This is a genomic window from Arthrobacter sp. NQ7, assembly GCF_029581595.2.
In the GTDB taxonomy this organism is placed as follows: domain Bacteria; phylum Actinomycetota; class Actinomycetes; order Actinomycetales; family Micrococcaceae; genus Arthrobacter; species Arthrobacter phenanthrenivorans_B.
The window spans coordinates 1-45,178 of record NZ_JARFXU020000028.1 but is presented as its reverse complement, the minus strand read 5'-3'; the positions used below and the strand labels follow the sequence as shown (position 1 = coordinate 45,178).

Annotated in this window: 30 protein-coding genes and 1 pseudogene; 4 read left to right on the top strand and 27 right to left on the bottom strand. The window is 68.3% G+C overall.

Features of this window, described 5'->3' with window-relative positions:
* The coding region (locus PUN71_RS20545; RefSeq protein WP_277799885.1) for an HNH endonuclease signature motif containing protein at nucleotides 1-1,273 on the top strand (1,273 nt) is incomplete at its 5' end.
* Nucleotides 1,274-1,393: 120 nt separating this feature from the next.
* Here the strand turns inward: PUN71_RS20545 and PUN71_RS20540 are convergent.
* The 6 genes from PUN71_RS20540 to tdh all read right to left on the bottom strand — a co-directional run bounded on the left by PUN71_RS20540 (nucleotide 1,394) and on the right by tdh (nucleotide 7,795).
* Nucleotides 1,394-2,173: a CPBP family intramembrane glutamic endopeptidase gene (locus tag PUN71_RS20540; RefSeq protein ID WP_043455984.1), complete on the bottom strand. Its 780-nt coding sequence runs from the start codon at nucleotides 2,171-2,173 to the stop codon at nucleotides 1,394-1,396.
* 91 nt (nucleotides 2,174-2,264) lie between these two features.
* Nucleotides 2,265-3,053: a DeoR/GlpR family DNA-binding transcription regulator gene (locus PUN71_RS20535; protein WP_110542901.1), complete on the bottom strand. Its 789-nt coding sequence runs from the start codon at nucleotides 3,051-3,053 to the stop codon at nucleotides 2,265-2,267.
* A gap of 98 nt (nucleotides 3,054-3,151) precedes the next feature.
* A complete protein-coding gene (gene hutI / locus PUN71_RS20530) occupies nucleotides 3,152-4,363 on the bottom strand; it encodes an imidazolonepropionase (RefSeq protein ID WP_277799884.1) in 1,212 nt (403 codons plus the stop codon).
* Between the two features lie 11 nt (nucleotides 4,364-4,374).
* Entirely contained in the window at nucleotides 4,375-5,490 is a 1,116-nt protein-coding gene (locus PUN71_RS20525) for an NAD(P)/FAD-dependent oxidoreductase (RefSeq protein WP_277799883.1), read from the bottom strand.
* A 40-nt stretch (nucleotides 5,491-5,530) separates the two neighbouring features.
* Nucleotides 5,531-6,727, bottom strand: coding sequence for a glycine C-acetyltransferase (locus tag PUN71_RS20520; RefSeq protein ID WP_277799882.1), 1,197 nt, complete (start codon nucleotides 6,725-6,727; stop codon nucleotides 5,531-5,533).
* Between the two features lie 21 nt (nucleotides 6,728-6,748).
* Entirely contained in the window at nucleotides 6,749-7,795 is a 1,047-nt protein-coding gene (tdh, locus tag PUN71_RS20515; RefSeq protein ID WP_277799881.1) for an L-threonine 3-dehydrogenase, read from the bottom strand.
* Between the two features lie 129 nt (nucleotides 7,796-7,924).
* On the opposite strand from tdh, the gene PUN71_RS20510 reads away from it, so the two are divergent.
* Nucleotides 7,925-8,836, top strand: a complete 912-nt coding sequence (locus PUN71_RS20510; protein ID WP_043455994.1) for a LysR family transcriptional regulator — start codon at nucleotides 7,925-7,927, stop codon at nucleotides 8,834-8,836.
* A gap of 34 nt (nucleotides 8,837-8,870) precedes the next feature.
* Here PUN71_RS20510 and PUN71_RS20505 read toward each other — a convergent pair whose 3' ends face one another.
* The 5 genes from PUN71_RS20505 to PUN71_RS20485 form a co-directional block, all read right to left on the bottom strand.
* Nucleotides 8,871-9,584 (bottom strand): DUF5666 domain-containing protein, encoded by a 714-nt coding sequence (locus tag PUN71_RS20505; RefSeq protein WP_277799880.1) that lies wholly within the window; start codon nucleotides 9,582-9,584, stop codon nucleotides 8,871-8,873.
* A 197-nt stretch (nucleotides 9,585-9,781) separates the two neighbouring features.
* Nucleotides 9,782-11,290 (bottom strand): Asp-tRNA(Asn)/Glu-tRNA(Gln) amidotransferase subunit GatB, encoded by a 1,509-nt coding sequence (gatB, locus tag PUN71_RS20500; RefSeq protein ID WP_043455996.1) that lies wholly within the window; start codon nucleotides 11,288-11,290, stop codon nucleotides 9,782-9,784.
* Entirely contained in the window at nucleotides 11,290-12,852 is a 1,563-nt protein-coding gene (gene gatA / locus PUN71_RS20495; protein WP_043455997.1) for an Asp-tRNA(Asn)/Glu-tRNA(Gln) amidotransferase subunit GatA, read from the bottom strand. The genes gatB and gatA overlap by 1 nt, the downstream gene beginning before the upstream one ends.
* Nucleotides 12,853-12,854: 2 nt before the next feature.
* Nucleotides 12,855-13,151, bottom strand: a complete 297-nt coding sequence (gatC, locus tag PUN71_RS20490) for an Asp-tRNA(Asn)/Glu-tRNA(Gln) amidotransferase subunit GatC (protein WP_043455998.1) — start codon at nucleotides 13,149-13,151, stop codon at nucleotides 12,855-12,857.
* A gap of 146 nt (nucleotides 13,152-13,297) precedes the next feature.
* Nucleotides 13,298-14,770 (bottom strand): CitMHS family transporter, encoded by a 1,473-nt coding sequence (locus tag PUN71_RS20485; RefSeq protein WP_277799879.1) that lies wholly within the window; start codon nucleotides 14,768-14,770, stop codon nucleotides 13,298-13,300.
* Between the two features lie 189 nt (nucleotides 14,771-14,959).
* On the opposite strand from PUN71_RS20485, the gene PUN71_RS20480 reads away from it, so the two are divergent.
* Both PUN71_RS20480 and PUN71_RS20475 read left to right on the top strand, forming a co-directional pair.
* Nucleotides 14,960-16,714 (top strand): sensor histidine kinase, encoded by a 1,755-nt coding sequence (locus tag PUN71_RS20480; RefSeq protein WP_277799878.1) that lies wholly within the window; start codon nucleotides 14,960-14,962, stop codon nucleotides 16,712-16,714.
* Nucleotides 16,707-17,369, top strand: a complete 663-nt coding sequence (locus tag PUN71_RS20475; protein WP_110542890.1) for a response regulator — start codon at nucleotides 16,707-16,709, stop codon at nucleotides 17,367-17,369. The genes PUN71_RS20480 and PUN71_RS20475 overlap by 8 nt, the downstream gene beginning before the upstream one ends.
* A 10-nt stretch (nucleotides 17,370-17,379) precedes the next feature.
* Here PUN71_RS20475 and PUN71_RS20470 read toward each other — a convergent pair whose 3' ends face one another.
* From PUN71_RS20470 to PUN71_RS20395, 16 genes and pseudogenes are all read right to left on the bottom strand, one after another.
* On the bottom strand, nucleotides 17,380-17,760 hold the full coding sequence (locus PUN71_RS20470) for a RidA family protein (RefSeq protein WP_110542889.1): 381 nt from the start codon (nucleotides 17,758-17,760) through the stop codon (nucleotides 17,380-17,382).
* Between the two features lie 46 nt (nucleotides 17,761-17,806).
* A complete protein-coding gene (locus PUN71_RS20465; protein ID WP_277799877.1) occupies nucleotides 17,807-18,310 on the bottom strand; it encodes a GNAT family N-acetyltransferase in 504 nt (167 codons plus the stop codon).
* A 110-nt stretch (nucleotides 18,311-18,420) separates the two neighbouring features.
* On the bottom strand, nucleotides 18,421-19,230 hold the full coding sequence (locus PUN71_RS20460) for an inositol monophosphatase family protein (protein WP_277799876.1): 810 nt from the start codon (nucleotides 19,228-19,230) through the stop codon (nucleotides 18,421-18,423).
* The gene (gene ligA, locus PUN71_RS20455) at nucleotides 19,227-21,464 is read right to left on the bottom strand and encodes an NAD-dependent DNA ligase LigA (protein WP_277799887.1); all 2,238 of its coding nucleotides are present in this window, start codon (nucleotides 21,462-21,464) and stop codon (nucleotides 19,227-19,229) included. Before ligA ends, PUN71_RS20460 begins: the two co-directional genes overlap by 4 nt.
* A gap of 165 nt (nucleotides 21,465-21,629) precedes the next feature.
* Nucleotides 21,630-22,232, bottom strand: a complete 603-nt coding sequence (locus tag PUN71_RS20450) for a hypothetical protein (RefSeq protein WP_277799875.1) — start codon at nucleotides 22,230-22,232, stop codon at nucleotides 21,630-21,632.
* A gap of 122 nt (nucleotides 22,233-22,354) precedes the next feature.
* Entirely contained in the window at nucleotides 22,355-26,800 is a 4,446-nt protein-coding gene (locus PUN71_RS20445; protein ID WP_277799874.1) for a type VII secretion EssC family protein, read from the bottom strand.
* Nucleotides 26,797-27,501, bottom strand: a complete 705-nt coding sequence (locus PUN71_RS20440) for a hypothetical protein (protein WP_043456010.1) — start codon at nucleotides 27,499-27,501, stop codon at nucleotides 26,797-26,799. The genes PUN71_RS20445 and PUN71_RS20440 overlap by 4 nt, the downstream gene beginning before the upstream one ends.
* A gap of 132 nt (nucleotides 27,502-27,633) precedes the next feature.
* The gene (locus PUN71_RS20435) at nucleotides 27,634-29,427 is read right to left on the bottom strand and encodes a serine/threonine-protein kinase (protein ID WP_277799873.1); all 1,794 of its coding nucleotides are present in this window, start codon (nucleotides 29,425-29,427) and stop codon (nucleotides 27,634-27,636) included.
* Nucleotides 29,424-31,781 (bottom strand): FHA domain-containing protein, encoded by a 2,358-nt coding sequence (locus PUN71_RS20430; RefSeq protein WP_277799872.1) that lies wholly within the window; start codon nucleotides 31,779-31,781, stop codon nucleotides 29,424-29,426. Before PUN71_RS20430 ends, PUN71_RS20435 begins: the two co-directional genes overlap by 4 nt.
* On the bottom strand, nucleotides 31,768-32,703 hold the full coding sequence (locus PUN71_RS20425; RefSeq protein WP_277799871.1) for a PP2C family protein-serine/threonine phosphatase: 936 nt from the start codon (nucleotides 32,701-32,703) through the stop codon (nucleotides 31,768-31,770). Before PUN71_RS20425 ends, PUN71_RS20430 begins: the two co-directional genes overlap by 14 nt.
* On the bottom strand, nucleotides 32,700-33,971 hold the full coding sequence (locus PUN71_RS20420; protein ID WP_277799886.1) for an RDD family protein: 1,272 nt from the start codon (nucleotides 33,969-33,971) through the stop codon (nucleotides 32,700-32,702). Before PUN71_RS20420 ends, PUN71_RS20425 begins: the two co-directional genes overlap by 4 nt.
* Before the next feature lie 279 nt (nucleotides 33,972-34,250).
* Nucleotides 34,251-34,328, bottom strand: a pseudogene (locus PUN71_RS20415) (zinc-ribbon domain-containing protein); the annotation flags it as partial.
* Entirely contained in the window at nucleotides 34,328-36,937 is a 2,610-nt protein-coding gene (locus PUN71_RS20410) for a transglutaminase-like domain-containing protein (RefSeq protein WP_277799870.1), read from the bottom strand. The pseudogene PUN71_RS20415 and the gene PUN71_RS20410, both read right to left, overlap by 1 nt.
* Nucleotides 36,934-38,289, bottom strand: a complete 1,356-nt coding sequence (locus PUN71_RS20405) for a DUF58 domain-containing protein (protein WP_277799869.1) — start codon at nucleotides 38,287-38,289, stop codon at nucleotides 36,934-36,936. The genes PUN71_RS20410 and PUN71_RS20405 overlap by 4 nt, the downstream gene beginning before the upstream one ends.
* Before the next feature lie 58 nt (nucleotides 38,290-38,347).
* Nucleotides 38,348-39,319, bottom strand: a complete 972-nt coding sequence (locus PUN71_RS20400) for an AAA family ATPase (RefSeq protein WP_043456019.1) — start codon at nucleotides 39,317-39,319, stop codon at nucleotides 38,348-38,350.
* Between the two features lie 78 nt (nucleotides 39,320-39,397).
* Nucleotides 39,398-45,178: Ig-like domain-containing protein (locus PUN71_RS20395; RefSeq protein WP_277799868.1), on the bottom strand; the 5,781-nt coding region annotated here is incomplete at its 5' end.

Sequence of the window (45,178 nt, the reverse complement as noted above, 5' to 3'; positions counted from 1 at the left end):
CTTCGACCCTGCCGCGCCCACCCCGGCCCGCGGCGCCGCACCCGGCGAGCTCGTGCCCTCCCGGTTCCGGGCCAAGGTCCGGTCCTGGCGCGAACGCCACCACCCCGAAACCCTCGAGAAACGCCACACCAAAGGAACCGCGGACCGGCGGATGGACTACACCCCCGACCGCGACGGCATGGCCTGGCTCTCCCTCTACCTGCCCGGGGACACCGCATCGGCGATCTGGAACCGCACCACCGCCACCGCCCGCGGCCTCCAAAACCCTGACGAGCCCCGCACCCTCACCCAACTCCGCCCCGACATCGCCGCCAGCCTGCTCCTGGGCGCCGGGAGCTTTGCGGGCGGCGCGGACACCACCCATGCCGACGCAGGCCCGGGAAACCCTGCAGGTGAAGCTACCGGAAGCACGGCTCAGCCCGGGAAGGTCCCCACCCCGCGCGCCGACGTCCTGGTCACCGTGCCGGTGTTCTCCCTGCTCGGCCTCACCGACGAACCCGCCGAACTGGACGGCTACGGCCCCATCCCCGCATCCCTGGCCCGGAAACTCGTCGCCGACGGGGCGGACTCGTTCCACCGGGTCCTGGTCGACCCCAGCGACGGGGCACCTTTGGAGATCGGCCGCACCCGCTACCGGCTCACCCCGGCCATCAAACAATGGCTCAGGATCCGCGACCGCAAATGCAGCTTCCCCGGCTGCAGCAACCACACCCCGGACAACGACACCGACCACCTCACCGCCTGGCACCAGGGCGGCGCAACGGATGTCAGCAACCTGGCGCAGCTCTGCCCCAAGCACCATCGGCTCAAACACCACAGCCACTGGACCCCGGATCCGGCAACCCCGGACGAGCCGCCCGGCTGGACCTCACCCACCGGCCGCCACTACACCCCCGAACACCCCACCCCCAAACCAACCCACTGGCCACCAGGCATCCTGCCGGTGGATGCCGTTGCGGAAGCCAATGCGGTGGCGGCTTCACGGGGTCCCGCTGGCCGTGACACCGGCGTCCCAACAAACGCAGCCGGTTCGGATGGTGCCACGGCCCGCTTGGAGGACGTGGGATCAGAGGAGGATGAACCTTGGGAGCAGCTGCTGGCAGATATGCCCGCGTGGCCCGATCCGCCACTTGAAGAACCAGACGGCGAGAACCTGCTCGATCCGCGCGGGCTGCCGGCGTCAGATCCGTTGTGGGAAGACTTTTACGCGCGGCCGTTCTTTCTGCCAGCCGACCCGTTCAATGACTGGGAACTTCTGGGGTCACAAACCTGAAGCGGCCGAAACCAGGGCGGCTGCCGGCCGAAACGCCACATACCTGCGCTCAAGGATCACGGCCCAGCGGCGAGGCCTACACTCGCCCGCCGTGCGTTGCAGCCTTACGCGGCCGTGCCCTTACCCCAGCCCCACCGCCTTGCCAAAGAGACTAAAGCCGACGAATGCCACAATGTCCAACAGCGCGTGGGCAATGACCAGCGGCATGACGCGTTTGGTCCGGGTGTAGAGCCAGGCGAAGACAATCCCCATCACAGCGTTTCCAATGAAGGGACCGAAGCCCTGGTACAGGTGGTAGCTCCCGCGAAGCACCGAACTCACACCGATAGCAAGCGGCATGCTCCAACCGAACTTGCCGAAGCGGTCCAGCAGATAGCCCACCACAATGACTTCCTCGAGCACAGCGTGGCGCACCGCCGACAGGATAAGGACCGGAACAGTCCACCAATAGGCGTCGAGGGCACTGGGAATGATGGCGGTGGTGATGCCGAGCGCCCGGCCGGCCGCATAAAGCCCCAAGGACGGTATGCCGATCAGCGCGGCGAGCCCGACGCCCTGCAGGAGGTCCCGGCCGGGCCGGGCAAAGTTGAATCCGAGTTTTTGGAAAGCTGATCCGGAGTTGCGGTCCTCACCGGGTCCCGCGTGGCGCTGGTCGGTCAGGAAGTAGAAGACCAGCAGCACCGGCACCAGGGCAAAGATGATGTCCAGTAGCTGGTATGTCAGGTCGAAATACTCGCGGGTGCTCTGGGAACGGTTCAGGGTGGACGTGCCTTGGGCCAGGGGCGCGCGGGTCATCTTGTCGAGAAGCTGCACCACGGAATAGACAGCCGACTGGCCCAGGGACAGGCCCAGGACGATCCATACTTCGAGCCGCAGGCGGCGGCGGGAGGGAACCAGCATGTTCCCATCTTGCCTTCAGTTTCTGGATCCGGGCTGATGGAGCAGAAGGTGTCAGCCAGAGCGGCACGGAAGCTGCACCGCGAAACCTGGATCAGGCGGGGGCGACAATCACTTCCGTGCCGTTGGCCTCGAAGGCAGCCTTGTCGCGCGCGGAGATGCCGGAGTCGGTAATCAGCCGGGTGAAGTTGTAGCCGTCCATCGTGGCGAAGGCCCGCACCCCCACCTTCGAGGAATCGGCCAGGACGTAGGACACCCGGGCCCGGCTGGCCAGCAGGGCATTGACGGAAGCCTCCCCCTCCCCGGTATTGGTGGGCCCGACTTCGGGATCGATGCCGTTCACGCCGATGAACGCAATGTCCAGGACCACCTTCTGCATGATGATGTCCGTATAGGGCCCCACGAGTTCATACGAGCGCGGGTTGAGGATCCCGCCGGTGACCATCACCTTGATGTTGGGCCGGACCGCCAACTGGCCGGCGATATTAATCGCATTGGTGACGACGGTAAGGGTGGGCTGGTTGGACGGGGCGTTCAGGTCTTCGCGTGTGGCCAGGATCTGCGCCAGCGCGGTGCTGGTGGTCCCGCCGCAGAGACCGATGACCGCTCCTGGCCGGATCAGCGCGGAGGCGCACTGTGCAATCTGCTCCTTGGCTTCGGCGTGGTCATCACGGTTGTAGCGGCCGGGCAGGTCGTATGCCAGGGCGCCGGTGGTGGCACCGCCGCGGGTGCGCGTTAGCAGGCGGCGCTTGGCAAGGCTGTCCAGGTCGCGCCGGGCCGTGGCGGGCGAAACGTTGAGGGTGCTGACGATTTCGTCGACTTCCACCTGGCCGGTCTTGGCCAGCAGGTCAAGAATTGCGGTTAACCGGTCAGTACGCGTCATCCAGAGGGCCTTCCACTACACCAGCCACCACTTGCAGTGACGTTTCCTGATTGTATCCCATGCTAAACAATCAGGAACAATCAAAAAGATGGAACCATCTACCGCTGGCGAACGCCGGCCCGCCAGACAGCGTACGTCAGGGGCATGCCCGGGCGGTAAGCGAGGTGCGTCGCGGAGGGCGCATTCAGCAGGTGCAGGTCGGCCCGGTGCCCGACGGCGATCGAGCCCACCGCGCGTTCGCCATCGGCGTCCCGGCCGGTCTCACGGTGCAGGGCCAGGGCGCCGCCGTAGGTGGCGGCCCTGACTGCCTCGTGCACGCTGAGGTGCATCTGGAGGACGGCAGTGGTGACGCAGAACGCCATCGAACTGGTGTAGGACGTGCCCGGGTTGCAGTTGGAGGCCAGGGCCACCTGTACTCCCGCGTCCAGCAGCGCGCGGGCGGGGGCCAAGGGCTGGCGGGTGGAGAGGTCGCAGGCGGGAAGGCAGGTGGCCACGGTGCCGCGCGGGCCGGCCCCGGTGGCGGGGTCCCAGCCGGACCAGGAGGCAGCCAGCGCCTTCACGTCCTGGCCGGCCAAGTAATTGACGTGGTCCACGCTTGCGGCCCCCACTTCCACGGCCAGCTGCACGCCGGGGCCCTCCCCCAACTGGTTGCCGTGCACGCGCAGGCCCAGGCCGGCGTCGCGGCACGCCAGCAGCACCCGGCGGGACTGCTCGGCATTGAAGGCGCCCTCCTCGCAGAACACGTCGGCCCACTGGACATAGGGCCGGACGGCGGCCAGCATCGGACCGCAGACCATATCGGTGTAGGCCTCCGGATCCTGGCCGGCGGGAACCAGGTGGGCGCCGAGGTAGGTGACCTGATCGGCCACGGTGGAAGCAATGCGGGCGCTTCGTGCCTCGTTGTCGACGTCGAGGCCGTACCCGGTCTTCGTTTCAAGGTAGGTGGTGCCCTGTGACACCGCTTCAGCAACCCGGCCCATGGCCAGCCGGGTCAGGTCATAGTCGGCCGTCGCACGGGTGGCGTTCATGGTGACGGCGATGCCCCCGGCGGCGTATGCCTCCCCCGCCATCCGTGCTTCGAATTCTGCGGTGCGGTCCCCGGCGAACAACAGGTGCGTGTGCGAATCCACCCACCCGGGAAGCATGGCCCGGCCGCCGGCGTCGATGGCGTCGTCCGCTGCGGGAGCGTCGGCGGCGGCGCCGATCCACGAGATCCGCTCCCCCTCAAGTACTACGGCCGCATCCTTGAGGACCCGGTGTTCGAGGTCCTGGGTCATCAGTTCGGCAATGTTGGTAATGAGGGTGCTCATGGGACCATTCTTCAGCGCCGGATGGACCAGCGGGTCGCCGCCAGGGCGCGCGCTGTCCGGGATTCCGGACCTTCGCTGCCAGCCGCGCCGGTCCCCTGCTGCCCGGCGAGGATCTGCTCCGCTGCCAGTTCAGCCATGGCGGCAGAGGTCTGGAACCCGTAGCCGCCCTGGCCGGCGAGCCAGTAGAAGCCCGCCGCCTCGGCGTCGAAACCCGCCACCGGAACCCCGTCCGCGGCTTCCGTGCGCAGCCCCGTCCAGGCCCGGCGGATCCCCGTGATGCCCAGGCCGGTGAACGAGTTGAGCTTCTCCACCAGTCGTTCCACGTCGCCGGGCCGGGGGCGCGCGTCCTCGGGGCCGCTGGGCACAGTTTCCGACGGGGAGATCAGCACGTCCTGCCCGTCGGGCCGGAAGTAGAACGAGTTGTCCGCTGCGGCCACCATGGGGGTTCCGGCAGGCAAGGGATGGTCGACGGCGGCAATCGCCGCAGTGCGCCGGTACGGCTGCAGCCCCAGTTTTTCGACGCCGCTGATCACCGCCAGCTCGTCGGCCCACGCTCCGGCCGCGTTGACCAGGACAGCCGTTTGGAATCCTTCCGCGCCGGCGCCCACCTGCCATCCGGAGCCGAGCCGCTGCGCGGAGTGGACCCGCGCGCCCGTGATGATGTCGGCGCCGGCGGCAAGAGCCCGTTTCCGGTGCCCTTCCAGCAGCAGGGGCGCGTTACAGCCAAATGAGCCGGTATCCAGCCCCGCCGCTGCAAAGGTCCCCGGGAGCAGTGCCGGGCACAGTTCAAGCGCACGTTCCACGGTGATGGACTGCATGTGGCCGCTGGCTTCCGCGGCAACATCCGCTGCCGAGCCGATGAGCATGAAGCTGCGCGGCGTCAGGACCGGTTCCGGCAGGTCCCGGTCCTGGGCTGCTATCAACTCGAGGGTCCGGACCGTGAGCTCCTGCACCACGGGAGGCCCGTAGCTGGGGATCAGCTGGCGGGCGGAGCGGGAGGACGTGTGGTACGCCAGTTCCTGCTCCGCTTCCACCAGCGCCACGCTGCACCGGCCGGCCAGCGCGGCGGCCAGGGACAGGCCGGCAATGCCGCCGCCCACGATCAGGACATCGTAATGTGCTGCCATCGGTCCATCCTCGCAGAGTTCGTGCCCTCGGGCGCTGCCGTCAGGCTGCTGCCTCGGCGCGGCTGGCGACGAAGGCACCCACGCATGCTTCGACGTCGTCCGCTGAGTGGGCGGCGGACAGCTGCACCCTGATCCGTGCGGCACCCCGCGGGACCACGGGGAAGCTGAAGGCGGTGACAAAAACGCCGTGCTGCAGCATCCGGTCGGCCACCTTCGCGGCCACCACGGCGTCGCCGAACATGACCGGGACGATCGCGTGCTCGCCGGGAAGCAGATCAAATCCCTCTTCGGTCATCCGGCGGCGGAACAGCCCGGCGTTTTCGAACAGGCGGCGGCGAAGGTCGGCCGAGTTCTGCACCAGGTCCAGCGCCTTCAGGGTCGCGGCAACAATGGCGGGAGCCAGGGAATTGGAGAACAGGTAGGGCCGCGCCTTCTGGCGCAGCATGGCCACGATCTCCCCGCGTCCGGAGACGTACCCGCCGGACGCTCCGCCCAAGGCCTTGCCGAAGGTGCCGGTGTAGATGTCCACCCGGTCGGAGACGCCCGCGTGCTCGGGGGTGCCGGCACCGGTGCCGCCCATGAAGCCCACCGCGTGGGAATCGTCCACCATCACCAGGGCACCGTATTTTTCGGCAAGGTCGCAGATGGCCTCAAGCGGGGCCAGGTAGCCGTCCATGGAGAACACGCCGTCGGTAACGATGATGGTCCGGCGGGCGTCCTGCGCCTCCTGCAGCCGTGCTTCAAGGTCGGCCATGTCGCGGTTGGCGTAGCGGTAGCGGCGGGCCTTGCACAGGCGGATGCCGTCAATGATGGAGGCGTGGTTCAGGGCGTCCGAAATGACCGCGTCCTCCGCACCGAACAGGGACTCGAACACTCCGCCGTTGGCGTCGAAGCAGCTGGAGAACAGGATGGTGTCCTCGGTGCCGAGGAATGTCGAGACCCGGGCTTCGAGCTCCAGGTGCAGGTCCTGGGTGCCGCAGATGAAGCGGACGCTGGCCATGCCGAAGCCACGCTCGTCCATGGCGGACTTGGCTGCGTTGATGATGTCCGGGTGGTCCGCCAGGCCCAGGTAGTTGTTGGCGCAGAAGTTCAGCACATCAGCGCCGGGGCCGCCGATCCGGCCGGCGGTGATGTGGCTGGACTGCGGGGAGCTGATGCTGCGTTCGGTCTTGTAGAGCCCGGCGGAGCGGATTTCTTCCAGCTCGTCGTGGAGCTGGTCCTTGATGGAGGTGTACATGGGTTTCCTTACAGTCGGGTCTTAGAGCCGGGTCCAGTCGAGGACAACTTTGCCGCCCACGCCGCTGCGGGCGATCTCGAAGCCCTTTTCCCAGTCCGTGGCGGCCAGCGTGTCCGTGACGACGGCGGAGATTCCGGCGTGGAGGACCGGGTTGGAGGAGAGCATGGCGCTCATGGCGTACCAGGTCTCAAACATTTCCCGGCCGTAGATGCCCTTGAGCGTGAGCATGTGGGTGACCACCTTGCCCCAGTCGATGGTGATCTCCTGGCTGGGCAGGCCCAGCATGGCGATCCTGCCGCCGTGGTTCATGTTGTCGATCATCTCAGGCAGGGCCGACGGGTGGCCGGACATTTCCATTCCGACGTCGAAGCCTTCGCGCATGCCAAGCTCCCGCTGGGCGTCGCGCACCCGGGTGGTGGAGACGTCGATGGCGAGGTCGGCGCCGAGCTGCCGTGCCAGTTCCAGCCGCGGTTTGGAAACATCCGTGATGACGATCTTGCGGGCACCGGCGTGGCGGGCGACAGCGATGGCCATCAGTCCGATGGGGCCTGCGCCGGTGATGAGGACGTCTTCGCCCACCAGCGGGAAGCTCAGCGCGGTGTGCACCGCGTTGCCGAAGGGGTCGAAGATGGCACCGAGTTCCGGCGTGACGGAGGGGTCGTGGTGGACCCACACGTTGGTCTCGGGGATCACCACGTACTCGGCAAACGCACCGTCGCGCTGGACGCCCACGCTGACCGTGTGGATGCACATCTGGCGGCGGCCCGCGCGGCAGTTCCGGCAAATGCCGCACACCACGTGCCCCTCGCCGGAGACGCGGTCCCCCACCTTGACCTCGCGGACGTCCCCGCCCACTTCCACCACTTCGCCGTAGAACTCGTGGCCGGCGATCAGGGGGGCTTCGATGATCCCCTGCGCCCAGGAGTCCCAGGACTGGATGTGCAGGTCCGTGCCGCAGATCCCGGTGGTCATGACCCGGATCTTCACATCAGCAGGACCGGCAGTCGGTTCGGGCCGGTCGACGAGTTCGAAACCGGCGTGCGGGCCGGACTTGTACAGGGCCTTCATTGGCGTCCTTACTTCTTGCGCTCACGTTTCGGGGGGTTGTCCTCCCCATTGAAGCCCCGTCCATGCTTTAGCACAACAGGAATTTTCTCAATCGACGATGTAGCGAACGCTAAGGATTAGACTGGTGCCGTGGAGGTTCATCAACTCGAAATCCTGCGCGAACTCGGCGCGCTGGGCAGTGTCAAGGCCGTGGCTGACACCCTCATGGTGACTCCCTCAGCCGTCTCGCAGCAACTGGCCCACCTGCAGCGCACCGTGGACGTGCCTTTGACCCGCAAGGAGGGCAGGAACCTGGTGCTCACCGAGGCCGGCCAGGTACTCGCCGACGCCGGAGCCGCCGTCGTCAGCGCCATGGCGGAGGCCCGCGGTGCCCTGGTGACGTATCACGGTTCGCCGGCCGGCAGGGTGACGCTCTGCGGTTTCCACAGTGCGGGGCAGGCCCTCTTCGCGCCGCTGGCCCGGATGCTGGACCGGCCGGAGCACCCCCGGATCGAACTGTCCGATGAGGACGTGGCCCAGCAGGACTTTCCTGCCCTCACCGCCCGGTACGACCTGGTCCTGGCGCACCGCATGGACCACAGTCCGCGGTGGCCCGCCGAAAGGGTTGCCGTGATCCCGCTGGCGCACGAACCCCTGGACGTGGCGCTGCCCGCCACCCACCCGCTGGCCCGGCAGGAAACGGTGACGGCGGACGACGTCGGCGCCGAGGCCTGGGTGACCAGCCACCCCGGCTACTCCCCCGCCGATGTCCTGTCCGCGGTCGCGGCCGTGTCCAGCCGGGAGCCGAACATCGTCCACCGCATCAACGACTACTCCACGGTGGCGGCGCTGGTCGCGGCCGGCGGCGTCATTGGGTTGCTGCCGAGGTACACGGCAGGGCCGGTCCTGAACCCGGACATCGTGCTGCGGCCGCTGGAGGGGATCAGCACGAGGCGAAGGATCGACCTGCTGGCCAGGCCGGAAAACCTGAAGCGGCGTTCAGTGGTGATGGTCTGCGAAGCCCTTGAGGACATCATGGCCAGGCTGGTGCAGCAGGGCTGATGCTGCCAGGCCAAAGCGTGCCTGGGGACGGACGTCAGGAATCCTGGTCGTCCTGGTCCTCCGGGCCGTTGCCGCTGCCGTTGCCGTTGCCGTTGCCGTTGCCGTTGCCCATTTTCTTGCCGGGACCGTGACCAAGGCCATGGCCAGGTCCGTGGCCGCGTCCCAGGCCCATTCCGGGTCCGTCACCGGCACCCTCCACGATCCGCTTCGCGGTCACCGTCTCCCCGTCCTTGACGCCGGAGATGCGCACAGTCTGTCCGGTGGCGATGTCCGCGATGGTTCCGTCCGTCGGCCTAAGCCGCTTGCCGTCGTCGCCCGTTGCTCCAGGGCTGGCCTCCGGGCTGGCCCCTTGGCCTGAACCGGCCGCAGCCGGAATCCTGGTGATCCTGGTGTCGCCGTTGACGGCGTAGGTCCGGGAGAAGCCGTCCTCGCTCTTGACCGTAATGGCCGTGCTGCTGACGGATTCAACGGTGCCGCGCTGTTCCAGGATGGTCTGGAAGGTGCCGTCAGGATTCTTGACCACGCCCTCGCCGTGGAGCGGCTGCGCGCGCTGGGCCTTGTCCGCCTTGTTATGTCCCGGAGCCGTGCCTGAATTGCCCGGCGCCGACTGCGACGGCGCCGGCTGCGAAGGGGTGGGCGACGGCGGATCGGCGGCCCATGCGAGGGCAACGCCGGTGCCCGTCAGCGCCAGGGCCACCGCCCCGGCCAGCATCGTCTTGCGCATTCCCAAGGGTTCCCGGACCGCCATCGCTGTTCCTCCTGCATGCTGCGGGGGCGCCAGCGCCCCGTGGGCTCCAGTGTAGGTCTGTCGGCGACCGGCAGCCACGGGTACTTTCCGCCCACGGCATCTGAGTACTTAACGCGAAAAACTGGGTAGCGCCCGGGTGTTGATGTGAGGCTTCACAACGACACGTGGCGCTACCCAGTCGGGTCAGGCAGGGCTTCCTAGGCGGAGACGCCCAGTTTCTCCAGGATCAGTTCGCGGACGCGGGCTGCGTCGGCCTGGCCGCGGGTGGCCTTCATGACCCCGCCCACGATCGCGCCGATGGCCTGGACCTTGCCGCCGCGGATCTTCTCGGCGACGTCGGGCTGGGCGGCAAGTGCGGCGTCGATGGCTTCCAGGAGGGGCCCGTCGTCGGACACGACCGCCAGGCCGCGCTTTTCGACGATCTCTTCCGGGGTGCCCTCGCCGGCGAGCACGCCGTCCAGGACCTGGGAGGCCATCTTGTTGTTGATCTTGCCGGCCTCCACCATGCGGCTCAGCTCCACCACGGTGGCAGGCTGGACGCCCAGCTGGCCGGGGTCAACGTCCGCGGCCTTGGCACGGCCCACGATCTCGCCCATCCACCACTTGCGGGCCACGGATGCGGAGGCGCCGGCGGCAATGGTTTCCTCGATCTCGTCCAGGACGCCGGCGTTCACCACGTCGCGGAACTCCAGGTCGGAGTATCCCCAGTCGGCCTTGAGGCGCTTGCGGCGCTCTGCCGGCGGCTCGGGGAGGGTGGCGCGCAGTTCCTCCACCCATTCGCGGGATGCAACCACGGGTACCAGGTCCGGTTCCGGGAAGTAGCGGTAGTCATCGGCGTCGGACTTGGGCCGGCCCGAGGTGGTGGTGCGGGTGTCCTCGTGCCAGTGCCGGGTCTCCTGGATCACCGGGTTGCCGGAGTCCAGGACGGCGGCGTGGCGCTGGATCTCGTAGCGCACGGCGTGCTCTACGGCGCGCAGCGAGTTCACGTTCTTGGTCTCGGAGCGGATGCCGAAGCGTTCGCGGCCGTGCGGGCGGAGCGAGACGTTGGCGTCGCAGCGGACGTTGCCGCGTTCCATGCGGGCATCGGACACGCCAAGGTTCTTCACGATTTCCCGGATGGCGGCCACGTACGCCTTGGCGAGTTCCGGTGCGCGGGAACCGGCGCCCTCGATGGGCTTGGTGACGATTTCGACCAGCGGGACGCCGGCACGGTTGTAGTCCACCAGGGAGAAGTCTGCGCCGTGGATGCGGCCGGTGGCACCACCCATGTGGGTCAGCTTGCCGGCGTCCTCCTCCATGTGTGCGCGCTCGATCTCCACGCGGAACACGGTGCCGTCTTCAAGTTCGATGTCCAGGTAGCCGTCGTACGCGATGGGCTCGTCGTACTGGGAGGTCTGGAAGTTCTTGGGGGTGTCCGGGTAGAAGTAGTTCTTCCGGGCAAACCGGCAGGACTCGGCGATCTTGCAGTTCAGGGCAAGGCCGATCTTGATGGAGGACTCCACCGCCGTCTTGTTCACCACGGGCAGGACGCCGGGCATGCCGAGGTCCACCTCGTTGACGTTGGTGTTGGGTTCGTCGCCGAAGACGTTGGGGGCGGAGGAGAACATCTTGGTCTTGGTGTTGAGCTCCACGTGGACCTCGAACCCCAGGACGGGATCGTACTTCTCCATGGCCTCGTCGAAGCTCAGGATGTCGTCGGTGCTCATTATTTTGCCTCCTGGGTTTCGAGGGATGCAGCGGCAAGGTCGGGCGCCTGGGCCAGCAGCGGGCCGCCCCACTTGGCTTCGAGCAGCGATTCCAGGACCGCGCCCACCCGGTACAGGCGGGCGTCCTCGCGGGCCGGGGCCAGCAGCTGGATGCCCACGGGCAGTCCGTCCTCGTCCGCCAGGCCGCCGGGCAGCGACAGGCCGGGGACGCCGGCCAGGTTGGCCGGGATGGTGGCGACGTCGTTGAGGTACATGGCCAGGGGGTCGTCCAGTTTTTCGCCGAGCGGGAACGCCGTGGTGGGGGCGGTGGGCGAGATCAGGACGTCGGCCTGCGCGAAGGCGGCCTCGAAGTCCCGCTGGACCAGGGTGCGGACCTTCTGCGCGGAGCCGTAGTAGGCGTCGTAGTAGCCGGCGGACAGGGCGTAGGTGCCCAGGATGATGCGGCGCTTGACTTCGTCGCCGAAGCCGGCGGCACGGGTGGCCCCCATGACGCGTTCGATGGTCATGGGGCCGTCCTCGGGGAGGACGCGCAGGCCGTACCGGACGCCGTCGAACTTGGCCAGGTTGGAGGAGGCCTCGGACGGCATGATCAGGTAGTAGGCACCCAGGGCGTACTGGAAGTTGGGGCAGGAGACCTCCACGATCTCGGCGCCGGCGTCCTTGAGCAGTTCCAGGGCGTCGTTGAAGCGGTTTTCGACGCCGGCCTGGTAGCCCTCGCCGTGCAGTTCCTTGATGATGCCGATCCGCAGGCCCTCGACGTTGCCGGTCTTCGCGGCGGCAACGAGGTCGGCCAGGGGCTCCGGCAGCGACGTGGAGTCGCGGGGATCGTGGCCGCCGATGACCTGGTGCAGGAGTGCCGAGTCAAGGACGGTCCGGGTGACCGGGCCGATCTGGTCAAGGGAAGAGGCCATGGCGATGGCCCCGTAGCGGGAGACGCTGCCGTAGGTGGGCTTCACGCCAACGGTTCCGGTGACGGCGCCGGGCTGGCGGATGGAGCCGCCGGTGTCCGTGCCCAGGGCAAGGGGGGCTTCGAAGGCTGCCACGGCGGCAGCCGAACCGCCGCCGGAGCCGCCGGGGATCCGGTCCAGGTCCCACGGGTTGCGGGTGGGGCCGTAGGCGGAGTGCTCCGTGGAGGAGCCCATGGCGAATTCGTCCAGGTTGGTCTTGCCCAGGATGGGCATCTTCGCGGCGCGCAGGCGTTCCACGACGGTGGCGTCGTAGGGGCTGTGCCACCCTTCGAGGATTTTTGACCCCGCGGTGGTGGGCTGGCCGATGGTCACGATGAGGTCCTTGACCGCGATGGGGACGCCGGCGAGGACGTGCAGTGCCTCGGCATCCGCGCCGCCGGCGGCGCGGATGGCGTCGACTTCGGCAGCGACGGCGAGGGCTTCCCCGGCGTTGACGTGCAGGAAGGCGTTGACCTTGCCGTCGACGGCGGCGATCCGGTCCAGGTGCGCCTGGGTGGCCTGCACGGAGGTGACCTCGCCTGCGGCGAGTTTTTCGGCCAGCTGCGCGGCGGAGAGCCGGATCAGGGCGTCGGCGCTGATGTTCTGTTCAGTCATGGTTATGCCTCATCCAGGATGGCCGGGACCTTGAAACGGTTGTCATCGGAATCCGGGGCGCCGGAGAGTGCCTGTTCCGCTGTGAAGGTGTGCCCCACGACGTCCTCGCGGAACACGTTGGTGAGCGGAATCGGGTGCGAGGTGGCCGGAACGTCATCCCCCGCGGCCTCGCTGACGGACTTGACCGAATCGACGATGACGGCAAGCTCGCCGGCCATCCTGTCCAGCTCTTCGGCACTCATCTCGATGTGAGCGAGCCGCGCGAGATGCGCGACGTCGTCACGGTTGATCGCAGCCATGGATCTCCCCTGCAAAGTTCGAATTGTTTTCCGATCCAGTCTAGTGGGGAAACGCAGATGCCCGTCTGACGGCCCCCAGCGGGCGTCAGACGGGCACCTTCGGTACCCGGTCCTGCCTCGGGGACAGGAGCGCGGGCAGCTACAGACTAGCCGATACCAATGGCTCCGGTCAGCATGCCGACGCCAAGCATTACCAGGGAAATAACGGCGGTGCGCCACAGGACCTTCTTGTGGTGGTCGCCGAGGTCCACCTTGGCCAGTGAGACCAGCAGGAGGATGGCCGGCACCAGCGGGCTCTGCAGGTGGAACGGCTGGCCCGTGATGGAGGCCCGGGCCATATCGGCGGCGCCAACCCCGTAGTGCGCGGCGGTCTCGCTCAGGACCGGCAGCACGCCGAAGTAGAACGCATCGTTGCTCATGAAGAACGTCATGGGGATGCTCAGGATGCCGGTGATGACGGCCATGAACGGGCCCATGGAGGTGGGGATGATCTGGACCAGCCAGGCGGACATTGCTTCCACCATGCCGGTGCCCTTGAGGACGCCGGTGAGGACGGCGGCGGCCATGACCATGCTGACGACGGCCACGATGGAGGGTGCGTGTGCGATCAGCTGGGCGCCCTGGTCCTTGACCTTGGGGAAGTTGACCAGCAGGGCGATTGCGGCGCCCACCATGAAGACGAACGGCAACGGGATGATGTTGGCCACCAGGACCACCATGACGGCGACGGTCAGCGCCAGGTTGAACCAGAACAGCTTGGGGCGCAGGGTGCTGCGGTTGGGGTCAAGGGCGGTGTCGGTGAGTCCGGCGCCGCTGTCCTCAAGGAGGGTGTCGGTGCGCTCCAGCACGGCTACGGAGGATCCTGCCGCGGAGCCGCCGACGGCGGGGGCTGCACCGCCGGGGTTGCCACCCTTGCGTCCGCGGCCGGTGCCGGGCCCGCCGGCGGTGGTGCCGCCGTCGAAGTCTTCTGCAGTGTCCGGCACGCCCCAGATCTCCGGAGCGGTGGCACGGAGGCGGTTGCGCTCCTGCAGGCCCAGCAGCCAGGAGAAGGCGAGCACGACGACCAGGCCGGCCACCAGCGAGGGGATCATCGGGACGAACACGTCGTTGACGTCGATCTTCAGGGCGGTGGCGGCGCGGGCAGTGGGTCCGCCCCACGGCAGGATGTTCATGGTGCCGTTGGCCAGGCCGGCCACGCAGGTGAGGACCACGGGGCTCATCTTCAGGCGCAGGTACACCGGCAGCAGTGCGGCGGTGGTGAGGATGAAGGTGGTGGACCCGTCACCGTCCAGCGACACGGCAGCGGCGAGGATGGCGGTGCCCAGGACAACCTTGGCGGGGTCGTTGCCCAGCTTGCGGAGGATGAACTTCACCAGTGGGTCAAACAGGCCGACGTCGATCATCAGGCCGAAGTAGATGATGGCGAACATCAGCAGGGCCGCAGTGGAGGTCATGGACTTCATCGAGTCCATGACCATGTCGCCAATGCCCAGTCCGGCGCCGGCGAAGAGGCCAAAAGCAGTAGGGACAATGATCAACGCCAGCACTGGCGTCAACTTCTTCGTCATGATCAGCACCATGAAAACTGCGATCATGGCGAATCCAAGTATTACCAGCACAGCCGACTCCTTCTTGTGAACGGCACCACAGCGTTGTGATGCGTGCTACAGACTGTAGGGTGGCGGCCGTCACGGCAGTGCCTTTGGCTCAATTGATTGGCATACTGCTTATTGGGAGCATTTTGCTCATTGTGCTCACGCCGCCACAGGCCGGCACAGCAGCCCCTGATACCCGTCGAGGAGGATGACATGCAGCGTTCCGCGCCCCGGCAGCAGCTGCGGTTCTCCACCCAGACCCTCCTCCTCCAGCTGGCCGTCGTCCTGCTCGTGGTGATGCTCAGCGCCGCCGTGCATGCCTGGCTGACCTACGACCGGGTGGGCAGCAACGCCGAAGACCAGGCGCTGACGCTCGCCCGCACCGTCGCCTCGGACCCCGAAGTACGGGCCGATGTCCTGGCGATCAGCGAACAGCCCGGAACTCCCCCGGCCGCCGAACTGCTGGCAGGTCCGCTGCAGGCCTCCGCGGAGGCGGCCCGGACCAGGACGGGCGCCCTGTTCGTGGTGATCACCGATGAGACCGGCATCCGGCTGGCCCACCCCGACCCGCAGCGGCTTGGCGAGAAGGTCAGCACCGACCCGTCCGAGGCGTTGTCCGGGCAGGAAGTCACCACCCGGAACACGGGAACCCTGGGTCCCTCCGCCGGCGCCAAGGTCCCCGTCTATGCCCCGGGCACTTCCACGGTGGTGGGCGAGGTCAGCGTCGGTTACTCGATGGACACGGTGGCCCAAAGCGTGGCCCGCGACATCGGGCCCGTGGCGCTGACCGCCGCCGGCGCGCTCCTGGCCGGGATCCTGGGTTCCTTCCTGCTCCGCCGACGCCTGCAGCGCCTCACCCTGGGCCTGGAGCCGGAGGAAATCAGCACGCTGGTCCACGACCAGGTGGCGGTGCTGCAGGGCGTGGACGACGGCGTCATCGGCGTCAGCGCCGACGGCCGGGTGAGCGTCTTCAACGCCGCCGCCCAGCGCCTGCTGGGGCTGCCGGACCTGTCCGGCACACGGTGGGAGGATGCCCCTGTTCCGGAACAACTGAAATCCCTGACGCGCCCCGGAGCCGGTACCGCCGGTCCAGCCGTGGCGGCCGGCGGATTGAACCAGGACGCCCTGGAGCTGGTGGCCGGCGGCCGGGTCCTGGTGGTGAACGCCCGCAAGGCCCTGCACCGCCGGGAAGACCTCGGCTGGGTCGTCATGCTGCGGGACCGCACCGAGCTGCAGCAACTCACCCGCCAACTGGACGCCGTGGGCACCATGTCCACGGCGCTGCGGGCCCAGCGGCACGAATTCGCCAACCAGCTGCACACCCTGGCGGGCTTCCTCGGCATCGGCCAGCACCAGGAGGCGCGCGACTACCTGGCCGGGCTGGCCGCCACCGGTCCGCTGAAGTTCCCCGTGGACCAGGCCGAGCTGTTGCAGGACCCGTACCTGCAGGCGTTCGTGGGCGCCAAAGGCGTGGAGGCGGACGAGCGCGGCGTGGCCCTGCGCATCGGGCCGGAGACCCTGGTCCGGGGGCGGGTCACCGAAGCCCAGGACGTGACCACGGTGCTGGGCAACCTGATCGACAATGCGGTCAACGCTGCCGTGGCGGGCTCATCCACGGACCGCTGGGTTGAGCTTGAGGTGCTGGACGAGCCGGCCGACGACGGCGGCACGCTCCACATCGTGGTGGCGGACTCGGGTGACGGGCTGGCAGACGGCGCGGACACCGAGGGCGTCTTCGCCGAGGGTTTCACCACCGCGTCCGGGCCCGTCCGGGCAGGCGGCGGTCAGGGCTTTGGACTGGCCCTGGCGCGCCAGCTGGCCCGCCGCCGCGGCGGTGACGTAAAAGTGCTGGAGCGGGGAACCAGGGGCGGCCCGGGGGCCGTGTTCATGGCCACCCTGCCGCAGACGACGGCGGGAAACCCCGCCGCCAACATCCCGGGGGCAGCCGGAAAGGATGGAGATGGCTGACGATTTTCGGGTCCTGATCGTGGACGACGACTTCCATGTGGCAAAGCTGCACGCCGCCTATGTCGACTCGGTGGCGGGGTTCCTGGCGCTGGCACCCGTTGGTACGGCGTCGTTGGCGCTGCAGGCCATCCACAGCCTGCGCCCCGACCTGGTGCTGCTGGACGTGTACCTGCCGGACGCGTCCGGCCTGGACCTGCTGCAGCAGCTGGATGTGGACACCATCATCCTCAGTGCCGCCTCCGATGCGGCGTCCGTCCGGGTGGCGTTCCGCCGCGGCGCCCTGGGGTACCTGCTCAAGCCGTTCACGGCCGAGTCGCTGTCCCAGCAGCTGCGTTCCTATGCCCGGTACCGGCGGCTCCTGGGCCAGCCCGGGGCGCTGGACCAGGAGGCGGTGGAGCGGGCCAAACGTGCGCTGGTCCCCGGCGACGTCACGCCGTCGTCGAAACCCCGCTCCGCCACCGAGGCCGCAGTCCTGGAATCGCTGGTCCCGGGCGAGCAATATTCGGCGGCGGAGGTGGCTTCCCGGGTGGGCGTGTCCCGGGCCACCGCCCAGCGGTACCTGTCGTCACTGGCCGACGATGGCGCCGTGGACATCCAGCTCCGCTACGGCACCACCGGCAGGCCGGAACACCGTTACGGCCTGCCGGCACGCTAGGGCAGGAAAACTAGGCGCTCTTCTGGGCGACGAGTTCGATCTCGACGAGCATCTTCGGGTCCAGGAACGGCAGCACGTGGACCAGGGAAAGCGTGGGGCGGATGTCACCGAAGACCTCGCCGTGGGCGCGGCCTGCCTCTTCCCACTTGCTGATGTCTGTCAGGTACAGCTTGGACTGCACCACGTCTTCGTAGGCGAAGCCGGCGTCGGCCAGGACCTTGCCGAGTTTCTGCAGGATGTACTGCGTCTGGGTGTAGAAATCGTCCCCGACAATGCCGTCGTCACCGCTGGCCGCGGTCGCGGAAATGTAGAGGGTGTTGTCCACCTGGACGGCGCGGGAGTAGCCGAGGGTCTGTTCCCAGACGGATCCGCTGCCGAAGGTTTTGCGCATGGGTGGCCTTTCAAAGCTGGAATGGGTCGCCACCACTGTAGGGCTGCTACAGGTTGAGCCGGTAAACCAGCAGTTTTGTGTCGGTGCCGGGGACGAACCAGTCCCGTTCGGGCACGCGCTGGAAGCCGGTCCTGCGGTACAGGCCGTGCGCGCTTTCCCAGTCTTTCCCCGTGGTCAGCGCCACCGCGCGGATGCCGGGCAGGGTTCGGGCGTAGCTGATGATGGCGTTGACCATGGCCTTGCCAGCGCCGCTGCGCTGGACGGCCGGGTCCACCACCAGCATGCGGAATTCCAGTTCGTCAGGCAGGGCAATGTCAGCGTAGGGTTCGCCGGCGAGAGCCAGCGTGACCGAGCCGATGATGGTCCCTTCCCGTTCGGCCACCCAGATGGTGGCCTGCTCTGCGCGCGCCGCCACGTCCATGACCTTGACCATGTAGGGGTGGTCGGCGTCGTCGAAGTACCCGGCGGCAAGGTAGGAGTCGCCGGTGATGCGGGCGACGTCGGCAAAGTCGGCTTCGACGGCGGGACGGATGGTTAACTGCGGCTGCACCCATCAATGGTAGTGGCGGACGGGCCCAGGGTTCGGTGGAAACGCGCTTTCCGTGACCGAACTATCACATTGTGCTGGCACAGTTTTCCTCCAGACGGGGAAGACGGCTCCTAGAGCGGAAACTTGCCGGACAGCTCCAGGCTGGCGGCGCAGGTCCAGGCATCGAGCCGCTCGTCGTCGCTGGGGCCTCCGTCGAGCGGGCTGGTCAGGCGGGGCCGGCGGACCCAGCAGCCGGCTTCCTCCGCGATCAGCGCCCCGGCCGAGAAGTCGTGTTCGTTCAGGCCCCGCTCCCCGTAGGCGTCGTGCGTTCCATCGGCCACCATGCAGAGGTCCAGGGCGGCGGAGCCAAGCCGGCGGACGTCGGCAAACCCGTCCATGAGGGCACCGAAGGCGGCCGACTGCTGCGACCGGATGTGGGGTTCGTAGCTGAACCCGGTGGCCAGGATCTGCCCGGCGCGGCCCGGGACGGGCCCTTCGAGCCGGGTGGTTTTCCCGCGTTCCTCCAGCCACGCACCCTGGCCGCGGGCGGCGTAGTACACCCGGCCCAGGGCAGGGGCGTTGACGACGCCGGCCAGCCAGGCGCCGTCGGCATCGGCCACAGCCACGGACGTGGCGTAGTAGACGATGTTGCGGATGAAGTTGGTGGTGCCGTCCAGAGGATCGATGGACCAGCGGAAACCGGTGGGATTGGCCGGGCGGGAAGTTCCCTGTTCCTCGCCGGTGATGCTGTCGCCGGGCCGGGCCGCGGCAATGACACCGCGCACGGCGGTCTCCGCCGCAACGTCGAAGGCGGTCACCCAGTCACCGGCGGCACCCTTGTTGCTCGCGTCCAGCGCGTCGCCGTCCCGGCCGGCCAGGACTTTGGCACCGGCCGCGGCGGCCTGCATCGCCACCTCCAGCAGCTCCGAAGCGGACGTCATGCGTTCTCCTCCACCTTGTTATCTCCGGCAGCGTTCTCCGCTGCAGGCACCGGCATGGCGGCCTCTTCATTGCCGCCGTCAGCTAATGCTGCCGGGCCGCCGTCGAGCAGCCTGCGGAATCCGTCATCGTCCAGGACGGGCACGCCCAGCTGCTCCGCCTTGTCCAGCTTGCTGCCGGCGCTTTCGCCTGCCACCAGGTAGCTGGTGTTCTTCGAGACCGACCCGGAGGCCTTGCCACCACGGAGCAGGATGGCTTCCTTGGCTTCGTCGCGGCTGAAGTTGGGAAGGGAACCGGTGACCACCACGGTGAGCCCTTCGAGGGTCCGGGGCATGGACTCGTCGCGTTCATCCTCCATGCGGACCCCGGCGGCGGCCCAGCGGTCGATGATTTCCAGGTGCCAGTCCTCGGCAAACCACTCCTTGAGCGCCGCCGCGATGGTGGGGCCCACCCCGTCCACGTGGGCCAGCTCCTCTTCCGAGGCTGCCCGGATCCGGTCCATCGTGCCGAAGGCCTGGGCGAGCGCCCGGGAGGCGCGGGGCCCTACGTGGCGGATGGACAGGGCCACCAGCACCCGCCACAGGGGCTGGGTTTTGGCCTTGTCCAGTTCCTTGAAGAGCTTTTGGGTGTTGGCGGTGGGCTTGGACGGCGACTTGGCCGTGCCCTTGCTGAAGAAGTAGGGCACCAGCTCGTACTCGCCGGTGGGCACGCCCTTGGCCTTCTTTTCCCGGCGGATCCGCACCTCGGCCAGGTCCTCCGGGGTGAGGTCGAAGAGCCCGGCTTCGGAGGTCAGCGGCGGCACCTCAGGTTCTGCGGGCTGGGTCAGCGCGATGGCCGCCTCCCAGCCCAGGGCTTCGATATCGAAGGCGCCGCGGCCGGCCACATGGAACACGCGCTCGCGAAGCTGGGACGGGCAGGACCTGGCGTTGGGGCAGCGGACGTCCACGTCGCCCTCCTTCGCCGGTGCCAGCGGAGTGCCGCAGGAGGGGCACTCGGTGGGCATGACGAAGTCCCGCACCGGCGGGTCCTGCTGGTCGCGGAGGGACAGGACCGGGCCCACGATCTCGGGAATGACGTCGCCTGCTTTCCGCAGGATCACGATGTCGCCGATCTTGACGCCCTTGGCCTTGACCACGTCCTGGTTGTGCAGGGTGGCCATCTCCACAGTGGATCCGGCCACCTTGACCGGCTCCATGACGCCGAACGGGGTCACCCGGCCGGTGCGGCCCACGTTGACCTGGATGTCCAGCAGCTTGGTGTGCACTTCCTCCGGAGGATATTTGTAGGCCACGGCCCAGCGGGGAACGCGGGTGGTGTTGCCCAGTGCCCGCTGGGTGGCGAAATCGTCCACCTTGATGACGATGCCGTCGATTTCGTGGAGCAGCTTGTGCCGCTGGTCCCCGTAGCGCTTGATGAAGGCCAGGACGTCGTCCCGGCTGGCCAGCACCTCGAAGTACGGGCTGACCGGCAGGCCCCACTCCTTGAGCAAACCGTACGTTTCGGACTGGCTGCCGGCGGCCAGTCCTTCGCGGGCGCCGATGCCGTGCACGAACATCTTCAGGGGCCGCTTGGCCGTCTCGGCCGGGTCCTTCTGCCGCAGCGAACCGGCGGCGGCGTTGCGCGGGTTGGCCAGCGGAGCCTTGCCGGCCTCGATCAAGGCCTCGTTGAACTCCGCGAAATCCTTGGACGGGATGAAGACCTCGCCGCGCACCTCCATTTCGGCGGGGAAGCCGCTGCCGCGCAGTTCCTGCGGGATTTCCTTGATGGTGAGCAGGTTGTGCGTGATGTCCTCGCCGGTGGTGCCGTCGCCGCGGGTGGCAGCCCGCACCAGCTTGCCGTCACGGTAGAGGAGGTTGACCGCCAGGCCGTCGATCTTGAGTTCCGTCAGCCAGGCCGCCCTGGTGCTGCCGTCACCGATTTTTTCGATGCTTGCCTCCGCCCGGTTGAGCCACGCATCCAGCTCCTCCAGGGAGAAGACGTCCTCCAGGCTGTACATCCGCTGAAGGTGTTGCACGGGCGCGAACGCGGCCGATACCTCGCCGCCCACTTCCTGCGTTGGCGAATCGTTGGCCACCAACTCCGGGTGCAGCGCCTCGATCTCCTCGAGCCGGCGGAAGAGCGTGTCGAACTCGGCGTCCGAGACCAGGGGCGCGTCCTCCTGGTAATACGCGAACCGGTACTTCCGCACCAGGTCGGCGAGGTTTTCGTACTCCTCGCGGATGGCTTCGGTGGGGATGGTTTGGGGCTCGGTGGGTGCCGTGGTCCGGGTTGCGGTCTGTTCTGCGGGTCCTGGTCCTGTGCTCACAGACCTATCTTGCCTTACACCCCGGACACTGGACGGGCGCAGGGGCCGGGGCGGCTGCAAACGGGCCGGGGCATGCCATGGGTCAGCGGCCTGGGGTCAGTGCGACCGGAGCCGGTTCCGGCCCCACAGCGCGAAGGCGCCGGCAGACATTCCCACCAGCAGGACGCCGGCGGGAATGGACAGGTTCAGGCCGCCGCTGCCCGGGGCTCCGGTACGTGCCGCCGCTGCCTGGGTTGGGCCGGTGGATCGTGGAACCGGCTTGTTCCAGGTGGATTCCGACGACGGTGCGGCCGCGGTGGAGGACGGGGAAGCGGACGTGGGGGTGTCGGCCGGCAGTGTTTCGTCAGGCTGGATGGCCTCGGCAGTCCCGGGAAGAGGCGCCGTGGGTGCCGGCGCCGGCACGCGAGGAGGCATGGCGGGCGCGGACGTGTGCGGGGCGGCGGTTTCGCTGGGGGCAGGCTGGGCGGGCGACCCGCCATTGCCCGGCGGATCGGTGGGTGCCTCGGGCTTGCCGGGCCGCCCGTTCGCCGTCTTGTCCGGTGCTGGGTCGTCTGTGGGTGCCGCAGTGGTGGCAGCAGGCGACGGGTCCGGGGAATCGGCCAGGGCCGGCGCGGAGGCGGGGAGGCCTATGGCGAGGGCGAGGACTGCCGCGGAAAAGGCGGCGGGGACAGCACGGAATGGAGGGGAGGATGGGCTCACGGTTACCTTTCGACGCCCACGGATCCCCCGTCCGCGGCCTTCTGGGTTCCGAAGCAGTCTTCTACACTCTGCCGGACGGCCGCAAATCCACCCGCGTGGCGGCCGTCCGGGTGCCGGCCGGTTCAGTCCCGGTTTTCGGGCGGCAGCGCCACCTGGATTTTCCGCGCCTTGCCGCGCCCCACCACGTACCCGCGGCCCGGGATGAAGTCGGGGCTGACCCTGCCCAGGGAGGTGTTGAGCAGGCTGTCGCCCTCGATGTCGCCCGGGTTGAGCAGCAGGCCACGGCGCCCGGACTTGAAGGGCTGGGCAAGCTGCCAGGCGGAGGACCAGGTGGAGGATTCCGACTCCCCCACCACCCATTGGTCTGCCTTCAGCGAAGCCGTGACAAGCTGCGCCATTCCTGATTCGGCGATGGTGTCGGTGAACTCCGTGAGGCCTTCGATGAAGATGGCCACCATGCCGGGGTTGCCGGTGGAATGCTCCACCAGGTCCTCCACGACGCCGGCAAGGTCATCAGGCCCTACGACGGCCCGGTTCCACAGGGGCAAGGACGCGACGGCGGAGCGCCGGGATCCCACGTAGATCAGCTCCGTGGCGGGGTTGGACCGCCGCAGGGCATAGGCCAGGGTGACCAGGGCCACCGTCCGCCCTGCCCCGGGCGGGCCGGCCAGCAGCAGAGGGCCGCGGGCCATGATCTCCGCGGGCTGCAGGGACTCGTCATCCACGCCGATGACCGGCAGGTCCGGGTTGCCGACGGGCAGGACGTCGAGGTCCACCTGCTCCGGCAGCCGCTCGATGCCGGGGGCGGTGTCGAGGCCCTGGCGCAGCATTGCCTCGCTCAGCTTGTGGACTTCACGGGCCTGCAGGGCCAGGTTCGAGTTGCCGCCAAGGACGGCCAGCTGCACTTCAAGGCCGTCGAGGAGTCCGCGGCCCGGAGGGGAATTGGCGGTGAGGACGTCCCTGGGGACGTCCATGGAGATGTAGTCGTCCTCGTTGGAGAGCCGCAGGACCAGGCGGCGCTGAATCGAGGCCAGCAGTGATGCCGGGACGGCGTTGGGTCTGTCCCCCGTTACCACCAGGTGGATGCCCAGGGTCCGGCCGTCGGTGGCAAGCTGCAGGAAGATGTCCCAGAGCCCGGACAGCTTGCTGTGTTCGTAGGCCTCACGGAACGCGGACATGCCGTCCACCAGCACGAAGATCCGTTTCTCGTCCGGTCGGTTGGCCAGCTTCCGGTACTCCACGATGGTGGATGCCCGCACCTCGGCGAACTGCGCCGCCCGGAGCTCGGCGATGTCCCGCAGGAGGCGCAGGAGCCTGCCGACGCGTTCCACGTCGTCGCCGTTGATGATTTCACCCACGTGCGGAAGCTCCTCAAGCATGCGCAGCCCGGCCGATCCGCAGTCGATGCCGTACACGTGGACGGGGCCGCCCCGCGGGGTGACGGCGGCGGCTATCGCGATGCCGCGCAGTGCGGCCGACTTGCCGGAACCGCCTGTTCCGTAGATGGCCATGTTGCCGTCACGGTCGGGTTCGTAGAACACCGTGGGCTGGTCCTGGTGGACGGGGTCGTCGGCAACGCCCAGCAGCAGCTGCTCGTCCGTGCGGGGGTTGGGCAGCTTGGAGAAGTCGTAGGTCTTGGCCAGCTCGTCCAGCCACGGCTTGCGAGGCGGCTGGATCGCCATGGCATCCGCGGCATGCACGATCGTGGAGGTCATCCTGGCGATGTCGTTCGGCCCGGCGGGCTCGGCGGCGGCCGGCTTGTCAGGGGCCGGCGGTTCCCAGCTGGGCCCGGAGCCGAAGGCCATTTCTACGATGTCGATCTGCGGCCGCTGCGGCTTGTCCGTGGTCCAGCCGCCGGCGTAGCCCGTCTGGAATCCCTGGATGCGGCCAGGACCGGTCTTGGCGGCGCCGCGGCCGGGAATCGCGGGGTCGAAGTAGGCGGCGTCCGGGACGCCCAGGATGTCGGTGGCGTCGTCCTCGTCGGCCATGCGCAGTGCCACGCGGAGGTTCGTGTTGGCGCGGAGGTTGTCCTTGATGACGCCGGCCGGGCGCTGGGTGGCGAGGATGAGGTGCAGGCCCAGGGATCGGCCGCGCGCGGCAACGTCCACGACGCCGTCCACGAATTCCGGGACGTCGTTGGCGAGGGCCGCGAACTCGTCCACGATGATGATCAGGTACGGCGGGGCATCGGGGTCAGCCTCCCGCTGCAGGGCCAGCAGGTCCTTGGCCTTCTTCCGGTTCAGCAGCTGCTCGCGGTAGTGCAGTTCGGCCCGAAGCGACGTCAGCGCCCGGCGCACCAGGTGCGGGGACAAGTCGGTCACCAGCCCTACCGTGTGCGGGAGGTTGATGCAGTCGGCGAATGCGGCCCCGCCCTTGTAGTCCACGAACAGGAAGCTGACCCGGTCCGGGCTGTAGGCGGCAGCCATGCCCATCACCCAGGACTGCAGGAACTCGGATTTGCCGGCGCCGGTGGTGCCGCCCACCAGCGCGTGCGGCCCTTCGTTCTTCAGGTCCAGGTACAGCGGTTCGATGCCCTTTGACCCCACCAGGGCGCGGAGGGTGCCGTTGTCCTTGCGGTTGGCCACCGCCGTGGCACGGACGGAGTTGTTTTCGGTCCAGCGCTCGGCGACGGCCTGCGGGTTGTCCAGGAAGTCCTTGCCGATCAGCGTGGCGTAGGAGACCGCGCGCGGCAGGTCGGAGTCGTCGTTGACGGGCTTTCCGACATCGACCACGGGCGCGAGCATCCGGGCGAGCTGGGCCGCGAGTTCGGCGTCCACGCTCTCGCAGCTGACGGGGTAGGTGTGGCGGCCCAGGCGCACCTGGCCGGTGGTGGTGCCGTGCTCTCCGTCCACCACCATGAAATCGCGGCAAGCAGCGGGCAGGGCCTGGATGTCCGTGGCCACCCACAGGACGTGCACGCCGGAGTCGGGGCCGCGTTCGGCCAGCCGGGTGAGGCGGCCGCGGTCCACGGGGGCGTCGTCCTCCACAATGACCAGCACCGACGGAAGGACCGGTTCTTCAAGTTCGTGCTTCACCGGATCGATGCCGGGGCGCAGCTCCGGGGCGGTCCGCTTGGCCGCGGCCTCGCGGGCATCCACCAGGTCCTCAAGCCTGGCCAGCAGAGAGGACCCGCCCGCGGAGCCGGCGGCGAGGTGGTCCCCCGCCAGGGGACTGTGGCCCGAGCCGACGTGGGGCAGCCACTGCAGCCAGTTCCAGCGTTCCCTGGACTGGGCGGAGGTGATGGCGGTGAGGACCACCTCGGCCGGTGAGTGGAGCCCCACCAGTTGGAGAACCATGCCGCGGGCAACATCGTCCACCAGTCCGCGGGCCCCTGCGATGCCCAGCGCCCCGGAGGTCCGCAGCTGGGAGATCACGGGGACGCCTTCGATCTCGCTGAACTGCTTGATGCAGTCCTGGATTTCGTGGCTGTACTGCACCTCGGTGTCGTTGTTTGACGGTTCTTCGAGGGGGATGCGGGACGGCGCGGTCCCCAACCCGAACCGCAGGCCCAGGAAGGAGGGATGCTCGGGCCGGTGCGTCCACAGCAGCGGTCCCAGTTTGTAGATGGCGTCCACGGTGTCGCTGACGGATGGTGCTTCCTGCAGCCTGACCGCGCGTTCCACCTGCTGCAGCTCCGTAAGGTCCTGCCGGAAAGCGGCCATGGAAGCGCGGAACTGCTTGAGCTGTTCCTTTTGCTGCTTGCGGCTGCGCATCTTCTGGTCCACGTAGTGGCCGACGATGAACAGGGGCATCATCAGCATGAAGACCATGGAGAGAACGTTCTGCGTGACCGCGAAAATCACCGCACCCATCATCAGTGGCGCCACCAGCATGATGTAGGGGAAGGGCTGGTCCTCGGGCCGCTTGGGTCCGGCGGGCAGCACGCGCTTGGGTACGTCGAACCGGGGCACCACGCGCGGTGAGCGGTTGAAGTTCAGCAGGGGCGACGTCGGTGCTGCCGCGTGGTTGTGCCCCAGTGGCACCACGGTCACGGTGGTGTCGCCCAGGGTCACGGTGTCGGAGGAGTTCAGGGTGGCGCGGGTGACCGGCAGGCCGTCCATCAGGAGGCCGTTGGCGGAGTTCGTGTCGACGATCTCGATGCTTTCGCCCACCGTGATCCGGGCGTGCCGTTTGGAGGTGAGCGGGTCCGTCAGCCGGATGTCCACGTTGCGGTCCCGGCCGATGTAGCTGGTGCCGGTGGGCAGCGAAAATTCGCGGCCGACGTCGGGCCCGGACAGCACGCGCAAGGTGGCGGCGGCCGGTCCGCGGTTGGCTCCGGGCTCATGGAACTGCTCGCTGACCTGGGCCAGGGATACCACCGAGCCGGGCCGCAGGCCCGATTCGAGGAGGTTGTCCCCGCGGGCCAGGACGTTTCCGCTGATGCCGGCACCCACGAAGGCTTCGTCGATGCGCAGGGAAAGGTTGTCCGGGGCAGGCACGCCCTTGCGGTCGGGGTCCGCCGCCCAGAGCACGGTCGCGATATCGGCCACCGTGGCCAGGCCGTCCACCGTGACGGCCAGGTCCTTGGCGTCGGCGGGTTCCCGGCGGAGTGTCAGGCGGATCCTCATCCTTCGTCCACGCCCCTCATCTTTTCGAGCAGGTACAGGTCATCGGGGGTCACCAGGTGGGTGGTGACAGCGTGCTCCACCAGACGCGCCCGGCGGTTGGTGGCGAGCTTGCCGCCGCCGCCCCGCAGTCCCACCACGCCCACCCGGTCAAGTTTGTCGCAGACGTTGTCCAGTTTCCGGTTGAACCGCGTCAGGGCCCAGCCCAGGGTCTTGGCGGCAGCCGCCGACGACGGGATGGTGCTGAACCCGGTGCCTTCGCGCCGCAGCACGGGTTCGGCGAGCGCCACAATCAAAGCCTTCTGGGCATCCGTGAAGACCACCGGGCCGATGGTGGTGTCCCCGCTGGACGCGCCTTCCCTGGCTTCCTGCCGGAAGGAGGGCGTCCTCAAGTGCACGGCGAACTCATAGGTGGTGGGCCCGGCCGTGAAGATGACGTTGGTGTGGCTGAAAACCAGCGGAATCCGGGCGCCGGGTGACAGCCAGGCCTGCATGCCGCCGGAGGCGTCCGCAACGGTGGCGGAAAGCATGCTGCCCACGTTGCTGAGCCACCAGATGCCGTCGTAGCGGGCCACCTGCAGGAACTGCCGGTGGAGGTACGGGTTGTCATCCACTTCCAGGTCGCCCTCGCGGCCGATGTTGAAGATGTCCTCGTCCGATGGTTCGTACCATTCGCCACAGAAATCTATTGCTAGATCCCCCATGATCTGTGCCTCCTCAAGTCAGAACTGTTCGTGTAAGCGTCAATGCCGTTGGTGCGGAGCGGTCCGCGTTCCGGGTGGCACCCACGTGGCCGCGGCGGAACATCACCTGTCCTGGTGTCGTTGCCGTAGCTGTCATGAGGCGGTGCAGGCTATGGAGCCTTCCTCCATTGGCGAGAACGCGCCGTCCGCCCGGACGATCATGACCTGGATGCAGGTCTGCCCGGTGGGGTTGGCCCGCACCTTTGCCTGCGGTTCGGTGACGGAGTGGAACTCGGCGCTGTTGCCGCCGATGGTGTACACCTTCCACTTGTAGGTGTCCCCCTGCTTGGGTTGCGGGTTGGTCCACGTGAAGCTGGCTTCCCCGTCACCGCCCACGGCGCCCTTAAGGCCTTCGACGTCGGGCACCGTGCCGTTGTCCAGGGCATCCGCGGGGGGCTTGCTCATCTGTTGGGTAGCCACGGTCTTGGGTGTTCCGGTTGCCGTATTGGCCACCACGATGCCGACGGCGGCGGCCAGCGCCAGGAGGGTTCCACCGGTGAGGGCGAGCCACAGGTTGCGCTTGCGGTGATCGGTTTCGGGCGCCGGCTGCGGGTCCTCCGTCGTGACAGCGCGCTGGACTGTCGCATCGCCGGTGTAGGTGGTGTCCTCCCCGGCGTCGCCGGCCCCCGTGACCGGGGACCCGTAGGGCGCCGATCCTGCGCTGCCCCGCAGCACGGTGGACTGTGCCCAGGTGCCCAGCCGGCCGCCGTCGTCCGCGCCTGTCACGGGGGAAGCCGGTTCGGGCGCCGGCGCTCCGGGAGTGCGGGCAGGGATGTGCGGCACTGCCGGGGCGGACTGCCATTGGCCAGGTTCCGGAGGGGCATAGGCGGCAGGGGCAACGTTCGACGGCGGGACGGCACCGCCGGCGCCTCCGGTGCCGTCAGCCCCGGTGCCGGGGCGGGTTCGGGCCGGGAAGGTGGGGGCGCTGCCGGTCCGTTCCGGGTCGATCGCGGCGATGCTCCGGACCCGGGTTTCCTCGGTGCCGTCGTCCGGGTGGCTGTCCTCCTGCTGTGGTTCCTCCAGGACTTCGAAGGGCGTAACGGAGAGGTTGAGCTCGGCCTGGATGCGCTGCAGGGCCAGGGCGAAGGCGTGGGCCGACGAGTACCGGGACCCGGGCGACTTTGCCATGGCCGTTGCCAGGGCCAGCTCCAGGGATTCGGGCACATCCGCACGGCCCAGGCGTGGCAGCGCCATGTTGCTGATGCGGTTGATCAACTCGCGCTGGGAGTTGTCGGCGCCGGGCATGACGAACGGCGACCGGCCGGCGAGCAGGGTGTAGAGGGTGGCGCCCAGCGCCCAGACGTCCACCATGACCCCATCCACGGCGCCGTCCCGGAACTGCTCGGGCGGCGACCACGGGATGGACATGCCGGAGTCGTCCTCCGCATCCCCTGCCAGGGTGCCGGAGATGCCGAAGTCCGTGAGGGCAGGACGGTTGTAGTCGGTGACGAGGATGTTGGCGGGCTTGATGTCCCGGTGGGCGATGCCGGCGCGGTGCGCGGTTTCGACGGCGGAGGCCACCTGGATGCCGACGGCCAGGACTTCATCGACACTGAAGCGCTGCCGCCGGTACCGCACATCCAGGCTGGGACGGGAGCAGTACTCCATGGCCAGGTAGGAGTGCCCGTCGTCGGTCACCTCCGCCTCGAAGATGGTGACGATGTACGGGTGCGAGGACAGCTGGGCCATCAGGTTGGCCTCGGACTCGAAACGGCGCCGGGCGCCTTCGGTCTTCAGGTCCGAGAGCAGGACCTTGACGGCGACCTTCCGGCGCGGCCTGTCCTGTTCGTACAGGTAGACGTCGGAAAAGCCGCCGGAGCCCAGCAGGCTGATGTAGGTGAACCCCGGGATGCGGGGCGGCGGCGCAACCGGCCGTTTGGAACTCAAGGAATCTCCTCAAAACGCATCGAGATGTTGTCGCCCAGCTCCGCGATATCGCCGTCGAGCAGGATGGCCATCTCGTTCTGGGCCAACCGCCGCGGCGGCTGGCCTTCGCGGACCAGGACGGTTCCGTTGGTGGCTTTGAGGTCGCACAGCATTACATGCCAGCCCTCAAGCCGTACCTCGACGTGCGACCTGGAGATGTCGCCGCCGGGGCTTGCCACCTGGACCAGCCGCGGCATGACGCCGCCCTGGACCCTGGAGACGGACGGCTGCCGGCCGATGACCATCGATTCGTCAAGGTCCAGCAGTTCACCGGTGGACAGGCGCATCCGCCCCAGCCGGGGACGGGCCACCTGCACCGCGTCCGGCAGCAGGGCGCTGCCACAGACGCTGCACTGGGCACGGGTGGGTGGATTGGGGTGGCCCTGCGCGCAGACACGGGCCAGCACCAGCGGGCCGCCGGCGGCGTCCTGCCGGTCTCCGCCTGAAGCGGGCCCGCCTGCAGCCGGCCCGGTCGGTGCAGAGCCGGATGCTGTTCCCGGCAGGCTGCTCTTCATTACCGTCTGGCCATCATGGTCGGGGTCGAAGGCCTGGCCCGGTCCGTTGCCGCCGCCTGCCGGTGTGAAGGGCGCCGGTGTGAAGGGCGCCGGTGTGGAAGGAGCTGCGGGGGTGGATGGTGCGGGGGTTGCGGATGGAGCCGGGGGTGCGGATGGAGCCGGGGGCGTCCCCACCGACGGTGCGGGCGCAGCCGCGACTGATCCGGGGTCCGCTGTGCCCGTGCCGGCACCGGTGCCGGTGCCGGTGCCGGTGCGCCAGGGCACCGAATCGATCAGGCCCGGGGAGGCTGGACGGGGCTGGGCAGGATCAGGCTGCGAGGAACCGGGGTGCGGGGAGTCCGGCCGCGAAGGATCAGGGTGGGCAGGGGATCCTGCGTCGGCTCCCGGACTGGATGCGGCGGAACCGCCGGGACCTGATGGGGATGCTCCTTCGGGGCCTGCCTGGGCCGCAGCGTCTCCGGCTCCCAGCGCGGGCAGTGGTTCGGCCGCCTGCAGGGCGGCCTGCTGTTGCGGGAGCACGTGGCCGGAATCCGCGTCCGGCTCCTCCCGGACGGCGGCATCCTCGATATTCCGCATCACCGTGCGGTCCCACAGATGGTCATAGGACGACGTCATTTCCACCGCGGACGCGGCCTCGGCCTGGTTCCGGGGAGCGCTGACTGAACCATTGCTGCCTGTCCCGGCGCCGCCTGAATCATTGCCTCCCGGCTCTATGCTGCCTGCCTCAGCGGCATCATCATCCGCGGAGGCTGCGTCCCGCCCAGCCCCGTCAAGCCCGGCGCCGTCGAGTCCAGCCGCGTCAAGCCCGGCCGCGTCAGCGCCGGGAAAACCAGCGCCGGCCGCACCTCCCGCCGGATGCGGGCCTTCGGAGTCCAGGCTGGCCGCGTCAACGGCACGTTCCCCGTCCATATCGATAATGGCGCCCGGGGCAATCGTGGCGTCCGGGTCAAAGCTTTCCCCGGCTGGTAGGCCCGGGCCCTTGTCGCCAGCCTGCCCTGCCTGCCCGGCCTGTAGCTGTACCCCGGGCTCAGGATTGGCTTCTCCCCCGATGGCCCCCACCTCGGTCCCGGCGGAAGCGGTTATGGACTCTTCCGGCTCCCCACGGAAGTCCCGTGCCCGGCCCCCTGCACGCCACGGCGCCCCCGCATCCGGCTGGCCTTCCTCGGCTGTTGAACGGGAGGCGGCACCGCCGCTGGCACTATCGTCGGGACCGTCCACCTCACCGGCGCTGTCCACCTCACCGGCGCTGTCCACGGCGAAGGTGCCCCCGGCGGACGGGGAGGTGCCCGGCGCCGTCGTACTGTCGGCGCCGGCGGGGCCGTGCACCGCGGCGGGGCCGGACGGAACGCCGAGCGTCAGGGACTGCAGCAGCACCACACCTTCGCCGAGCGGCAACTCCGGGTGGTACTTCCCCGCCTGCCCGGTGCCGGTGCTGCCGGACGCGGCTGCGAGCCTGCACCTGCCCGGCACGACGAACTTGCGCTCGTTCCAGGTGGTGACATCCCGGCCGTCAAGGTCCACCGCTCCGCCGGGCTGTTCCACGGTGAGGTCGATGTCGCCGCGCAGGAATACGCGCAGCGGGCCGTTGAAGTCCAGGATCCCGAATGACGGCAGCTGGGTGAGCGATCCGCCTGAGCCGCTGGTGACGGCCGCAAGGACCTCGTGCGGCTCGGGCCGTCCGGCCAGGAGCTCCCACACGGCGCCGGCCAGTTCAGCCGGCAGCCCGGGGCCCAGGAGCACCGCAGTGCGGGACCGCACAACGCCCAGCCAGGTGCCCGGAATGTAGCTAGCGCCGGTCATCGTCCGGCTCCCCCGCGCTCTCCGGAGCCTCCGCGGCCGGTTCGGGCAGCGGCTGCGTCACGGGCGCGGCTGCCGCGGGCCGCGGCAGCGTCACTTCGTCGCCGTCCGCGGAGGTGTGCCGGGGCGCCGTGGTGCCGGCGCCGTCGTCGTTCGATACGTTCGACGCATCCACCACGATGGCTGTGACGTTGTCCCGGCCGCCGCTGCGCAGGGCGGCCTGGATGAGCGCGTCCACTGCCTCCTGCGGATCAGCCGTGGTGCTGAGGATCTGGAGGATCTCGTCATCCGGCAGTTCCCCGGTCAGGCCATCCGAGCACACCAGGACGCGGTCGCCTTCCTCGACGGGGAGCAGCCAGTAGTCCGCCTCGGTTTCATCCCCCGTACCCAGGGCACGGGTGACCACATGCCGGCGCGGGTGGACGGTGGCTTCCTGCGCGGTGATCTCGCCCGCGTCGACCAGTTCCTGGACCTCGGAGTGGTCCACGCTGATCTGTTCGAAGCGCCCCTGGCTCAGCCGGTAGGTGCGCGAATCACCGATGTTCAGGACCAGCCAGTACGGCATGCCCATCTGTTCCACCACCACGGCGCCGGTCAGCGTGGTGCCTGCCCGGCCTCCCGTGGCGTCGCGGATGGAGCTGTCGGCCCGGACCAGGTATTGCTGGAGGACCGCTGCCGTGATGCTCCGCTCCCCCGACGCGACCTGCGGCATTCCGGCCAGGGCACGCACGCACAGGCCGCTGGCTATTTCGCCGGCTTCATGGCCGCCCATCCCGTCCGCGACGGCAAAGACGGGATCGGAGGCGATGTATGAATCCTCGTTCAGCTCCCGGCGGAGCCCGCGGTCCGTCCCGTAGCCGACGGACAGGCGGAGGCCCGGTCCCGGCTGGATGGTGGGGGAAACACTGGCGGGGTGCTGGTTCATGCCTGTCCTAGGTAAAAGGTGCGGTCTCCAAAATGCACGCTGGATCCCGGGGTAACAAACGTGGGGACGCCCGGCACCAGGGGGGTGCGCAGGCCGTCCGGGGTGGTGACGGCGCTTCCGTTGGTCGATTGCCGGTCCGTCACCCAGATGCCCGCGCCATCCGTGAGCAGGTGCAGGTGCGTCTTCGAAATCGAGCGCCCGGGGTCGTCCACGGCCAGCAGCTGTGCGTGCTGTTCCCCGGCCTGCCCCACGGGATTGCGTCCCACCAGCACGCTGCGGTCCAGCTGGAAGTCGCGGCCGTCATCCAACCGGATGCGGAGGACGGCCACCGGGGCAGGGCCGGTTGTTCCGGGGCGCACCTGGGTGCGTTCGACGTCGTCGTCAACGTGCTGCGGAGCCACCCGGTGGCCGGCCGCGGGCGGTGCGAAGGACGCCGGGGACGTGTACGGCATGGTCTGGGAGGGCAGCGCCTGTGCGGGCATGGGGGCCGACGGCGGAACCTGGGTTGGCGACTGGGCAGGTGCCTGGGCGGGGGGCATCTGGGCAGGCTGCGCCACCGGACCCGCGGCGAGAGGTGGTGTGGCCGCCGGTGCCTGGGCAAGGGGCTGTTTGGCGCCCGCCACCGGCGACTGCACCTGCTGTACGGGCGGAAGGTCCAGCGGTGCGAAGCTGTAGGGCCCTTGGATCCCGCCGGTGGTAATAGGATCGCGGCCCGCCTTGACGTCGAACACCAGGGTCCTGGCAGCGGTGTCGTTCCAGGCCCGCAGTCCGCCGTCCTTGTCCCACCGGCTGGAGACTACTACCAGCACGGCCCACGCCGCGCCGAGCAGGAGCAGCGGGCCAAGGATGAACAGGGCCGCGTCGAACCACTTGAAGACCACCACCAGGACTGCTGCCAGCAGGGCCAGGAGGATGCCTGCGCCGGTAATGAGTCCGCGCAGGAAGACGGCGCCGGCGCCGGGGGCATAGCCGTCCTGGTCGGCGCTGCGGATGCCCATGGCCAGGTTGCCGGGGGTCTTGCCGCTGCGGCCCTCCAGCCCCAGGACGACGAACAGGTAGGCGAGGGTCACCCCCAGGCCGATGCCGCCAAACAGGACCAGGGAAGAGGTGTCGTAGATGATGAAGCCGCCGCTCCGGGTCCGGGTGATGCCGGCGAATCCAATGGCGAAGGTCACCACCAGCACAGCGACGCCGGGAAGCCAGTCGATGACGGCAGCACCGAGCCGCTTGCCCGCCGCAGCCGGAACAAGCTGAAGGTTCACTGCCATTCCCGTTCCTCCCCCTGGAGCGGCCCCCACGCTGGTCGAACCGCCGGAACTGCCCGGCGCCGTGCCTGCCCGCAAGGTACCCATGTGCCTTGTGCCCGCGTCCGCGGGGTTCATGAATGCGGTGGCCGCCGGCTGACCGGCCGGGGGCCTTTCCACTACCGGGATAGTACCGGGAATCCCCGGCGCATGCGCGGGACGCGCTGCCCGCGCATCCGTGCCGCTCCGGTCGTGCAAGGGCTCAGCGACGCTGCTGCGGCGCGCCGCCCGGTTGGGCAGCGGCGCCCCGCAGGCAGGACAAAAGGTGGCCCCTGGACGGATCTGCTGCCGGCAGCGGGGGCAATATTCGGCGTCGGGCATCACTGCTTTGCCGGTCCTTGCTCATCCGGCCCCTGCTGGTCCTGCGGTGGCGTCCCGGGGTGCGGGGCCGAGACTGTGCCGGGAGTTCCCGCGTGGCCCCCGGGGCCCGGCCCGTCCGCGGTACGGCGCCGGCGGGCGGCAAGGATTCCGGGGACAGTCGGCAGCGCGAGCCGGCTGCCCAGCCTCAGTCCCTTGCCGGAGTTCATGGCGGTCCTGGCATCCGCGAGCAACGAGCGCGGCGAGAACCGTGCCTGCTGCCGGCGCCAGAAGCCCATGCCGGAGGTCATTTCCTTGAGGGAACCGTCAACGATGGTCCAGTATTCACGGACCTCATCCTCACTGGGCTCCCCCGCACCGAAGATCGAGGCATCAGCGCGGCGCGCCAGCATGGTGGTGGTGCCCTGGGTTGCCGGGAAGGCCTCGGCCAGGACCGCTGCGCTTTCGCGCCGCGTCGACCGGGTGTCGATGGCGGCCCCCAGGTCGGTGGCAAGGCTCACCACCTCATTCCAGCCTCCGCCCACCCGCTGGGCGGGGTGGCCATCGCGGAAACGCGACTTCCGGCGTCGTGTCTTCAAGAGGGCGATCAGCAGCAGGGGCAGGGCCAGGATCACCAGGGGGATCGCGACCACGCCCAGCGCACCCAGGAGGGCACCCCAGAACAACCACGGGTTGTCCTTCTTCTGGTCCGCGTCCAGCGCGTCCGGCGAGGAGTCCGGCGGCAGGTCAGCCGGCTCCTGCGGCGGGGGCGGCGGCTGCAGCACCTGCGGCTTGGGTTTGGACTTGCTTTCCGGGTCCGGCGGGATGGGGATGTTGTCCTTGGGCGGGGTGGGATCGAAGCTGACCCAGCCCACCCGTTCAAAGGCCACCTCGACCCACGCGTGGACGTCCTTGCCGGTGATTTTCACTTCGCCGGCCCCGTTCTCCGGGCTGGTGGGCTCCGGGTAGAACCCCATCACCACACGGGACGGGATGCCCAGATGCCGGAGCATCAGGGACATGGCCACCGCGTACTGTTCGTCGTCACCAAGCATCTGCTTGGCTGTCAATAGATTCCTGATGCGGGCCGCGCCATGGCCGGAAACGCTGGGCAGCTGCCCCTCGCTGACCAGGCCGTTGCTGAAGGCGCCCGTCTTCTGGAAGTGCGCCTCGATCTGGCGCACCCGGTCGATCGCGGTGGGCGCATCGGCAGACAGGTCGTTGGCCTGGGAGCCCACCACCGGCGGCACCTCCAGCGGGGCCGGAAGGGAGACTTTGGCGAAGTCGTACTGCGTCAGCTGCCCGTGCTCAAGCTTGACCGGATCCGAGACCTGCACCGTGTAGGAGTCCCCGCGGGCCAGGCCGCTGGTGGTGACGGCGGTGTCGGTTCCGGGGTTGAAGTAGAGTCCGGCGGCCGCGGCCGAGCCTGACTGGTCAAAGCTGATGCCGGTGGTCTTCCGGCCGCCCGGAACGAAGTAGCCCTGGTAGTCCTCGATGTTGATGCTGATCGAGTAGTCGTTGGTGGGCACCACCCCGGACGTGTCCGCGAGCGTGTTGATGGACTTGGCGTCCCCCACCTTGCTGAAGTTTCCGGAACCGTTGGGATCCATGTTGTAGTTGGTGCCATTGAAGGCGTCCAGGGCGCCGAGGCGGACCCGGCCGTCCCGCGGAAGCCCCTTGACCACGAAGAGGGTGTCGTCCTTCTTGTCCTTGACGTAGGTGCGGAAGCTGGCCAACGGCGTGATGTAGTCCTTGGGGTCGAACGGCGGCACCACCACGTTGCGGAGGACTTTGCGGTCCTCGCCCGCGCTGACCAGCGGGGCGGCCACTGCGGTGATGCCCACGCTGATGGCAACAACCGCCGCTGCCATGCCCAGCCGGCGGATCCTGGCGCGGCGTGCCGTGGCACTGTCCGCCAGCGGGCTGTTGACCGCCACCCGACGCGTATTGCTCCGGCGCAGGGCGTCGCGGCGGAACGTTGCCCAGGCGATGCCCAGCACCGTCAGGCCGATGCCGCGTTCCAGGGTCAGGAATGCCGCGTTGGTGCTGAAGGCGATGCCGGTGACGAACAGGACCAGCACCGGAAGGAGCGGCAGGTAGGGGCTCCGGAGCCGCCAGGTCAGGAGGGCGGCCACGAGTGCGGTGACCAGGGAACTCAGGAACGGGACGATGAGCACGCCGCCGGCCGTTCCCACCGGGACCCCGACCGTCAGCATGTCCTTCCAGGCGAAGACGATGCCCAGCAGCAGGGTCCGCAGTGACTCCAGGGTGGGGACGAACCCGGCGATGGCCGCGTCCGGCACCGCCAGCAGGGTCCCGAACACCAGGTAGGCGGCCAGGGCCAGGGCGGTGGTAATCAGCAGTCCCAGGCGCAGGTGCGCGTTGGCCGCTCCAATGGCGAGGCCCAGGATGATGCCGCCGAATCCGGACAGCAGGTAGTAGGGGTCGCCGCCGAAGCTGAGTCCGAAGCCGAGCAGGCCCAGGCCCAGCAGGACCACCAGGGCGCCGGCGTCGAGGAGGAAGTGCCAGAGCGGCTGGCCGTTGGAGAACCCCGAATCGGTGGCGGCTGCCTTGCGGCGGGTACGGGTTTGCGGGGAGCGCGTTGGTGCGGGGCGGCCCGGTGCGGTGCTCATGCGGCGGCCTTTCTCAGCACGATGGCAAGGTCGGCGAGGTCGCCGAGCGTCAGAACGGTCAGGTCCGCGATGTTCGAACGTGTGGGTGCTGCGCCGGCTTCCACCCTGACGGCAAGGCTGCGGACACCGGGCGGTACGGAGGCGGCGGCCGAGCGGAGCTGGGTGGCGGTCACGTTGCTGCCCACCACGAAGAAGACCACCGAGGCGTTGGGAACGGTGTCGGCCAGGGTCCTGGCAAGGTCGACGGCGGTGCGGCGCATCGGAGTGCCCACGATCCGGGTCATGTCATCGAGCATGTTGCGGCCGGTTTCGCAGCGCAGTGGTCCCTTTTGGGTCAGGACGTCCAGTTCGCGCTGTTCCCGGATGGCCTGCCGGCCGATGGAGGCAGCCACGGAGATGGCCATCTCGAACTCGGTTTCCGAGGAGTATTCGTCCGTGTTGATGGACAGCGAGATGGCCAGGTGGGCGCGGCGGGTTTCCTCGAACTGGCGCACCATCAGCTTGTTGGTGCGGGCCGTGGTCTTCCAGTGGATGTGCCGGCGGTCATCGCCCGGCACATAGTCGCGCAGGGCGTGGAAGGAGACGTCGGCGCTGGACAGGTCAGTGGTGGGCATGCCTTCGAGGTCCCGGATGAATCCGGCGGCGGAGCCTGCCAGGGCCACGGTGCGCGGGTGGACGAAGAGGTCTTCCGGTTCGGTCCACAGGACCTGGCGGCGCAGCAGGTGGAGGGGGTCCGCGCGGACGGAGCGGACCGGTCCCACCACAATGACGGCGCGCCGGGCGGTGGGGATGGTGAACAGGTCCTCATGGACCTGGCCGGGCTTCATCCTGGGCAAGTGGAAGACGGCCGTGGTGCCGCCCACGGGCAGTTCCAGCGCCGCCGGCAGGAGCGGGCGTGCCGACGTGTTGGAGACGGCGATGCTGCCGACGGCGCTGTCCCCCACCGCTACCCGGGTGCGGGCGAGGTCCAGCACCACGCCGTAGGCGGACCGGCCCAGGATGAAAGCTACCGCGATCACGAACATGGTGAACGCCGCGATCGCCGCAGCGGTGGCTTCCTGCCAGCCGAAGGCCTGGCCGGTGATCCACAGCAGGATGGCGGCGGCAAGGACCGACCAGCCCAGGATGCTGACCACGGAAATGACCGGCCACGCATACTTCAACCAGTAGCCGCGGACGGCCCGCCAGCCGGGTGCCAGGGCTTGGAGGGCTGTGCTGCTGGCCTCGGACCATACCGCAGCTGGGTGCAGGCGGGAGGGTCGGCCGTTGCCGCGGAACAGGTTCTGGAACAGGTGCTGGAACCGCTCCACAAACCGGGTCAACGGTGTGCCGCTGGACGTGCCGTCCGACATAGGGATGTGCCTTCGTTGTCGCGCTGGAAAAGGATGGTGTGGCTGTGGGCTGGCCGGGTCAGGCGTTGGTGCGCTGCTGCGGGGCGGCGACGTCGGCCAGGATCCGGGTGAGCACGGCCTCGGCGGTGGCGCCGGAGAACTCCGCCTCTGGGTCCATGACGAACCGGTGGGTCCACACCACGGGGGCCAGTTCCTTGATGTCGTCGGGCAGGACGAAGTTCCGTCCCTGGGAGGCTGCCCAGACCTTTGCTGCCCGGACCATGGCCAAGGCGCCGCGCACGGACACGCCGAGCCGGGTTTCGGGGGCGCTGCGGGTCTCCTCGCAGAGCCGGGAGATGTATTCCAGCACGGCCGTGTCCACGTGGGCGGTAGCGGCGAGGTCGGCCATGTCCGCCACCGCCTGGGTGGTGATGACGGCGGACAGTTCCTTGGAGCGGTCCTTCAGGTTGTTCCCGCCGAGGAGCCGCACCGTGGAAGCGTGGTCCGGGTAGCCGATGGACGTCTTGATCAGGAAGCGGTCCAGCTGGGCCTCGGGCAGGCGGTAGGTGCCTGCCTGCTCGATGGGGTTCTGGGTGGCCATCACCATGAACGGCCGCCCGGCCGAGTACGTCACGCCGTCCACGGTGACCCGGGACTCCTCCATGACTTCCAGCAGCGCGGACTGGGTCTTGGGCGAGGCACGGTTGATTTCGTCGGCCAGGACGATGTTGTTGAAGATCGGGCCCTTGTGGAACTCGAACTTCTGCGTCTTCTGGTCGTAGATCGTCACGCCGGTGACGTCGGAGGGCAGCAGGTCGGGGGTGAACTGGATGCGGTTGTTGGACCCCTGTACGGTGGCGGCCAGCGCCCGTGCAAGAGAGGTCTTGCCCGTACCCGGGGCGTCCTCAAACAGGACGTGGCCCTCGGCCAGCATGGCGGTGAAGGTAAGCCGGATGACGTGTTCCTTGCCCAGCACCGCCTGCCCCACGTTGGCAACCAGCTTTTCGAATGTGCCTGCAAACCACTCGGCCTGCTCGATGGTCATGGTCATGAAGCGCTTCCTTCTCCTGGATCGTAATTCTGTGCGGGGGCCCGGAAGATCCGGGCCCCTTCCTGGTGCTCGATGGTGCTAGCGGTTCGGCATGCCGTTGGGCGGGTTGCAACCAATATTCGAGGTGTCGCAACGGAGCCAGTTACCGGAAGCCATCCCCGAGTTCAGGTGGTACCAAATGCCGCTGGGGTTGTTGGCCGTCTTGTACCAGACCTGGTACCGGTCCGCCGTGGACGGCGCCCCGGCATCCAGCCACTTGCCTCCCCCGGTGCATTGGGACGGGTTCCCGTCGATGAAGCTGTCGGTCCCCTTCCGGGGCTCGGTGCAGCTTCGGGTCGGGCTGGCCGTGACATTCCATTCCGTTGGTGGAGGCGGGGTGTTGTCAGGGCCAGAGGTGGATGTGGCGGGTCCACCGATGGCGCCGTCCACCACGGTCACGGCCCGTACCCTGAGCCGGTGGCTCTGATTCCATCCGCCGGCGTCACGGTCGTAGCGATTGGCCTTATTCACGTTGATCCAGCCGCCACCGTCGTAGCTGACTTCATAGTGGTCGAGCGCCCTGCCGTTCGTCGCCGGATCATTCCACGTCCAATGGACCTGTCCATCGCCCTTCGCCGAGGTACCGCCGTTCACGTTCGGCGCGTTGGCTGGTCCATAGGGGTTGCCCGTGCCGATGGCCTTCGCGTCGCCGGAAATGTTGTTCTTGGTTGACGTGGCGATGATGGTCACGGTGACGTCGGTGCCGTTGGGCAGGCCGTTGATGTTGCCGCCCGGCGCATTGATGGCTCCTGACTGGCCTGTGGAGGTCCGGTATGAGTACGCGATCTCACTTGCAGTGGAACCGTTGCGCTGTGTCTCAGTCAGGGGCGTGAAGGTGACCTTGAGCTGACCGCTGTTTCCGGTGTCCGCAACCGTGCCGCTGCTGACCTGGCCGGGCTTGCCTGCAGCCCGGATGGGAGCCGACTGCGCACTCGTGGCACTCGTGCCCGCCTTGTTGGTTGCTGCCACCGTAAAGGTGTAGTTGGACTCGGAGTTGTCAACGGTCACGTTCTGGGAGGTGCCGCTCACCTGCTGGCTTGCGACGGCGGCACCGCCCCGGAGGGTGGTCAGCGTGTAGGCGGACACCGCATCGCCGTTGTTGTTGGGTGCGTTCCACACCACCCTCAGTTGGCTTTGGGAGCCGACGGGAGTTGCCTGCGACACGCTGGGCGCAGTTGGCGTGGCGGGCACGCCGGCCGGAACCTCGGCTGCAGAGTAGGGGCTCCACTCGGACGGGTCCTTGGCGTCGTTGCGGGCCAGGACCCGGACTTTGTAGGAGACGCCGTTCTGCAGGCCCTTCCAGACGTAATTGACGGATGTCAGTCCCTGGACCTGGGCATTCTGGCCGGCAGGAGCCGGGGATATCTCCAGGTCGTAGGACTTCACCGGCGAGCCCTTGCTGGCCGGGGCCGTCCAGGTGACAGTCAGTTGCTTGTCACCGAACTTCAGCGACGGCGCCAGCGGGGTGTCGGGCTTCACGTCAGGACGGACGTCGGCCGAGGCCGGGGACCGGTCGGATTCACCGAACTCGTTGGTGGCCGTCACCTGGAAGTGGTAGGTGGTGTTGTTGGTCAGTCCATTCAGGGTGCAGGTGTTGGCCGGGCAGTCCTGCCGGAAGCCGCCTTCCCCATACACCGTGTACTTCGTGATGGGCGAGCCGCGGTCCGCCGGCGCGGACCAGTTCAGCAATGCGGTCTGGTCCCCCACGCTCTGGGCCTGGGGCGTGGTGGGAGCTGCAGGCTTGTCCTTGACAGTCAGCCGGACCCGGGCCGTGGCATGCCGGGAGCTGTCCTGCGTTTTGTCCTCCACCGTGTAGGCAACCACAAGGGTCCCGGTGAAGCCCGGGGCAGGGGTAACGGTGATGGAGTCACCATTGACGCCCACGTTGCCGCTGCCGGTCTCGGTGTTGGCGGCGATGATCTTGAGCGGTGTTTCGGGGAACGGGTTGGCGTCGTTTGCCAGGACGTTGATCGTCACCGGCTTGCCGGCGGCCGCGTTGTCCTGCACGTCGTCGTTGGCCACCGGCTTGGGCCGGTTGGAGGCGGACACGGCAAGCTGGTACGTGGCCGTGGCTTCAAGCCCGCGGGGGTCGGTCGCCTTGACCTGGACGGCAGCCCTGGTACCGGTGGCCGTGGAATCCGCCGCCGAAACCTTCAGCGTCTGGCCTTCGATACGTGCGTTGAAGCCGCCCGTTGAGTCGCCCACCAGCTCGTACTTCATCTTCTCGACGTCGTCCTGGTCGGGATCGGACGTCAGCTTTCCAAGGTCAGTGCTGGCCGAGTCCCCCTTGGGCACATCCACGTTGGCGCCGAGCAGTTCCGGCGGGTTGTTCTTATCGGGGTCCGGGAGCACCTTTGTACGGATGCTGAGGGTGGACTTCAGGCCGGCAGGATCGTCCGGGCCCGAGCCGTCGGTTACTTCGAACGTGAGCGATCCGGGGCCAACGTAGTCAGCTCCTGCAGAGTATTTCAGGCCGGCACCGTCCCGGATGATGGGGTCGCCGCCGTCCGCGCCGATGAGTTTGATGCGGTCGGCCTGGGTCAGGCGGGGCGACCGTCCTTCCCGGACCTTGACCCATTCCTTGAGGTCCACGTCGACGGACTGTCCGGCGACCACCTCGATGACCTCATCCTTGGCCAGGGTGGGAACCTGCTGGCCCAGCCCAGGCACCCAAATGATTGCCGTGGACTGCTGCCCGTCCACGTCTTCCACGGTGTACGGGATGAGCTGGGGCTGCTCGGTGAGGTCCACCAGAACGTTGCCATTGCCGCCGGGGCGGGCAGTCGCGGCCTCGGTGCTGATCTTCAGGTTCTCGCCCACACCGTCCGGGTCCTCGTCATTCTTGAGGACGGGAACGTCCACGGCGGTCTTGCCCATGGCCTGCGCGGACGTCACCCTGTCGTCCCTGGCGATCGGGGCCTTCAACGGCACGTCGTTGTCAACCACCAGCCGGATGGTTGCCTGAGCCGCAGCGTCCCTGTCATCAGCCACGGTGTACCGAACATTGACGGTCCCGGCTTCCTTCGGTGCAAGCAGGATGACGCGTCCGCTGTTCTTGCTCACTGTCGCCTGCAGCGCGGGATCCGCCTCGATGCCGTCGGTGAGGATGCGGATGCGGTCACCGTCGGGATCGGTATCGTTGGCTGTCGCGTCCACGGCGATCTGCCTGCCCGGGCGGACCCGGACTTCATCATCCACCGGCGTGGGCTTCTGGTTGATCTCCCCGCGAGGGGCTATGCCCACCGTCACGGTCCCGGTGTTCACGGCACCCTGACGGTCCACGACTTTGTAGCGGAAGGTGTCGGTTCCGGCGCCGTCCCCGGCAGCGGTGAAGTCGATGAAGTTGCTGCCTACCGTGGCGGTCCCCATGGCAGGTGTGCTGTCAATGCCGGTCAGCTGCACGGAGTCGCCGTCCGGATCGATGCCGTCGAGGGGCACCGGAATGCGGACCGTCCCGGCGGCAACCACGCGGGCAGTGAGGTTCCGCGGCTGGGGGCGGGAGTTCTCTGCGTCCTCCAGCGGGAGGATATGGATGGTGACCGCGGCCGCGCTCTTCTGGCCCTGCGGGTCCACCGCGTTATAGATGGCGCGGACGGTCTTGGGCTGGCTGCCGGCAATGAAGCGGAGAGTGTTCTCGGAGACGAAGCTCTTGCCATCGGCGGGATCGACGGCCTGCGGCAGGACGGGGTCCACCATCAGTTCCTGGCCCTGCGGGTGGGTGTCGTTGTCAAGGACCGGGATGGTGACGACGTCGTTGACGCGGACGTTCACCTCGTCCGGTTTGGGTTGCGGCGCCTCCAACACAGCGGGGGCCGGAACGGGCACCACGGACACGCTGCCCGTGGCGGACTTCTTGCCGTTGGACATGGTGTATTCGAAGAGGATGGGGTCCTTGGTGCCGAGGATGTCCGTGATCCTCAGGACGCTGTGGTTGATCACGCTGACGGAGACGGTGGCGTTGTCCGGAAGTTTGACGGACTGCAGCACCAGGACGCCACCGGATGGGTCGGAGTCATTCGCCAGCGGGTCCAGGAGCACACTGCCGCCGGTAGGCATGAGCGCAACGTCGTGGACCGCCACGGGGTCGCCGCCGTCGTTGCCGGACTCGACGTCCACGCGGATGAGGCCCTGGCTGCTTTGCGGGCCGTTGCTGGCGATGTAGGTCAGGTAGACCGGGCCGGGGGTGCTGCTGCGGAACGTGAAGGTACCGCCGTCGGTCACGGGGCCGAGTTCGGCGGGGCCGTTCGCTTCCACCTGCGCCAGCCGGAGGGCACCTCCGTTAGGGTCAACGTCGTTCTTCAGCGGTGAGATCACCAGGTCCTGGCCCACGACGGCGGTGACATGGTCGGCATTGACCACCGGCGCGAGGGCGCCGGGCGGCTGGACGTTGACCACCACCTTGCCGGTGACAGTGGCGCGGCCGTCCCAGATGGTGACCTGGACGTTCTTCTTCCCCGCGGTAGCCCCTGAGTCCTGGAAGGTGAGCAGGCCGTCGCGCCGGACCTTCACCTGGTCCTGGTCGTTGTCGGCCTTGGCGTCCAGCAGGACCAGGTCATCGCCGTCGGGATCGATCCAGTCGGTCAGGATGTTCTGGCTGACGGTCTTGCCCTGTTCCACCAGCATGGTGGTGTCTTCGCCGCGCTTGAACTTCGGCGGCTTGTTTTCGTCGGGCCCCACCACGCTGAGCGCCACCTGTCCGGTCGCGGACAGGCCCCTCCCATCGGAGGCGCTGTAGTTGAATGTCTCCGTGCCTGGCTTGGCGTCGGCTGGAACGGTGATCTGGAAAGCCGTGCCGCCGTAGATGTTTTCCAGGGTCCCCGATTTGGGTCCGTTGTCCCCCACCGCTGCGGTGAGGACGTCGCCGTCGGGGTCGGAATCGTTGTCCAGGACGCTGAGGATGGTGGTCCGGCCCGGGCGGACACCGATGGCGTCCGGCTTGGTTTCAGGCGGCCGGTTGGGCTTGGTGCGGTCCGGCAGGACGTTGATGGTGTTGTTGTCGGCGGACTCCTGGTCCTGGTCATCGGACTGGTTCTTGGGCGGGACGACGTCGTCCCAGTTGTTGACCAGCTGCATGTTCTGGTTCACCAGCCACACGTTGCCGGAGTTCACATCGTTCAGGACCACCAGGTCCCGGTTCACCCGGAACACATACGACGGCGACGCACTCGCCTTGGGCACGTCCACCTTCTTGTCATCACCATCGTTGACGCAATCCCGCACGTACTTGTTCGCACCCGACCACGCCGCATGCACGCACCCGCCCAACTGCACCGGCGCAGCCGGGACGCCCTCGCCGTCGAACGCCACCGTCTTGGCCGTCACCCCGTCAAGAGGCTGCTTCAACAACGCCTTCCGCGTCGCCACCGCCACAAAATCGCTCTCCGGCCCGGCCTGCTGCAACTTCGCATCCCGGGCATTCTCCAACGCCAACCGCTTACCACCAGGCAGGAACAGGTTCCCCGCCGCAGCATCCAACACCACCGGCTGGTCCCCCACCACGGTCATCTGCAGATCCCCGGCCCCCTTGAGCCCATCCCAGGTACTGGACTCCGACGACGTCACCGCACCATTGGCATCAACACCCGTCACCGTCACAACCCCGGTCTTCGGATCCGCCGAATAAATCCGGTCATCAGAACCAACCGCCGACACAATCCCCTCAGAACCCACCATCACCGGCTCCGACGCCTCCTGGTCAAAACCATTCACCGTCGACGGCGACACCGCCCACACCTTGCCCGAAGCAGCATCCGTCACCGAAATGGTCCGCGCCCCGAAACTCACATCAGCCGAGCCCGGCAACTGCTTATCCCCACCCAA

Excerpts from the sequence above, each read along its gene's own strand:
- PUN71_RS20400 (WP_043456019.1), bottom strand. The coding sequence starts at position 39,319 with ATGACCATGACCATCGAGCAGGCCGAGTGGTTTGCAGGCACATTCGAA.
- PUN71_RS20470 (WP_110542889.1), bottom strand. The coding sequence starts at position 17,760 with ATGCGCAAAACCTTCGGCAGCGGATCCGTCTGGGAACAGACCCTCGGC.
- PUN71_RS20425 (WP_277799871.1), bottom strand. The coding sequence starts at position 32,703 with ATGAACCAGCACCCCGCCAGTGTTTCCCCCACCATCCAGCCGGGACCG.
- PUN71_RS20445 (WP_277799874.1), bottom strand. The coding sequence starts at position 26,800 with ATGAGGATCCGCCTGACACTCCGCCGGGAACCCGCCGACGCCAAGGAC.
- gatA (WP_043455997.1), bottom strand. The coding sequence starts at position 12,852 with ATGACTGAACAGAACATCAGCGCCGACGCCCTGATCCGGCTCTCCGCC.
- PUN71_RS20420 (WP_277799886.1), bottom strand. The coding sequence starts at position 33,971 with ATGGCAGTGAACCTTCAGCTTGTTCCGGCTGCGGCGGGCAAGCGGCTC.
- gatC (WP_043455998.1), bottom strand. The coding sequence starts at position 13,151 with ATGGCTGCGATCAACCGTGACGACGTCGCGCATCTCGCGCGGCTCGCT.
- PUN71_RS20535 (WP_110542901.1), bottom strand. The coding sequence starts at position 3,053 with ATGACGCGTACTGACCGGTTAACCGCAATTCTTGACCTGCTGGCCAAG.
- gatB (WP_043455996.1), bottom strand. The coding sequence starts at position 11,290 with ATGAGCACCGACGACATCCTGAGCTTCGACGAGGCCATGGAGAAGTAC.
- PUN71_RS20475 (WP_110542890.1), top strand. The coding sequence starts at position 16,707 with ATGGCTGACGATTTTCGGGTCCTGATCGTGGACGACGACTTCCATGTG.
- PUN71_RS20430 (WP_277799872.1), bottom strand. The coding sequence starts at position 31,781 with ATGACCGGCGCTAGCTACATTCCGGGCACCTGGCTGGGCGTTGTGCGG.
- PUN71_RS20525 (WP_277799883.1), bottom strand. The coding sequence starts at position 5,490 with ATGGCAGCACATTACGATGTCCTGATCGTGGGCGGCGGCATTGCCGGC.
- hutI (WP_277799884.1), bottom strand. The coding sequence starts at position 4,363 with ATGAGCACCCTCATTACCAACATTGCCGAACTGATGACCCAGGACCTC.
- PUN71_RS20460 (WP_277799876.1), bottom strand. The coding sequence starts at position 19,230 with ATGACGTCCGCTTCGGAGCTGCTGGAGGTGGCGATGCAGGCCGCCGCG.
- PUN71_RS20410 (WP_277799870.1), bottom strand. The coding sequence starts at position 36,937 with ATGAGCACCGCACCGGGCCGCCCCGCACCAACGCGCTCCCCGCAAACC.
- PUN71_RS20520 (WP_277799882.1), bottom strand. The coding sequence starts at position 6,727 with ATGTACACCTCCATCAAGGACCAGCTCCACGACGAGCTGGAAGAAATC.
- PUN71_RS20405 (WP_277799869.1), bottom strand. The coding sequence starts at position 38,289 with ATGTCGGACGGCACGTCCAGCGGCACACCGTTGACCCGGTTTGTGGAG.
- PUN71_RS20480 (WP_277799878.1), top strand. The coding sequence starts at position 14,960 with ATGCAGCGTTCCGCGCCCCGGCAGCAGCTGCGGTTCTCCACCCAGACC.
- PUN71_RS20540 (WP_043455984.1), bottom strand. The coding sequence starts at position 2,173 with ATGCTGGTTCCCTCCCGCCGCCGCCTGCGGCTCGAAGTATGGATCGTC.
- tdh (WP_277799881.1), bottom strand. The coding sequence starts at position 7,795 with ATGAAGGCCCTGTACAAGTCCGGCCCGCACGCCGGTTTCGAACTCGTC.
- PUN71_RS20440 (WP_043456010.1), bottom strand. The coding sequence starts at position 27,501 with ATGGGGGATCTAGCAATAGATTTCTGTGGCGAATGGTACGAACCATCG.
- PUN71_RS20505 (WP_277799880.1), bottom strand. The coding sequence starts at position 9,584 with ATGGCGGTCCGGGAACCCTTGGGAATGCGCAAGACGATGCTGGCCGGG.